This is a genomic window from Paraburkholderia phenoliruptrix (assembly GCF_902859825.1).
Lineage (GTDB): Bacteria > Pseudomonadota > Gammaproteobacteria > Burkholderiales > Burkholderiaceae > Paraburkholderia > Paraburkholderia phenoliruptrix.
In genome coordinates, this window is the sequence record NZ_CADIKB010000020.1 from 56,668 (window position 1) to 114,338 (window position 57,671).

At 64.5% G+C, this 57,671-nt stretch carries 49 protein-coding genes; 34 read left to right on the forward strand and 15 right to left on the reverse strand.

The genetic code is table 11. From position 1 onward, the window contains the following. Positions 1 to 11 precede the first annotated feature (11 nt). On the forward strand, positions 12 to 1,598 hold the full coding sequence (locus HV711_RS19625) for an ABC transporter substrate-binding protein (protein ID WP_035478891.1): 1,587 nt from the start codon (positions 12 to 14) through the stop codon (positions 1,596 to 1,598). A gap of 96 nt (positions 1,599 to 1,694) precedes the next feature. Here the strand turns inward: HV711_RS19625 and HV711_RS19630 are convergent, their stop codons facing one another. Then, entirely contained in the window at positions 1,695 to 2,765 is a 1,071-nt protein-coding gene (locus tag HV711_RS19630) for an MBL fold metallo-hydrolase (RefSeq protein ID WP_035478888.1), read from the reverse strand. 122 nt (positions 2,766 to 2,887) lie between these two features. Between HV711_RS19630 and HV711_RS19635 the strand changes: the two genes are divergently transcribed. From HV711_RS19635 to bioB, 13 genes are all read left to right on the forward strand, one after another. Beyond that, entirely contained in the window at positions 2,888 to 3,316 is a 429-nt protein-coding gene (locus HV711_RS19635; RefSeq protein ID WP_028361561.1) for a MerR family transcriptional regulator, read from the forward strand. 222 nt (positions 3,317 to 3,538) lie between these two features. Next, complete coding sequence (aceK, locus tag HV711_RS19640; protein WP_013586941.1) at positions 3,539 to 5,371, forward strand: bifunctional isocitrate dehydrogenase kinase/phosphatase; 1,833 nt, start codon at positions 3,539 to 3,541, stop codon at positions 5,369 to 5,371. A gap of 113 nt (positions 5,372 to 5,484) precedes the next feature. Continuing rightward, positions 5,485 to 6,261: a carbonate dehydratase gene (gene can, locus HV711_RS19645; protein ID WP_013586940.1), complete on the forward strand. Its 777-nt coding sequence runs from the start codon at positions 5,485 to 5,487 to the stop codon at positions 6,259 to 6,261. Then, the gene (locus HV711_RS19650) at positions 6,254 to 7,471 is read left to right on the forward strand and encodes an acetyl-CoA C-acetyltransferase (RefSeq protein ID WP_244142708.1); all 1,218 of its coding nucleotides are present in this window, start codon (positions 6,254 to 6,256) and stop codon (positions 7,469 to 7,471) included. The genes can and HV711_RS19650 overlap by 8 nt, the downstream gene beginning before the upstream one ends. A gap of 46 nt (positions 7,472 to 7,517) precedes the next feature. Continuing rightward, a complete protein-coding gene (locus HV711_RS19655) occupies positions 7,518 to 8,195 on the forward strand; it encodes an SDR family oxidoreductase (RefSeq protein ID WP_013586938.1) in 678 nt (225 codons plus the stop codon). Between the two features lie 12 nt (positions 8,196 to 8,207). Further along, on the forward strand, positions 8,208 to 9,338 hold the full coding sequence (locus HV711_RS19660) for an acyl-CoA dehydrogenase family protein (protein ID WP_013586937.1): 1,131 nt from the start codon (positions 8,208 to 8,210) through the stop codon (positions 9,336 to 9,338). Positions 9,339 to 9,369: 31 nt separating this feature from the next. Next, positions 9,370 to 9,819 (forward strand): YchJ family protein, encoded by a 450-nt coding sequence (locus HV711_RS19665; RefSeq protein WP_013586936.1) that lies wholly within the window; start codon positions 9,370 to 9,372, stop codon positions 9,817 to 9,819. 846 nt (positions 9,820 to 10,665) lie between these two features. Then, the gene (locus HV711_RS19670; RefSeq protein WP_013586935.1) at positions 10,666 to 11,973 is read left to right on the forward strand and encodes a dienelactone hydrolase family protein; all 1,308 of its coding nucleotides are present in this window, start codon (positions 10,666 to 10,668) and stop codon (positions 11,971 to 11,973) included. Between the two features lie 158 nt (positions 11,974 to 12,131). Further along, on the forward strand, positions 12,132 to 12,662 hold the full coding sequence (locus tag HV711_RS19675; protein WP_244142707.1) for a plasmid fertility inhibition factor family protein: 531 nt from the start codon (positions 12,132 to 12,134) through the stop codon (positions 12,660 to 12,662). A gap of 589 nt (positions 12,663 to 13,251) precedes the next feature. Beyond that, positions 13,252 to 14,613: an adenosylmethionine--8-amino-7-oxononanoate transaminase gene (gene bioA, locus HV711_RS19680; protein ID WP_035481944.1), complete on the forward strand. Its 1,362-nt coding sequence runs from the start codon at positions 13,252 to 13,254 to the stop codon at positions 14,611 to 14,613. Further along, positions 14,613 to 15,797, forward strand: coding sequence for an 8-amino-7-oxononanoate synthase (bioF, locus tag HV711_RS19685; RefSeq protein WP_035481938.1), 1,185 nt, complete (start codon positions 14,613 to 14,615; stop codon positions 15,795 to 15,797). Before bioA ends, bioF begins: the two co-directional genes overlap by 1 nt. Then, positions 15,794 to 16,531: a dethiobiotin synthase gene (gene bioD, locus HV711_RS19690; RefSeq protein ID WP_035481936.1), complete on the forward strand. Its 738-nt coding sequence runs from the start codon at positions 15,794 to 15,796 to the stop codon at positions 16,529 to 16,531. The genes bioF and bioD overlap by 4 nt, the downstream gene beginning before the upstream one ends. Positions 16,532 to 16,566: 35 nt before the next feature. After that, positions 16,567 to 17,625 (forward strand): biotin synthase BioB, encoded by a 1,059-nt coding sequence (gene bioB / locus HV711_RS19695; RefSeq protein ID WP_028362490.1) that lies wholly within the window; start codon positions 16,567 to 16,569, stop codon positions 17,623 to 17,625. A 6-nt stretch (positions 17,626 to 17,631) separates the two neighbouring features. Here bioB and HV711_RS19700 read toward each other — a convergent pair whose 3' ends face one another. After that, positions 17,632 to 18,663 carry a sulfate ABC transporter substrate-binding protein gene (locus tag HV711_RS19700; protein WP_013586915.1) on the reverse strand — a complete coding sequence of 344 codons (1,032 nt, stop codon included), beginning with the start codon at positions 18,661 to 18,663 and terminating at the stop codon, positions 17,632 to 17,634. A gap of 119 nt (positions 18,664 to 18,782) precedes the next feature. Next, complete coding sequence (locus tag HV711_RS19705) at positions 18,783 to 19,385, reverse strand: RBBP9/YdeN family alpha/beta hydrolase (RefSeq protein ID WP_013586914.1); 603 nt, start codon at positions 19,383 to 19,385, stop codon at positions 18,783 to 18,785. A gap of 310 nt (positions 19,386 to 19,695) precedes the next feature. Here HV711_RS19705 and HV711_RS19710 point away from each other — a divergent pair, with 310 nt between their 5' ends. The 6 genes from HV711_RS19710 (at position 19,696) to HV711_RS19735 (ending at position 23,882) form a co-directional block, all read left to right on the forward strand. Beyond that, the gene (locus HV711_RS19710; RefSeq protein ID WP_035481934.1) at positions 19,696 to 20,637 is read left to right on the forward strand and encodes a 2-hydroxyacid dehydrogenase; all 942 of its coding nucleotides are present in this window, start codon (positions 19,696 to 19,698) and stop codon (positions 20,635 to 20,637) included. A 53-nt stretch (positions 20,638 to 20,690) separates the two neighbouring features. Beyond that, complete coding sequence (locus HV711_RS19715; protein WP_013586912.1) at positions 20,691 to 21,620, forward strand: hydroxymethylglutaryl-CoA lyase; 930 nt, start codon at positions 20,691 to 20,693, stop codon at positions 21,618 to 21,620. Positions 21,621 to 21,717: 97 nt separating this feature from the next. Next, positions 21,718 to 22,239, forward strand: coding sequence for a YbaK/EbsC family protein (locus tag HV711_RS19720; RefSeq protein ID WP_035481932.1), 522 nt, complete (start codon positions 21,718 to 21,720; stop codon positions 22,237 to 22,239). Between the two features lie 4 nt (positions 22,240 to 22,243). Beyond that, on the forward strand, positions 22,244 to 22,471 hold the full coding sequence (locus HV711_RS19725) for a DUF1289 domain-containing protein (RefSeq protein ID WP_035481930.1): 228 nt from the start codon (positions 22,244 to 22,246) through the stop codon (positions 22,469 to 22,471). Further along, complete coding sequence (locus HV711_RS19730) at positions 22,468 to 22,947, forward strand: MaoC family dehydratase (RefSeq protein ID WP_035481928.1); 480 nt, start codon at positions 22,468 to 22,470, stop codon at positions 22,945 to 22,947. The genes HV711_RS19725 and HV711_RS19730 overlap by 4 nt, the downstream gene beginning before the upstream one ends. Then, a complete protein-coding gene (locus HV711_RS19735) occupies positions 22,944 to 23,882 on the forward strand; it encodes an MBL fold metallo-hydrolase (RefSeq protein ID WP_035481926.1) in 939 nt (312 codons plus the stop codon). The genes HV711_RS19730 and HV711_RS19735 overlap by 4 nt, the downstream gene beginning before the upstream one ends. A 289-nt stretch (positions 23,883 to 24,171) precedes the next feature. Here HV711_RS19735 and HV711_RS19740 read toward each other — a convergent pair whose 3' ends face one another. Continuing rightward, on the reverse strand, positions 24,172 to 25,071 hold the full coding sequence (locus tag HV711_RS19740) for a DMT family transporter (protein WP_035481924.1): 900 nt from the start codon (positions 25,069 to 25,071) through the stop codon (positions 24,172 to 24,174). A 114-nt stretch (positions 25,072 to 25,185) separates the two neighbouring features. Here HV711_RS19740 and HV711_RS19745 point away from each other — a divergent pair, with 114 nt between their 5' ends. Continuing rightward, the gene (locus tag HV711_RS19745) at positions 25,186 to 25,656 is read left to right on the forward strand and encodes an Lrp/AsnC family transcriptional regulator (protein ID WP_035481922.1); all 471 of its coding nucleotides are present in this window, start codon (positions 25,186 to 25,188) and stop codon (positions 25,654 to 25,656) included. A 36-nt stretch (positions 25,657 to 25,692) separates the two neighbouring features. Here the strand turns inward: HV711_RS19745 and HV711_RS19750 are convergent, their stop codons facing one another. Beyond that, positions 25,693 to 26,583 (reverse strand): alpha/beta fold hydrolase, encoded by an 891-nt coding sequence (locus tag HV711_RS19750; RefSeq protein ID WP_035481919.1) that lies wholly within the window; start codon positions 26,581 to 26,583, stop codon positions 25,693 to 25,695. Between the two features lie 64 nt (positions 26,584 to 26,647). Then, positions 26,648 to 26,869: a hypothetical protein gene (locus tag HV711_RS19755; protein ID WP_028362481.1), complete on the reverse strand. Its 222-nt coding sequence runs from the start codon at positions 26,867 to 26,869 to the stop codon at positions 26,648 to 26,650. A gap of 48 nt (positions 26,870 to 26,917) precedes the next feature. Here HV711_RS19755 and HV711_RS19760 point away from each other — a divergent pair, with 48 nt between their 5' ends. After that, on the forward strand, positions 26,918 to 27,877 hold the full coding sequence (locus HV711_RS19760; protein ID WP_013586904.1) for an NAD(P)H-dependent flavin oxidoreductase: 960 nt from the start codon (positions 26,918 to 26,920) through the stop codon (positions 27,875 to 27,877). Positions 27,878 to 27,939: 62 nt separating this feature from the next. Here the strand turns inward: HV711_RS19760 and icmF are convergent, their stop codons facing one another. From icmF to HV711_RS19775, 3 genes are all read right to left on the reverse strand, one after another. Further along, positions 27,940 to 31,326, reverse strand: coding sequence for a fused isobutyryl-CoA mutase/GTPase IcmF (icmF, locus tag HV711_RS19765; protein ID WP_035481916.1), 3,387 nt, complete (start codon positions 31,324 to 31,326; stop codon positions 27,940 to 27,942). Positions 31,327 to 31,407: 81 nt separating this feature from the next. Beyond that, positions 31,408 to 32,355 carry a LysR family transcriptional regulator gene (locus tag HV711_RS19770; RefSeq protein WP_013586902.1) on the reverse strand — a complete coding sequence of 316 codons (948 nt, stop codon included), beginning with the start codon at positions 32,353 to 32,355 and terminating at the stop codon, positions 31,408 to 31,410. Positions 32,356 to 32,556: 201 nt separating this feature from the next. Beyond that, positions 32,557 to 33,642 carry a porin gene (locus tag HV711_RS19775; RefSeq protein ID WP_013586901.1) on the reverse strand — a complete coding sequence of 362 codons (1,086 nt, stop codon included), beginning with the start codon at positions 33,640 to 33,642 and terminating at the stop codon, positions 32,557 to 32,559. Positions 33,643 to 33,675: 33 nt separating this feature from the next. On the opposite strand from HV711_RS19775, the gene HV711_RS19780 reads away from it, so the two are divergent. Continuing rightward, complete coding sequence (locus HV711_RS19780; protein WP_175145211.1) at positions 33,676 to 33,975, forward strand: hypothetical protein; 300 nt, start codon at positions 33,676 to 33,678, stop codon at positions 33,973 to 33,975. A gap of 239 nt (positions 33,976 to 34,214) precedes the next feature. Here HV711_RS19780 and HV711_RS19785 read toward each other — a convergent pair whose 3' ends face one another. Further along, entirely contained in the window at positions 34,215 to 34,658 is a 444-nt protein-coding gene (locus HV711_RS19785; protein ID WP_035481913.1) for a hypothetical protein, read from the reverse strand. A 565-nt stretch (positions 34,659 to 35,223) separates the two neighbouring features. Between HV711_RS19785 and HV711_RS19790 the strand changes: the two genes are divergently transcribed. The 9 genes from HV711_RS19790 to HV711_RS19830 all read left to right on the forward strand — a co-directional run bounded on the left by HV711_RS19790 (position 35,224) and on the right by HV711_RS19830 (position 47,364). After that, complete coding sequence (locus HV711_RS19790; protein ID WP_013586899.1) at positions 35,224 to 36,249, forward strand: bile acid:sodium symporter family protein; 1,026 nt, start codon at positions 35,224 to 35,226, stop codon at positions 36,247 to 36,249. Between the two features lie 268 nt (positions 36,250 to 36,517). Further along, positions 36,518 to 38,371, forward strand: a complete 1,854-nt coding sequence (locus tag HV711_RS19795) for an EAL domain-containing protein (protein ID WP_028362478.1) — start codon at positions 36,518 to 36,520, stop codon at positions 38,369 to 38,371. A gap of 202 nt (positions 38,372 to 38,573) precedes the next feature. After that, positions 38,574 to 39,560, forward strand: a complete 987-nt coding sequence (locus HV711_RS19800; protein WP_015001443.1) for a LacI family DNA-binding transcriptional regulator — start codon at positions 38,574 to 38,576, stop codon at positions 39,558 to 39,560. Continuing rightward, the gene (locus HV711_RS19805; RefSeq protein WP_035481908.1) at positions 39,557 to 40,843 is read left to right on the forward strand and encodes an AGE family epimerase/isomerase; all 1,287 of its coding nucleotides are present in this window, start codon (positions 39,557 to 39,559) and stop codon (positions 40,841 to 40,843) included. The genes HV711_RS19800 and HV711_RS19805 overlap by 4 nt, the downstream gene beginning before the upstream one ends. Beyond that, positions 40,840 to 41,769 carry a carbohydrate kinase family protein gene (locus tag HV711_RS19810; RefSeq protein WP_051224370.1) on the forward strand — a complete coding sequence of 310 codons (930 nt, stop codon included), beginning with the start codon at positions 40,840 to 40,842 and terminating at the stop codon, positions 41,767 to 41,769. Before HV711_RS19805 ends, HV711_RS19810 begins: the two co-directional genes overlap by 4 nt. A 140-nt stretch (positions 41,770 to 41,909) precedes the next feature. Next, positions 41,910 to 42,140, forward strand: a complete 231-nt coding sequence (locus HV711_RS19815; RefSeq protein WP_013586894.1) for a hypothetical protein — start codon at positions 41,910 to 41,912, stop codon at positions 42,138 to 42,140. Between the two features lie 65 nt (positions 42,141 to 42,205). Then, complete coding sequence (locus HV711_RS19820; RefSeq protein WP_013586893.1) at positions 42,206 to 42,451, forward strand: hypothetical protein; 246 nt, start codon at positions 42,206 to 42,208, stop codon at positions 42,449 to 42,451. A gap of 96 nt (positions 42,452 to 42,547) precedes the next feature. Beyond that, positions 42,548 to 43,507: an ion channel gene (locus HV711_RS19825; RefSeq protein ID WP_035481906.1), complete on the forward strand. Its 960-nt coding sequence runs from the start codon at positions 42,548 to 42,550 to the stop codon at positions 43,505 to 43,507. Between the two features lie 269 nt (positions 43,508 to 43,776). Next, positions 43,777 to 47,364 (forward strand): indolepyruvate ferredoxin oxidoreductase family protein, encoded by a 3,588-nt coding sequence (locus tag HV711_RS19830; RefSeq protein WP_035481905.1) that lies wholly within the window; start codon positions 43,777 to 43,779, stop codon positions 47,362 to 47,364. Between the two features lie 87 nt (positions 47,365 to 47,451). Here the strand turns inward: HV711_RS19830 and HV711_RS19835 are convergent, their stop codons facing one another. Both HV711_RS19835 and HV711_RS19840 read right to left on the reverse strand, forming a co-directional pair. Continuing rightward, positions 47,452 to 48,147, reverse strand: coding sequence for a copper homeostasis protein CutC (locus HV711_RS19835; protein WP_035481942.1), 696 nt, complete (start codon positions 48,145 to 48,147; stop codon positions 47,452 to 47,454). 34 nt (positions 48,148 to 48,181) lie between these two features. Then, positions 48,182 to 49,459: a sensor domain-containing phosphodiesterase gene (locus HV711_RS19840; protein WP_013586889.1), complete on the reverse strand. Its 1,278-nt coding sequence runs from the start codon at positions 49,457 to 49,459 to the stop codon at positions 48,182 to 48,184. A gap of 472 nt (positions 49,460 to 49,931) precedes the next feature. Between HV711_RS19840 and HV711_RS19845 the strand changes: the two genes are divergently transcribed. Further along, positions 49,932 to 51,581: a Na+/H+ antiporter gene (locus tag HV711_RS19845; protein ID WP_013586888.1), complete on the forward strand. Its 1,650-nt coding sequence runs from the start codon at positions 49,932 to 49,934 to the stop codon at positions 51,579 to 51,581. Positions 51,582 to 51,647: 66 nt separating this feature from the next. Here HV711_RS19845 and HV711_RS19850 read toward each other — a convergent pair whose 3' ends face one another. The 3 genes from HV711_RS19850 to HV711_RS19860 form a co-directional block, all read right to left on the reverse strand. Continuing rightward, complete coding sequence (locus HV711_RS19850) at positions 51,648 to 52,955, reverse strand: solute carrier family 23 protein (protein ID WP_035485535.1); 1,308 nt, start codon at positions 52,953 to 52,955, stop codon at positions 51,648 to 51,650. Between the two features lie 369 nt (positions 52,956 to 53,324). Next, a complete protein-coding gene (locus HV711_RS19855) occupies positions 53,325 to 53,945 on the reverse strand; it encodes a DUF2239 family protein (protein ID WP_035485539.1) in 621 nt (206 codons plus the stop codon). Between the two features lie 85 nt (positions 53,946 to 54,030). Continuing rightward, complete coding sequence (locus HV711_RS19860) at positions 54,031 to 55,560, reverse strand: sensor domain-containing diguanylate cyclase (RefSeq protein ID WP_082201616.1); 1,530 nt, start codon at positions 55,558 to 55,560, stop codon at positions 54,031 to 54,033. A 636-nt stretch (positions 55,561 to 56,196) separates the two neighbouring features. On the opposite strand from HV711_RS19860, the gene HV711_RS19865 reads away from it, so the two are divergent. Further along, entirely contained in the window at positions 56,197 to 57,585 is a 1,389-nt protein-coding gene (locus HV711_RS19865) for a tyrosine-type recombinase/integrase (RefSeq protein WP_035485545.1), read from the forward strand. The last annotated feature ends 86 nt before the right edge of the window (positions 57,586 to 57,671 follow it).

Below are 57,671 nucleotides of genomic sequence, written 5' to 3' on the forward strand. Positions count from 1 at the left end.
CCGGAGATCTTATGCGCTTCAAACTGCTCGCAGCCGCCGTATTTTTCACGGCGCCCGCGCTCGTGCTCGCCAGACCGCTGACCGTCTGCACCGAATCGAGCCCCGACGGCTTCGACGTCGTGCAGTTCAACTCGCTCGTCACGACCAACGCGTCGGCCGATGTGATCTTCAACTCGCTCGTGTCCTACGACGAGGCCGCAAAGAAAGTGGTGCCGTCGCTCGCGGACAAATGGGAAGTGAGCGCGGACGGTCTCGCCTACACGTTCCATCTGCGCCCGAACGTCCAGTTCCAGACCACCGACTACTTCAAGCCCACCCGCCCGCTGAATGCCGACGACGTCGTCTTCACGTTCGACCGCATGCTCAACGACAGCAACCCGTGGCACAAGGTGGCGGGCGCGAGCGGCTTCCCACACGCGCAGTCCATGGGCTTGCCGAAGCTCATCAAGTCGATCAGCAAGGTCGACGACAACACCGTCAGGTTCGAACTGAACGCGCCGGACGCGACTTTCGTGTCGATCCTGACGATGGGCTTCGCCTCCATCTATTCGGCCGAATACGCCGACCAGTTGCTGAAGGCCGGCAAGCAGGTCGATCTGAACTCCAAGCCGATCGGCACTGGTCCGTTCGAGCTGAAGAGCTACACGAAAGACGCGGTGATCCGCTACGACGTGAACCCGACCTACTGGGGACCGAAGCCGAAGATCGACCGCCTGATCTACGCGATCACGCCCGACGCCACCGTGCGCGCGCAAAAGGTGAAAGCGGGCGAATGCCAGATCGCGCTGTCGCCGAAACCGCAGGATCTCGCGGATGCGAAAAGCGATAAATCGCTCGCCATCGTGCAAACGCCGGCGTTTATGACGGCGTTCGTTGCACTGAACACGCAGAAGAAGCCGCTCGACAATCAGAAAGTTCGCGCCGCGCTGAATATGGCGTTCGACCGCGGCACCTATCTGAAGACGGTGTTCGACAACACGGCAACGCCGGCCGTGAATCCGTATCCGCCGAACACCTGGAGCTACGACAAGGCGGTGAAGGCGTGGCCGTACGATCCGGCGAAGGCAAAGAAGCTGCTCGCCGACGCGGGCTACCCGAACGGCTTTGAAACGACCATCTGGGTGCGTCCGAACGGCAGCGTGCTGAATCCGAATCCGAAGGCGGGCGCCGAACTGCTGCAGGCGGATTTCGCGAAGATCGGCGTGAAGGCCGACGTGAAGGTGATCGAATGGGGCGAGCTGATCAAGCAGGCGAAGCAAGGCCAGCACGACTCGCTCTTCATGGGCTGGGCCGGCGACAACGGCGATCCGGACAACTACCTGTCGCCGCTCTTCAGTTGCAATGCGGTGAAGTCTGGAATCAACTTCGCGCGTTTCTGCGATCAGGACCTCGACAAGCTGATCGCCGAAGGCAAGTCCACGCCGGATCAGGCCAAGCGCGCGAAAGCGTATGAGGCCGCGCAGCAGATCATCCACGACGAGGCGCTGTGGATTCCGCTCGGCTATCCGACGGCGGCGGCCATCACGCGAACCAATGTGAGCGGTTATCACGTGAGTCCGTTCGGACGGCAGAACTTCGGGGCCGTGTCGGTGCAGTAACGCGCTGCCCTTTCAGTCGCGCCACGAAAAGCCCGGTCGCGCGATCAAAGCGCGCCGGGCTTTTTGCCGGCCTATCGCATCAAACGATCCGCGCGCTCACGCCGAGAACCGCATTACGCCGTCGGCGTCGTGCGTGCGCTTCAATGTGCCCGCAAGCCACAGCAGATGCAGGTGCGCGAGCGCCTCGCCCATGGCGAACGTCAACTGGTGAATATCGAGCTCGCGTTTGAACATGAGCGGCACGATATCCGCCGCACTGTGCGGCTTGTGCGCACACGCCTCGCGCACTTCGGCAAGACGCGCGTCGTGATGCACGCGCAACTGGGCGACGCGCGTACGTACGCCGCGAAACGGCTTGCCGTGCGAGGGCAAGACGAGCGTGTCTTCCGGCATCGCCTCGTAGCGCGCGAGCGACTCCAGATAGAGCGCAAGCGGCGAGCCTTCCGGCTCCATGGCGAACACGGACACGTTCGTCGAAATGCGCGGGAGCACCATGTCGCCGGAAATGAGCACGCCGAGCTCTTCGCAATGCAGCGCGCAGTGCTCGGGCGAATGGCCGTAGCCGGTCACCACGCGCCACGTCTTTGCGCCGATCGTCACGCCGTCCGCCTCGCGCAAGCGCCGGTACTGGCCCGGCACGGCCGGCACGAGATTCGCGTAATAGCTCTGCCGGCTGCGCAATTTATCGAGCGATGCCTCGTCGGTCACGCCGTGCAGAGCAAAGTGCCGCGCCGCCGCCTCGCCGCCTGCGTTGGAGCCGTCGCCCGCCGCCATCACGCGAGCCTGCATGTATTCGCCGAGCGTCATCCACAGGCGCGCGTCCCAGCGCTTCTTGTCGCCGCCGCTGCACACCCAGTGCGCGAGGCCGATGTGGTCCGGATGGCAATGCGTGACGATCACGCGCAGCACGGGCAAGCCGCCGAGCACCGAGTCGAACACCTTCTCCCAGTTCTCCCGGATCGCGTCCGACGCGATCCCGCAGTCGACGACCGTCCAGCCCTCTTCGCCGTCGATCCGGTCGCGCAGCAACCACACATTGATGTGGTCGAGCGCAAACGGCAGCGGCATGCGCAGCCAGAACACGCCGGGCGCGACTTCCTGCGCGCGGCCCGGTTCAGGCATCAAGTCCTTGAACGGATAGTCGAGTTGATGTTCGAGTGCATTCATTCCGCTGTCTTCCTCCACGCTTTCCGCGTACTTGCCGCAGGTTGCATTCAACCCAAGTTGACGATAACGTAAACGTCGATTCTATCGTCAATCCGGTTTTGTGCCCGGCTAGTGAATGCCCGATGACCACCCAATACACGATCACCGAACTCGCGCGCGAATTCGACGTCACGCCGCGCGCCATTCGCTTCTACGAAGACCAGGGTTTACTCTCACCGAGCCGCGAAGGTTCGAGCGGCTTGCGGCGCGTCTATTCGGGTCGCGACCGCACGCGGCTGAAGCTCACGCTGCGCGGCAAACGGCTCGGCTTCACGCTCTCCGAGATTCGCGATCTGCTGGACGTGTATGAATCGCCGACGGACACCGTCCCGCAACTGCACGCGTTTCTCGCCACGGTCACGCGTCATCGGGAGGTGCTGGAGCGGCAGCTGGAAGACCTGAACGCGACGCTAGAAGACCTCGCGCAGTATGAAGCGCAGGCGCGCGCGCTGCTGGAAGGCGGCACGCATGCAGCCGGCACGCGAGAAACCCGCGAAGCCAAGCCCGCCTGAGCAGAGACAAGCGTCAAGGCGAAGGAAATTTTTTGCTGAAGATTGGCTGGTTTAACAATGCTGAACCGCGGCATTGAACGCAGTTGCCTGGAAAAGTCGGCCAATGCCCGGCAGCGCCCACGCGGCGCCGAGGCACGCGCCGGTTGACGCAATGCGTCGCGGGCGCACCCGAACGATACAATCACGGGTGTCTTCACGACATGAGACGAATGCACGGTCGACATGAATCACTTCCCCAAACTGTTGTCGTCGCAAATCGGCTTTGACGTCGCGCAAACCATGCTCGAAGGATTCAACCGGCACTACCGGATCTTTCGCGACGCGGCGATCCACGCCAAGACGCTGTTCGAAAACGGCGACTGGCACGGCCTGCAAAAGCTCGCGCGCGAGCGCATTACTTCATACGACGACCGCGTTCAGGAATGCGTCGAACTGCTCGAAGACGAATACGACGCGGAAAACATTGACAGTGAAGTGTGGCAGCAGATCAAGCTGCACTACATTGGTCTGCTGACCACGCACCGTCAGCCCGAATGCGCGGAAACCTTTTTCAATTCGGTGTGCTGCAAAATCCTGCACCGCTCGTATTTCAATAACGACTTCATTTTCGTGCGCCCGGCGATCTCGACGGAATATCTCGAGAATGACGAGCCGGCCGCCAAGCCGACGTATCGCGCGTACTACCCGGGCAAGGACGGTCTCGCCGCGACGCTCGAGCGCATCGTCACGAATTTTCAGCTTGAACCGCCGTTCGAAGATCTGACACGCGATGTGGGCTGCGTGATGCAGGCCATTCACGACGCGTTCGGCACCTTTGACGAAGCGCCGAACTTCCAGATTCACGTGCTCTCGTCGCTGTTCTTTCGCAACAAGGCGGCGTATATCGTCGGGCGAATCATCAACGGCGACATGCTGCTGCCGTTCGCCGTGCCGCTGCGTCACGTGAAGCCGGGCGTGCTCGCGCTCGACACTGTGCTGCTCAAGCGCGAGCAGTTGCTGATCATCTTCAGTTTTTCGCACTCGTATTTTCTGGTCGACATGGAAGTGCCGTCCGCTTACGTCGAATTCCTCGGCATGATCATGCCGGGCAAGCCGAAAGCGGAAATCTACACGTCGGTGGGTTTGCAGAAGCAGGGCAAGAATCTGTTCTATCGCGACCTGCTGCATCACCTGTCGCATTCGAGCGACCAGTTCATCATCGCGCCGGGCATCAAGGGCCTCGTGATGCTGGTGTTCACGCTGCCCTCCTTCCCGTACGTCTTCAAGCTCATCAAGGACAACTTCCCGCCGCCGAAGGAAACCACGCGCGCGAAAATCCAGGAGAAGTATCTGCTCGTCAAGCGGCACGACCGCCTCGGGCGCATGGCCGACACGCTCGAATATTCGAGCGTCGCCCTGCCCATTTCGCGGCTCGACGAGACGCTCCTTCGCGAGCTCGAAAAAGAAGTGCCGTCGTTGCTGGAATACGAAGGCGAGAACGTCGTGATTCGCCATATGTATATCGAACGGCGTATGGTGCCGTTGAATCTGTTCCTGCAAAACGGCAACGACGCGGACGTCGAGCACGGCATCAAGGAATACGGCAACGCGGTGAAGGAGCTGATGCAGGCGAACATTTTCCCCGGCGACATGCTGTACAAGAACTTCGGCGTGACGCGCCACGGCCGCGTGGTGTTCTATGACTACGACGAGATCGAATATCTGACCGACTGCAACGTGCGCGCGGTGCCGGCGCCGCGCAACGAGGAAGACGAAATGTCGGGTGAGCCGTGGTACTCGGTCGGCCCGCATGACATCTTCCCCGAAACGTATGGCACGTTCCTGCTCGGCGATCCACGCGTGCGGCGCTCGTTCATGCAGCATCACGCGGACTTCTTCGATCCCGCGCTGTGGCAAAGGCACAAGGAACAGCTACTGAAAGGCGAATTGCCCGACTTTTTTCCGTATGACAACAGCGTGCGGTTTTGCATCCGCTATCCGGAGCGTTTCGAGGGCGCGGCCAATACGCCCGCCGCCGGTCCGCAAGCCGACGAACGCGACGTGAGAGTGGCTTGATCCACCTGATACCCGCACGTCGGCCAGGCGTGATTCGCACGCCGCATGCATCAACCGAATTCAATCTAACGAAACCGGCCGCTCAAACGGTCGACTAACCGCCAAGACGCATCATGAACACGAACGCTTCCACCTCTGCTCATCCGCTCGCCCATCTGTTCGAGAACAACGACGCGTGGGTCGCCCGCAAGCTCTCGGAAGATCCCGAGTACTTCTCGCGCCTCGCGCATCAGCAGACGCCCGAGTATCTGTGGATCGGCTGCTCCGATTCGCGCGTGCCGGCGAACCAGATCATCGGCCTGCCGCCGGGCGAAGTGTTCGTGCACAGAAACATTGCCAACGTGGTCGTGCACACCGATCTGAACTGCCTTTCGGTGATCCAGTTCGCCGTCGACCTGCTGAAGGTCAAGCACATCATGGTGGTCGGCCACTACGGCTGTTCGGGCGTGGGCGCGGCCTTGCACGGCCGCCGCGTGGGCCTCGCGGACAACTGGCTGCATCACGTGCAGGACGTGCGTGCGAAGCACGCGGCGCTGCTCGAGGAGTGGCCGCTCGGCGAGGCGCGTCACCGGCGTCTCGTGGAACTGAACACGATCGAGCAGGTGGTGAACGTATGCCGCACGACCATCATCAACGATGCATGGGCGCGCGGCCAGGAACTGACCGTGCACGGCTGGGCGTATGGCGTGCACGACGGCAAGGTGCGCGACCTCGGCATGACGGTCAACAACGCGGCCGCGCTCGAAGAGACCTACGAGCGCTGCGTCGCCGGTGTGTCGGCGAGCCGCGCGCATCAAGCGGACAACGACGTGGTGGCGGCCGACGCGGCTCAGTTGGGCGACGTGCCGGCCATCGTCCAGGGTGTGATCAAGGAGCTAAAACATGAGTGAGACAAAGATGAGCGAGACGAGCGGCGTGAGCGCCGACCCGATTGTGATCGTGAGCGCGGCGCGCACGCCGATGGCGGCATTTCAGGGCGACTTTGCGTCGCTGACCGCGCCGCAACTCGGCTCGATCGCGATTGAAGCCGCGGTTCAACGCGCGGGCCTGAAGCCCGAACAGATCGGCGAAGTGGTGATGGGCTGCGTGCTGCCCGCGGGCCTCGGCCAGGCGCCCGCGCGGCAAGCTGCGCTCGGCGCGGGCTTGCCCCTTTCCACGGGCAGCACGACCGTCAACAAGATGTGCGGCTCCGGCATGCGCGCGGCGATGTTCGCGCACGACATGCTCGCCGCCGGGTCGGTCGACGTGATCGTCGCGGGCGGCATGGAGAGCATGACCAACGCGCCCTATCTGCTGCCCAAGGCGCGCGGCGGTATGCGCATGGGTCACGGCCAGGTGATCGATCACATGTTCTACGACGGCCTCGAAGACGCCTACGAGAAAGGCCGCCTGATGGGCACGTTCGCGGAAGAATGCGCGGCGTCGTTCGACTTCACGCGCGAAGCGCAGGACGCGTTCGCCGTCGAGTCGCTGAACCGCGCGAAGCGCGCAAACGAAGACGGTTCGTTCGCCTGGGAAATCGCACCCGTCAAAGTGCAAAGCCGCAAAGGCGACGTCACCGTCGAGCACGACGAACAGCCGTACAAGGCCAACCTCGACAAAATCCCCACGCTCAAGCCCGCGTTCAGCAAAACGGGCACGGTGACGGCCGCGAACTCGTCGTCGATTTCGGACGGCGCCGCGGCGCTCGTGATGATGCGCGAATCGACGGCAAAGCGCCTCGGCGTCGAGCCGCTTGCACGCGTGGTCGGCCATTCCACGTTCGCGCAGGAACCGGCGAAGTTCACCACGGCCCCGGTCGGCGCCATTCGCAAGCTGTTCGAGAAAAACGGCTGGCGCGCGGACGAAGTCGATCTGTATGAAGTCAACGAGGCCTTTGCCGTCGTGACCATGGCCGCGATGAAAGAGCACAAGCTCCCGCACGACAAGGTCAACGTGCATGGCGGCGCCTGTGCGCTCGGCCATCCGATTGGCGCATCCGGCGCGCGCATTCTCGTCACGCTCATCGGCGCGCTGAAAAAGCGCGGCGGCAAGCGCGGCGTCGCGACGCTGTGCATCGGCGGCGGCGAAGCGACCGCGATGGGCATCGAGCTGGTTTGACATGTCGTGCGCGCATTCCAGCGCTTAACAGAGTTGGAGGTCATTCATGAAGACAGTGTTGATCGTCGGTGCGTCGCGCGGCATCGGCCAGGAGTTTGTCCGGCAATACAAGGAGAGCGGCTGGCGCGTGCTGGCCACCGCGCGCGACGGCGCCGCGCTCGACGCCCTCGCCCAGTTGGGCGCGCAACCGTACTCCGTCGACGTCACGGAACCCGCGGATATCGCCGCGCTCGGCTGGAAGCTCGACGGCGAACAGGTGGATGTCGCCATCGTCGTGTCCGGGGTGTATGGTCCGCGCAGCGAAGGCATTGAAACCATTACCGCGGAAGACTTCGATCACGTGATGCACACCAACGTGCGCGGGCCGATGCAACTGATGCCGATCCTGTTGCCGCTCGTCGAAGAAACGGGCGGCGTGCTGGCGGTCATTTCGAGCAGGATGGGCAGCATTGCCGACCCGAGCGGCACGAGCGGCTGGCTGTATCGCGTGAGCAAGGCGGCGCTGAACGACGCGCTCAAGCTCGCGTCGCTCGAAGCGCAGCGCGCCACCTGCGTGTCGCTGCATCCGGGCTGGGTACAGACCGACATGGGCGGCGCTCAGGCGGCGGTGCACCCCACGCGCAGCGTGAGCGGCATGCGCGAAGTGCTGGCGCAGGCCGCGGCCTCGCGCGAGGCGTTCAATGGCCGCTTCTATCAATACGACGGCACGCAGCTCGACTGGTGAGGAGACAGGCTCATGGTGCTTGATCAGGACCACCTGATGGTCCGCGACGCGCTGCGCACCTTCGTGCGCGACGCTATCACGCCGCACGCGGCGGCATGGGACCGCGAGCGCACCTTTCCGAAAGATGTGCACCGTCAGCTCGCGGAACTCGGCGCCTACGGCGTGCTGGTGCCCGAAGCGTACGGCGGCGCCGGCATGGACGCGCTTGCGCTCGCGCTGATTCTCGAAGAAATCGCAGCCGGCGACGGCGGCACGTCCACGGCCATCTCCGTCAACAATTGCCCGGTGTGCAGCATTCTGCTGACGTACGGCAGCGACGCGCAAAAGCGCGACTGGCTCACGCCGCTCGCGCGCGGCGAGATGCTCGGCGCGTTCTGTCTGACCGAACCGCAGGCGGGCTCGGACGCGTCGGCGCTGCGCACCACTGCAACGCGCGACGGCGACGCGTATGTGCTCAACGGCGTGAAGCAGTTCATCACGAGCGGTAAGAACGCTCAGGTCGCAATCGTGATGGCCGTCACCGACAAGGCGGCGGGCAAGCGTGGCATCAGCGCGTTCATCGTGCCGACCGACAGCAGCGGTTACGTCGTCGCGCGGCTCGAGGACAAGCTCGGCCAGCATTCGTCGGACACGGCGCAAATCGTCTTCGAGGACTGCCGCGTGCCCGCCGCGAACCTGATCGGCGCGGAAGGCGAGGGTTATCGCATTGCGCTGTCGGGGCTCGAAGGCGGGCGCATCGGCATCGCCGCGCAAAGCGTCGGCATGGCGCGCGCGGCGTTCGAAGCCGCGTTGAGCTATGCGAAAGAACGCGAGAGCTTCGGCGCGCCGCTTTTCTCGCACCAGGCCGTGCAATTCCGTCTCGCGGACATGGCGACGCAACTCGAAGCCGCGCGTCAGTTGATCTGGCACGCGGCCGCGCTGAAAGACGCGGGCCAGCCCTGTCTGACGGAAGCCGCCATGGCGAAGCTGTTCGCTTCGGAAGCCGCAGAGCGCATCTGTTCGGCGGCATTGCAGATTCACGGCGGCTATGGGTATCTGAGCGACTTTCCGGTCGAACGGATTTATCGCGATGTACGCGTGTGCCAGATCTACGAAGGCACGAGCGACATCCAGAAGATATTGATCGCGCGCGGTCTTGGTTAAGAGTTTCCTTCAGAGTCCGCTTAAGAGTCCCATGAGCCAGCATGAATCGTCCACGCGGCGCCCCGTCGACTGTCCTTGCGGCGGCGCCGCGCCTCACCCGTCGGGGGCTGTGAAGGCGCCGCGATTTGCGGCGTGCTGCGGCCGTTACATCGACGGCGGCGAGCCGGCGCCGCGGGCGCTCGAACTGATGCGCTCGCGTTACAGCGCGTATGTTGTCGGCGCAACCGACTATCTGCGCGCCACCTGGGCGCCGGCAACCTGCCCCGCCGACCTCGACGTGGACCCCGAAGCGCCGGACGCACCGCGTTGGCTCGGACTCCAGATCAAGGCATTCGCCGAAACCGACCCGCAGCACGCGATGGTCGAGTTCGTCGCACGGTACAAGGTGGCGGGCCGCGCGCATCGGCTGCATGAGTTGAGCCGGTTCGTTCGTGATGATCGCGGCCACTGGCTGTATGTCGACGGCGATGTGAGGGAGTAGTTTTTCGGCGGCTTGGGTGGCTTTCGGCGGCTTTTAGCGGCTTATTTGGCGTCTTGGCGTCTTGGCGTCTTGGCGTCTTGGCGTCTTGGCGTCTTGGCGTCTTGGCGTCTTGGCGTCTTGGCGTCTTGGCGTGTGGTGTGGGGCGTGTGGTGTGGGGCGTGTGGTGTGGGGCGTGGGGCGTGGGGCGTGGGGCGTGGGGCGCGGTGGCGGACAGCGTGCTGCGATCGTGTGCCGCCATCGCATTTGGCCCTTTGGGCGCTTAGCCCATTGGCGAGGCTCTTTTATGTTGGCGCGACGCCACAGCTCGGCTCGTCCGCGGTCGGCTGACCTGCAGCAGCGCCCGGCGATCGCTTCCGCTCGACACGTCGACTCAGACCATCTGTGGCTTGGTCCGCGCCGCAATGCGCACGCTCAGCGCACTTCCGCGGTCTCATTCAGCCTCCCCTATGCCTCCGCCGCGACGCGGCAAATTTTTCGTCGCGGGTTCTCCTTGATTGCACAAAACAAAATTGTCGTGCCAGGATGAGGCCGTTGTTTCGTGACGCCACCCTGCGAGAGCTCGCTGGTAAGGGTTCCGCAAGTTGCGCCGGCGCCGGCCGATAACCAGATATGAGGTTGCGGCCGCGGTTCCCCGGCAGCAGACGTGGCGTTCATCATCGGCGCGTGGGGTCGCGCCGGCCGTTGGGTTTATCCCGTGCGATCTCGATCTGGCGTGCGTGCGCTTCGCGCAATGCGTACGTGAGCATGTTTTTGTTTGTCGCAAATGCGGGCGAAAGGCGAATGCCAGCCGCGCGTTTCACCAAACAGACGTGCGATGTCGAGGCGGTTTTTCTGGCAGGTGCGTGAATGGCGTTGAGCAAGGTTCTGGCGAAGTGTGCGGCGATTGGTGCAGCGGCGATGTGCGCTGTCGCGGCCGCGCACGCGAACCCGCTCGCGGACGCCCCCGGACCGCTTGCCCGCGCGCAGGTGCCGCGCATCGCGTTGCCGGACGACATCTATCTGCCAAGCGCCCGTCTGAACGAGCAGATCATTCGCATTCCCGTCGACGCCGACGGACAGATCACGCTTCAAACGACGATTTACAAGCCGGACGGCGCAGGCCCGTTCCCGATGATCGTCTTCAACCACGGCAAGATTCCCGGCGATCCGCGTATGCAGGAACGCAGCGACCCGTTGCCGCTTGCGCGCGAATTCGTACGTCGCGGCTATGTGGTGGTGGCGCCGAACCGCCAGGGCTTCGGCCAGTCGGGCGGCGTTTATCATCAGGACGGATGTGACGTCGAACGCAACGGCATCTCGCAGGCCGGCGACGTCGCGGCCACCATCGACTACATGTCGAAGCAAGCTTACGTCGACGCGTCGCACATTGTGGTGGCCGGCACGTCGCACGGCGGCCTCGCGACGATGGCGTACGGCACCGAAGCCGCGCCGGGCGTGCGAGCGCTCATCAACTTCTCGGGCGGCTTGCGGCAGGACGCGTGCGGCGACTGGCAAGGCAACCTGACACGCGCGTTCGGCGCGTACGGCGACAAGACGAAGGTGCCGTCGCTGTGGATGTACGGCGACAACGATTCGGTGTGGAACGCGCCCCTCGTGGCCGGCATGTACGCGGCGTATATCGCGCACGGCGCCAGCGCGAAAATGGTCGACTACGGCAAATATAAGAACGATGCGCACCGGCTCGTCGGCGACCGCGACGGCGTGCAGGTCTGGTGGCCGGCGGTCGAGGCGTTCCTTGCCCGCGTGGGCATGCCGACCGGCGTGCAATACCGCGTGGCGGATCCGGCCGCGCCGAAGGCGAGCGGCTTTGCTTCCGTCGATGCCGTGGACGCCGTGCCCTACGTCGACGAAGCCGGGCGCGCGGGCTACCGCAACTTCCTGCGCCAGTATCCGAGCCGGGCGTTCGCGGTGTCGGACACGGGTGCATGGTCGTGGGCGGAGGGCGGCGACGATCCGATGTCGGTTGCCATTGCGAATTGCCAGAAGCAGAGCTCGGCGCCTTGCCGCCTGTACGCTGTGGATAACTCCGTTGTCTGGGGAGACCAAGGTTCGCGGACAGCTGACAGCGGCTCCGGCGCGCCTGGTGGTGCTTCCGCTTCTTCTTCCCTCTCTTCCACTGACGACGCGCGACCGGCTATTGCCAGCCGGGAATAGCCGCGCCGGTCCAGACCTGACGCCGCGCCGCCGACGATTGGGACTTCTCCCATTTTTGGGTATGGTCGTGCCCGCTATAAGTATGCGGACCATCACGACAGGAGAAGGACGTGAAGACGCTTTATGGCATCGCGTGGCACGCGAAGCAACGCTGCGCCGTGTTTCAGATTCCGACAGCCAATTTCGGCACGGTGTTCATGCGCGTGTCCGCCTCGCCGGGAGACGCGAGCGTTGCGGTCGTCGAGGTCGACGCCGACCGGCTGCTCGAACAATGGCGGCGTACCGGCGGCAAACCCGAGCGATGCGCAGATGCGTCGCAGGCCTTATGGCCGTCCGACGAAAAATTCGCTGCCGCCGAAATCGGCTTCATGGAAGGGCAATTCGACCCCGTTCCCCTTGCCCTCATGACATGCCGCGCGGAGAACGGCGGCCCGGTGCAATTGAGCATTGCCGACGGCGTGACGCGCACCATCTGGCTCCTGACCGCCGGCGCTACAATTTTCCCGGTGTCGTGCCCCATCGACGATGCGTGCGCATTGCAAGCATGCGCCGGGGCTGCCGGCAGCCGCGTCCGGACAACCGCGGATCTGCTCTCACCCGCGTCAGACGAGCAGTACCTGAAAGAGCTGCGGGCTGCCGAACGGATGCAGGCTCGGCGCATTTTGCGGGATTTTGCGCAATCGAGATAGGAGAGGGGCGGCGCGGGTTCGTATGTCGAAGCATCATTCCGGCGACGCCGCCTGCTTGCCGAGATCTGTGACGGCGACGGCAGCAACCATGCCGTCTTTCGCCGTTTGCATTCGGCCGACAACGAGCCGATATGCGGGCTTGGATGAAGTAGACCAAGCAGGCTGGTTCTCGTTCAAAGTCTCAACAGCCTGACGGCGGTTGCTTTTCAGAACGCCGTGATTGGACCGGTAGAAGGCCAAAAAGGACGGTCGGTCGAGGCGGTCATTGCAGCCCGTACCGGGCGCCGTTCAGACAATCCACCCGAAACCTCCCCCACTACCCCCAATACTTTCTCGTCGCTAACTCCGCCCATCCACACCCTTTCTTCCGCATCCCCAACGAGCTGCGCCGAACCGCCGCAAACCCCCGCCGCACAAGCCCAAACGCCAGGCAACCCGCTAGTGCAAAGCCCCAAAGAAACCGCTAATCTCGACCCCGCACGCTAGCCGACCGGCCCGGCGCAGCGCCAAAATCCCCGCGTTGCGCCCCCAAAAACCTGACAAAAGAAACACCCCAAGGCAGCGGCAACATGCATCCCTGGAGTACCACCTGGAAATGTCAGCAACATCACCTACATCGACGGAAGACTGGATTGCCCGCAGCCTGCGCGCGATCTGGCATCCGTGTACGCAGATGAAGCATCACGAGCGCCTGCCGCTCGTGCCCGTCGCGCGCGGACAAGGCGCATGGCTCTACGACCGCGCCGGTCATCGTTATCTGGATGCGATCAGTTCGTGGTGGGTCAATCTGTTCGGCCACGCCAATCCGCGCATCAATGCGGCACTGAAGGATCAGCTCGATACCCTCGAACACGCCATGCTCGCAGGCTGCACGCACGAGCCCGCCGTCGAACTCGCGGAGCGCCTAAGCGCGCTTACTCATAACACGCTGGGCCATGCGTTCTTCGCATCGGACGGCGCCTCCGCCGTCGAAATCGCGTTGAAAATGAGCTTCCACTCATGGCGCAATCGCGGTTTCGCCGACAAGCAGGAATTCGTCTGCATTGCTAACAGCTATCACGGCGAGACGATCGGCGCGCTCGGCGTGACCGACGTCGCGCTGTTCAAGGACGCCTACGACCCGCTCATCCGCAACGCGCACGTCGTCGCATCGCCGGACGCGCGACTCGCGCAACCGGGCGAGTCGGCAGCGGACGTCGCGCGTCGCGCGCTCGAACACGTGCGTTCGCTCTTCGAAGCGCGCGCCGCGAAAATCGCCGCGTTGATCGTCGAGCCGCTCGTGCAATGCGCCGCCGGCATGGCCATGCACGACGCGTCGTATATCGCCGGCTTGCGCGCGTTGTGCGACCAGTACGGCGTGCATCTGATCGCGGATGAAATCGCCGTCGGCTGCGGACGCACGGGCACCTTCTTCGCCTGCGAACAGGCCGGCATCTGGCCGGACTTCCTGTGTCTGTCCAAAGGCATTAGCGGCGGTTATCTGCCGCTGTCCATCGTGCTGTCGCGCGACGAAATCTTCGACGCCTTCTATCACGACGACACCGCTCGCGGCTTTCTGCACTCGCATTCGTACACCGGCAACCCGCTCGCGTGCCGTGCGGCGCTCGCCACGCTCGAGCTGTTCGCGAGCGACAACGTGCTCGCCGTCAATGCGCACAAGTCAGCGAAACTGAGGTCAGCGCTTGCGCCGCTGCAGGAACATGCACACGTGCGCAACCTGCGTCAGTGCGGGACGATTTTCGCTTTCGACGCAGTTATCGAAAACGCTGAGTACGCCAAAACATTTTCGCGCCGCTTCTTCGAAAACGCCTTGCAGCGTGAGCTGCTGCTGCGCCCGATTGCGACCACGGTGTACCTGATGCCTCCCTACATTCTCGATGACGAAGAACTCGCGCTGCTCGCCTCGCGCACGTGCGAAACGTTCGAGGCCACGCTCGCGGAGGTCCGCTAATGCATCTCCTCGACAAACTTTCGCAGGGGCTCAAGGAAATCGACGAGCGCGGTCTGCGCCGTCGCCGCCGCACCGCCGACACGCCTTGCGCCGCTCACATGACAGTCGACGGCCGCGAGATGGTCGGCTTTGCAAGCAATGACTACCTCGGCCTCGCCGCGCATCCGCAACTGATCGCGGCCATCGCGCAAGGCGCGCAACGCTATGGCGCGGGCAGCGGCGGCTCGCATCTGCTCGGCGGCCACTCGCGCGCGCATGCACAGCTCGAAGACGACCTGGCCGAGTTCGTCGGCGGATTCGTGGACGCGCCGCGGGCCCTCTACTTCAGCACGGGCTACATGGCGAACCTCGCGACGCTCACCGCGCTCGCGGGCCGCGGCACGACGCTCTTTTCCGATGCGCTGAACCATGCTTCGCTGATCGACGGCGCGCGTTTGTCGCGAGCAGATGTGCAGGTCTATCCGCACTGCGATATGGAAGCGTTGAGCGTCATGCTCGACGCCTCTGACGCCGACGTGAAAGTCATCGTTTCCGATACGGTATTCAGCATGGACGGTGACATTGCGCCGCTGCCGCGCCTGCTCGAACTCGCGGAAAAGCACGGCGCATGGCTAATCGTCGACGATGCGCATGGTTTCGGCGTGCTCGGTCCGCAAGGGCGCGGTGCGATCGCCGAGGCCGCGTTGCGCTCGCCCAATCTGATCTCGATTGGCACGCTCGGCAAAGCGGCCGGCGTGTCGGGCGCATTCGTGGCGGCGCATGAGACGGTGATCGAATGGCTCGTGCAGCGCGCGCGTCCGTACATTTTCACGACGGCTTCCGTGCCGGCCGCCGCGCACGCGGTGTCGGCGAGCCTGCGCATCATCGGCGGCGCCGAAGGCGATGAGCGGCGCGCGCATCTGCGGCAATTGATCGAACGCACGCGTGTCATGCTCAAAGCCACGCCGTGGCTGCCGGTCGATTCGCACACGGCCGTGCAGCCGCTCATCATCGGCGCGAACGAGGCCACGCTCGAGATCGCCGCGTCGCTCGATCGAGCAGGCTTGTGGGTCCCCGCGATCCGTCCGCCGACCGTGCCCACCGGGACATCGCGCCTGCGCATTTCGCTGTCCGCCGCGCATTCGCATGCGGATCTGGACCGGCTGGAAGCAGGCTTGCAACGGACAGGAGCGCTGGCCGCATGACCTCTGCACATTCCGCACTCTCCGCCCTGTCCGTGTTTGTCACCGGCACGGACACCGAAATCGGCAAGACCTTCGTCTCGTCTGCGTTGCTGCGAGGCTTCGTTCGCGAAGGCCTGAAGGCAGCTGCGATGAAGCCGATCGCCGCCGGCGCGTTCGTGCTGAACGGCGAACTGCATAACGAAGACGCGGATCAGCTCGACGCGGCGTCGAACGTGCTGCTGCCGCCCGACATGCGCACGCCGTATCTGCTGAAGGAGCCGGCCGCGCCGCATATCGCGGCGGCGTTGGAAAACGTCGCATTCGACATCGAACATATCGTCGCGTGCCATCGGCAAGCATTGACGCGCGCCGATGTCGTCGTCGTGGAAGGTGTCGGCGGCTTTCGCGTGCCGTTGACGGCGACGCGCGACACCGCCGATCTCGCCGTCGCCCTGAAGCTACCGGTCGTGCTGGTCGTCGGCCTGCGCCTTGGCTGCATCAACCACGCGCTGCTCACCGCCGAGGCTATCGCCGCGCGCGGACTCACGCTGGCCGGCTGGGTCGCAAACCGCGTGGATCCGGACATGACCTTTCCCGACGAAAACATCGCGTCGATCCGCGAGCATCTCGCGCGCGAACATCACGCGCCGTTGCTCGGCATCGTGCCGCATCTGAGCCCGGCATCGGCCGAACTCGCGGCCGAACGGCTCGACATTCCACGGCTATTGCAAACGCTGCGTGACGCGCAGCGCTGAATCGAACATCACATCCATTCATGAGGATCGACCACATGACCCAACTGAACATCGCTCCGTCGTCCGCGGGCACAGCCATCAATGCCGATGCCGCGACCCAACAACTCGCGCGCTGGCGCGTCGCCGACATTGTTGCGTTGTACGAACTGCCGTTCAACGACCTGATGTTTCGCGCGCAGCAAACGCATCGCGAACATTTCGACGCGAACACCGTGCAACTGTCGACGCTGCTGTCGATCAAGACCGGCGGCTGCGAGGAAGATTGCGCGTACTGTCCGCAGTCGGTGCATCACGACACCGGTCTGCAAGCCGACAAGCTGATGCCGGTCGACGAAGTGCTCGCCGCCGCGAAAGCCGCGAAGGAAAATGGCGCGACCCGCTTCTGCATGGGCGCCGCGTGGCGCAATCCGAAAGATCGGCATCTCGAGCCGATCAAGGAGATGATCCGCGGCGTGAAGGCGATGGGACTGGAGACCTGCGTGACGCTCGGCATGCTGGAAACGCACCAGGCGCAGGCGCTGCGCGAGGCGGGCCTCGACTACTACAACCACAATCTCGACACGTCGCCGGAGTTCTACGGCCAGATCATTTCGACGCGTACTTACCAGGATCGCCTCGACACGCTCGAACGCGTGCGCGATGCGGGCATCAACGTGTGCTGCGGCGGCATTGTGGGCCTCGGCGAGTCGCGCCGCGAACGGGCCGGACTGATCGCGCAATTGGCGAACATGGACCCGTATCCGGAGTCGGTGCCGATCAACAATCTGGTGCAAGTGGAAGGCACGCCGCTGACCGGCACGGAATCGATCGATCCGTTCGAATTCGTGCGGACCATCGCGATTGCGCGCATTACGATGCCGCGTGCCATGGTGCGCCTGTCCGCGGGCCGCGAGCAGATGGACGAAGCGCTGCAGGCTATGTGCTTCCTCGCGGGCGCGAACTCGATTTTCTACGGCGATCAGTTGCTGACCACGAGCAATCCGCAAGCTGAAGCGGACCGCCAGTTGCTCGCGCGCCTCGGCATTCGCGCCGAAGCCGCGCAGCAGATGCCGCTCGACAAGAGCGGCTGCGAGCACGGCTGCGACCACGCGTAACGCGCGTTACTTCCTGTCGACGATGATCTGATCGAAAGTCCCGCCGTCCGAGAAATGCGTCTGCTGCGCTTTCTGCCAGCTGCCGAACATTTCTTCGACGGTGAAGGTCTTGATCGGCTTGAACTCGGCCGCGTGCTTCGCGAGCACATTCTTGTCGCGCGGACGCAGATGGTGTTGCGCGATGATTTCCTGCGCGGCGGGCGACCACAGATAGTCGAGATACGCCTGCGCTTCCTTGCGCGTGCCACGCTTGTCGACCACCTTGTCGACGATCGAAACCGGCGGCGCCGCGAGCAGGCTCACCGACGGATACACCGCCTCGAAGTTGCCCGCGCCCACGCCGCTGTTCATCAGCGCGACCTCGTTCTCGAAAGTCACCAGCACGTCGCCGATGCCGCGTTGCGTGAACGTCGTCGTCGCGCCGCGGCCGCCCGTGTCGAGCACCGGCACATTCCTGAAGAGCGCTTTTTCGAAGTTGAGCGCGTCGGCGTCCGTGCCGCCATGCTGCTTGCGATAACCCCACGCGGCCAGATACGTGTAACGTCCATTGCCGGATGTCTTCGGATTGGCGATCACCACCTGCACGCCGGGTTTCGTGAGATCGTCCCAGTCCTTGATGTGCTTCGGATTGCCCTTGCGCACGAGAAAGACCATCGTCGTGGTGTATGGCGCGCTGTCGTCGGGCAGGCGCGTGCGCCAGTTAGCCGGGACCAGTTGGCCTTTTTCGGCGAGCAGGTCGATGTCGTTCGGCTGATTCATCGTCACGACGTCGGCCTGCAAGCCCTGCAATACCGACAACGCCTGCGCGCTCGACGCGCCATGCGACTGGCGGATCGACACAGTCTCGCCGCTCTTTTGCCTGTAGGCCGCAATGAAGCCGGCATTGATGTCCTTGTACAACTCGCGCGTCACGTCGTACGACACATTCATGAGCGACGTATCCGCGAGCGCCGCTGAGCTGCCGCCAAGCCCGAAGCCGAGCGTGATCGCCGTAACGCCGGCCGCCAGCCAGCGCGAAGTCCCCGTTCTGCCTGCCATGTTGTCCCCGCTGTCGATGATAAAACCCGTGGCCGCACCGTCGCGGCATGAAGCGGGATTCTAGCGGATCGCCTGTCAGCGCCGCGCCGCGCAAGCGGTGCCCACCACGGCGCGCGTCGTCAGACCAGCGCGTGCTGCGCGACCTCCAGCGTCTCGTCGCGAAATCGCAGCGGCGCCGCGCAGTGCACCAGCGTGTCGATGAAATACTTGGCCCTCGGCCACGGTCCGAATCCCGCTGCGGTATTGATGTGCCCCGCGTCGCCGAGATTGACGAAGGCGCTGCCGAACCGCTGCGCCAGTTCGCGCGAGCCGGCAAGCGGCATCCACGGATCCGTTTCGCTGCCGATCAGAATGGACGGCACGCCGAGGCGCCTCGCCTCGAACGGCCCCGCGAAGGCGAATTTTTGCGGGCTCGCGGGCGCGACGAACAGTACGCCGACCACCTCGTTCGCATACGATGCCTGCTGCAACGCGTGGGCGGTCGCGAGGCAGCCGAAGCTGTGCGCGGCCAGCACGAACGGTCCGCGTTCGCGCGCGAGCAGCTCGCGCAACGACTGGGCCCAGCCCGCGACGTCAGGCGCGTCCCAGTCCGCCTGTTCGACCCGCAGCGAGCGCGCGAACTGGCGCTCGAGCCACGTCTGCCAATGTGCGCCCTCGCTGCCGTGCAGGCCCGGAACGGTCACGAGCCGCGGCGGCCACGGCGATCTGGAGCATGAAAGCATATCTGTCCCTCGCAAAGGGAAACCGGGCAGCCATTGTCCCGCCGCGAGGCGCGCCGACGAACCAAGTTTTTGTGCTTTGTTTATGGGCGGAAGGTTCGCGGATGGCGAACGCGGCTGCGTACGGTCGTGCGCAAGCGCGCGGGAGTGCCGGCGAAAAAGTAGAATGAAGCCTGCTCATAAAAGGAGGAGCCCCCATGTCGCCAGCGTCGCGCGCCGCGCCTCAGCCGTCGCAATCCGCAGAGCCGCCCTGCCGCGTGCGCGCGGCTTGTCGCGCGGGCCGGGGCCATGGCGCATTCCACGGTGAAGCCGCATGAAAATCCTCTTTTATATGCCGGACGCAGAAGCTGCCGCGTGGCTGCACGACTTCGCGCGAGCGCTGCCTCACGCCGACCTGCGTGAATGGCAACCCGGCGACACCGCGCCTGCAGACTTTGCTGTCGTCTGGCGGCCGCCGCGCGAGATGCTGGCCGGCCGCGCCGATCTGCGCGCCATCTTCAATCTGGGCGCGGGCGTCGACGCCATCCTCTCGCTCGAGCGCGAACAACCCGGCAGCTTGCCGCGCCATGCGCAGTTGATCCGCCTCGAAGACACCGGCATGGCACCGCAAATGGCCGAATATGTGACGCACGCGGTGCTGCGTTATCTGCGGCGCTTCGACGAATATGCAACGCTGCAGCGCGAGCGCCGCTGGCATGTGCTCGATCCGCACCCGCGCGAAACGTTCACGGTCGGCGTGCTGGGTCTCGGTGTGCTCGGCGCGCATGTCGCCCGAACGCTCGCGGCATTCGGCCTGCCCGTGCGCGGTTACAGCCGCGGCGCGAAAGAGGTGGAAGGCATCGCCGCGTTCGCCGGCGAAGCGCAGTTCGACGCGTTTCTCGACGGCGTGAAAGTACTCGTCAATCTGCTGCCGCATACGCCGGACACCGCGAACGTGCTGAACGCTCGCACGTTTTCGAAGCTCGCCCGCGGCGCATATCTGATCAACGTTGCGCGCGGCGCGCATCTCGTCGAAGCCGATCTGCTCGACGCGCTCGCGAGCGGCCAACTCGCCGCCGCCACGCTCGACGTGTTCCGGCAGGAGCCGCTGCCGCTGGATCATCCGTTCTGGCAGGAGCCGCGCATCACCATCACGCCACACATGTCCGCGCTGACCTTGCGCGAAGAAAGCGTCGCGCAGATCGCCGGCAAAATGCTCGCGCTCGAACGAGGTGAAGCGGTCAGCGGCGTGGTGAATATCGAGCGCGGCTATTGAGCGCCGAAACACCTTGAGCAAGCGCCGCCACTACAACTTTGCGGAGACACATCATGGCCCTACCCCAGCAAGTGAAAATCGTCGAAGTCGGTCCGCGTGACGGGTTGCAGAACGAGAAGGAGTTCGTCCCGACGGCGACCAAGATCGAATTGATCAATCGTCTTTCCGCGGCCGGCTTTCGCAACGTGGAGGCGGCCTCGTTCGTGTCGCCGAAATGGGTGCCGCAAATGGCCGACGGCGCCGAGGTGATGGCCGGCATCGAGCGTCGTTCCGGCACGATCTATTCGGTGCTGACGCCGAATCTGCGCGGCTTCGAAGGCGCGCTTGCCGCGCACGCCGACGAGATCGTGATCTTCGGCGCCGCCAGCGAAGCGTTCTCGCAGAAAAACATCAATTGCAGCATCGCCGAAAGCATCGAGCGATTCGTGCCGGTCGCGCAAGCAGCGAAGGAACACGGCCTGCGCATACGCGGCAGCGTTTCGTGCGCGCTCGGTTGTCCGTATCAGGGCGAGGTGCCGGTGGCGTCGGTGGTCGACGTGGTGCAACGTTTCGCGGCACTCGGCTGCGACGAGATCGACATCGCGGATACGATCGGCGTCGGCACGCCGAAGCGCACGCGCGAAATCTTCGAGGCCGTGACGCGCGTGTTTCCGCGCGAGCGTCTGTCCGGGCATTTCCACGACACCTACGGCCAGGCGCTTGCGAACATCTATGCGGCGCTGCAGGAAGGCATCGAGATCTATCACGCGTCGGTGGCCGGACTCGGCGGCTGCCCGTATGCGAAGGGCGCCACCGGCAATGTCGCCACGGAAGACGTGCTGTATCTGATGAACGGCCTCGGCATCGAAACCGGTATCGACCTCGCGCAGGTGGTGGCCATCGGCGATTTCATTTCGACGGCGATCGGCCGGCCGAACGTGTCGCGCGCGGGCAAGGCGTTGCTCGCCAAGGCGCGTAGCGAAGCGGCGGCCAACTGCGTGTAAGTGTGCGCGGTTCGGAAACACTTCCACGCAGTTGGAAACAGACGTACTCCCGCAACATCATGACCCCAGATCCGCACCTAAAGTCAGGACCCAAACGATGACGGACCACGCTTTTCTCGACTCCGACGACCTCACCGCCCTGCCCGACTCCGCACGCCGCGTCGCCCTGCTGCTGCGCGAACGCGGTCACGCGGGGCGAATCGTCATGCTGCCGGAAACCGGCAAGACATCCGCCGAGGCCGCAGCAGGCCTCGGCTGCTCGATCGCGCAGATCGCGAAGTCGATCCTGTTTCGCCGCCGCGAAGACGGCGCGCCAGTGCTGGTCGTCGCGAGCGGCGCCAATCGTGTCGACGAAAAGAAGGTGGCGGCGCACGTTGGCGAAGTTGGCCGCGCGGATGCGAAGTTCGTCCGCGAAAATACCGGCTATGCGATAGGCGGCGTGTGCCCCGTCGGCCATGCCGTGGAACCCGTCACGCTGATCGACGAAGATCTGCTCGCGCTCGACAGCCTCTGGGCCGCCGCCGGCCATCCGCACGCGGTGTTCAATCTGACCGCTGAAGAACTGATCGCGCTGACGGGCGCGCCGGTGGTGGACGTGGCGCTGCGCGAAACGGCCTGATCCGATGACAGCAGCAGACGATCAGGCGACGAAAGGCGGTGGCGTGCCGTCGCCATGCATCAACGTGTGCCGCATGGATGCGTCGACGGGCTGGTGCGAAGGGTGCCTGCGTACCATCGACGAAATTGCCGGCTGGTCGCTCTACGACGACGACGCGAAACGCGCAGTGTGGAACGCGCTGGCGTCGCGCCATGCCGAATTCATCGCCAGCCAGACGAAGGTGCAGCGATGAACGCGCCGCCGCGCATTGTCACCGTCGGCGAGACGTTCAGCGCGACGCTCACGCTGTCGGCGGATTCGGTGAAGTCGTTCGCGACGCTCGTCAACGACCTGAACCCGCTGCACCACGACGACGCTTATGCCGCGCAAAGCCGCTTCGGCGGCCTCATCGCGTCCGGCACGCAGCCCACCGCGCATTTCATGGCGCTGCTGGCCACGCACTTTTCGACCTACGCGCAGCCGCTCGGCCTCGAATTCGACATCAAGCTGAAGAAGGCCGCGCACGCGGGCGACACGCTCGTCATGACCTGGCGTGTGCGCGATGCTCACTGGAAGCCAAGCCTGAACGGCGATCTCGCGCATCTGGACGGTACGGTGAAAAACCAGCGCGGCGAAGTTGCCGTGGTCGGCGCGTCGACCATTCTCGTGATGCCGAAACCCGACGCGCCGGCCCACGCCGAAGCTGGCAACGGCAGCAGCGCGCCATGAACGAGTTGCCCGCAGCGGTGCGCGTGTTCGAGCGCGGCTGGCTTTCGTCGAACAACGTGCTGATCGTCGACGACGCGTGCGCGGCGCTCATCGACACCGGCTATGCGACCCATGCACAGCAAACGCGTGCGCTCGTGCGGCAGGCGCTCGGCGACCGCCCGCTCGATCTGATCGTCAACACGCATCTGCATTCGGATCATTGCGGCGGCAATGCGCTCCTGCAAGCGACGTGGCCGTGCAGCACCCTCATTCCCGCTTGCGAAGCCGAGGCCGTGCGCCACTGGGACGAAACGCGCCTGACTTTTCGCGCGACGGCGCAGCGCTGCGAGCGCTTCGGCTTCACAGGCACGATCGCGCCGGGCGCGACGCTGCAGCTCGGCGCACTCGACTGGCAGATGCTCGGCGCGCCCGGCCACGATCCGCATTCGCTGATGCTCTATTGCGCCCAAGAGCGCCTGCTGATCAGCGCCGACGCGCTGTGGGAAAACGGCTTCGGCGTGATCTTTCCGGAACTGGAAGGCGAGAGCGGCTTTGCGGAGCAGCAGGCGGTGCTTGACGCCATCGCCGCGCTCGACGTGCGCCTCGTGATTCCCGGCCATGGCGCGCCGTTCGCCCAGGTTGACGCGGCGCTGAAGCGCGCCTTCTCGCGGCTCGCGTGGCTGCGTGCCGATCCGGCGCGCAATGCGAAGAACGCGCTGAAGGTGCTGATCGTCTTCAAACTGCTCGATGTGCGCACAACGAGTTTCGCGTCGCTGCTGCGCATGCTCGACGACGCAGCGGCGATGCGCGCAGCGGCCTCGATGCTCAAGCCGCGCGGCGAATGGCCCGCGCTTCTGAAGGGTCTTGTCGAGGAACTGGCAGGCGCGAAGGGGCCGCTCACGGTGGACGGCGAGTCGATCGTCGTCCGTGTTGCCGGGCGTGCGCCCGCGCGATAGCGCACGCAAAAGCACACGCGAAAGCGCCGCCACAAAAAGAAAGCCGCTCAACCTGTTACGGCGAGCGGCGGAAATTCTGTCGGACGTGATCAGCGTCTCACTGAATCATACGCGCGCGCGATTTTGAGCCGCATCAGTGATTTCCCTACAGATGCATGACGACGGCTGTTAACCCGCATACACGCGGCCAAACGGGCCGCGCCTCGCGCCCATCTTACGAATCATTAGTCGGCTGATATGAACAAACACGTTCGTTTGCAATCCGTAGCATTCGCGGAAAACACCGTGTTCAAACCGACGGCACACGCCTTTGCGGCACGATCCGCCAGCCGAGATTGACGCCCGCGGCGGCCAGCAGAATCAGCACCGCGCCCAGCACCTGAATCCACGCGAGCGTCTGCCCGAACGCGATCCTGTCCACGATGATCGCGACCACCGGATAGATAAACGACAGCGCGCCGGTCATGGTGGTGGGCAGCTTCTGGATCGCGCCGTACAGCAGCACATACATAAGGCCGGTGTTCACGACGCCCAGCACGATCAGCTCGAGCCATTGCACGCCGGTAGCGGGCAGCGCGTCGAAATGCACGAGCGGAGCGAGCATCACCACGCCGAGCAACACCTGGATCAGCGCGATCAGATGCGGCGGCGTGCCTTTCAAACGCTTCGTGATAATGGACGACACCGCATACATCGCGGCCGCGCCGACTGCATATGCGATGCCGGTGAGATAGTGCCCCGGCACGGCCAACACGGCAGGCTCGACTTTGACGACGAACACGAGCCCGACGAACGCGAGCACCAGCCACACCACCGTCGACGCGCTAATGCGCTCGCGGAACACCACGGCGCCGAGCGCGACGAGCATGAAGGGCTGTGTGTTGTAGACGGCGGTCGCCATCGAAATCGACGCGCGCGAATACGCGGCGAACAGCAGCACCCAGTTGGCGACAATCGCAGCGCCGCCCAGGAGCGCAAGCCCGAGCATCTTCCACGAGAACAGGCGGCGCCTGAAGAGTCCGAGCATCGCGCACACGAGCGCGAGCGTCGCGCCGCCGAAAATGCAGCGGAAGAACACCACATTGAAGGCGCTTTGCTGCGACGACACCACCAGCCAGCCGATGGTGCCCGACATCAGCATGGCAATAGTCATCTCGGCTGCGCCGCGGCGGATTTCGTTTGAAGCCATGGTTCGATCCTCGAATGGATTCCTGCATGGCAAGCAGTGTAAATAATCCGATTCGCCGAATACATGGCTAAACTTAAGCATCAGCGCAACTAAACCTCACATTCGAAGGCCGTCATGGCGAAACGCCTTGCTTCCGCGGCGCCTGTGCCGCTCGACGAAATCGACCGCGCGCTCATCGCCGCGCTCGCCGAAGATGCGCGCCGCCCCGTCAGCGAACTGGCGCGGCTCGTCGGACTCTCCGCGCCCAGCACGGCCGAGCGCATCCGCAGGCTGGAGTCGCAAGACGTGATCGAGCGCTTCACCGTGCAGCTCGACGCGCGCGCGCTCGGCTTCACGCTGCAGGCGATTGTCCGCGTGAAGCCGCTGCCGGGGCAGTTGCATCTGGTGGAAGACGTGCTCCGGCGAATTCCGGAGTTTGTCGAATGCGACAAGGTGACGGGCGACGATTGCTTCATCTGCCGCCTTTATCTGCATTCCATCGAGCAGCTCGACGAGATTCTCTCGAAGGTCACCGAGCGCGCGGAGACCAGCACGGCCATCGTCAAATCGACGCCGGTCGCGCGGCGGCTGCCGCCCCTCGGCTAAGCGGCGGCGGCAAAACCTCGCGCGCTCACCGCGCGTTTACCGCTCAACCGCTTCGAAAAAAGCCAGCATTTCGGCGACGAGTTGCTCGGGCGCCTCTTCCGGAATGTAGTGGCCGCACGGCAGCGCGCGGCCGCTCACGTCGCGCGCCACGTGGCGCCATTCAGCGAGCGCGTCGAAACACTTTTCGATCACGCCCTTCTCGCCCCACAACACGCGTAAGGGGCACGCAATCTTGTGCCCGCGCTCGATGTCGGCACGATCATGTTCCAGGTCGATGCTCGCGGACGCGCGATAGTCCTCGCACATCGCGTGCACCGCGCCCGACTGCGCGAGCGCCGCACGGTAGGCATCGAGCGACGCGGGTTCGAAAGGCGCAAGGCCCGCGTGACGGCCGCCCATCACCGCATCGACATAAGCGGCCGGATTCGCGCCGATCAGCGTTTCCGGCAGTGGCTCGGGCTGGATCAGAAAGAACCAGTGGAAGTAATGCGTGGCGAACGCGCGGTCGGTGGCTTCGTACATGGCGAGCGTCGGCGCGATGTCGAGCAGCATCAATCGCTCGACGGCGTCCGCGTGGTCGAGCGCCATACGATGCGCGACGCGCGCGCCGCGGTCGTGCGCGCAAACAAGGAAGCGCTCAAAGCCGAAGTGGCGCATCACGGCGACCTGGTCGGCGGCCATCGCGCGTTTCGAATACGGCGTGTGCGCGGCGTCGCTCGCCGGCTTGCCCGAGGCGCCGTAGCCGCGCAGATCGGTGGCGATCACCGTGAAGTGCCGGGCCAGTTCCGCGGCACAACGCGCCCAGATCAGATGCGACTGCGGATGACCGTGCAGCAGCAGAAGCGGCGGTCCTGCCCCGCCCTTGACTCCGAAGATATCCGTATCGCCCGCGACGACGCGAAAGGGCGTGAAATGGTCGAAGGGCATGAGCGGTCTCGTGTCGTTTGAAGTCCGTGCATTGTAAAAGCCCAGCGTGTCCGCCCGAGGTGGGTTAGCCCACGCAGGCGTAGAACCTGAACACTCCTTCCAACCGTTCTAAACGATCTGGCGAACGCGGCAGCGGCGCTTCGCCTATAATCGAACGATCGTTCTTAAACGTTTGAGCGGCCATGCGCAACGTTGCGGTCTGCGGTTTTGACGTCTGCGCTTGTGCCGTCTGCGGGTTGGCCGGCCTCAACGTGCCGCTCGCCGCATTGCCGCTAAACTCACTCATAGCCGGGCGCCTTGCGCGCACCGGTTCGTCAATCAGGAGACCCGCACCATGGCTTTGCCCGCCGTTCTGCAAAATCTGGCGCTGCCCGTCGTCGCCTCGCCGATGTTCATCGTCAGCTATCCCGAGCTCGTGCTGGCGCAGTGCAAGGCCGGCATCGTCGGCTCGTTTCCGGCGCTGAATGCGCGCCCCGCCGAACTGCTCGACGAATGGCTCACGCAAATCCAGGCACAGCTCGCCGAGCACAAGGCGGCGCATCCTGACGCGGTGGTCGGACCGATTGCCGTCAACCAGATCGTTCATCAATCGAATACGCGGCTGGAACACGACGTGCGCGTGTGCGTCGAGCACCAGGTGCCGATTTTTATCACGAGCCTGCGCGCGCCGGCGCGCGAGATCGTCGATGCGGTGCATAGCTATGGCGGCATCGTGCTGCACGACGTGATCAATCTGCGGCACGCGCAAAAAGCGCTCGAAGCGGGCGTCGACGGCCTCATCCTGGTGGCGTCGGGCGCGGGCGGCCACGCGGGCACCACTTCGCCGTTTGCGCTCGTCGGCGAAGTGCGGCGGATTTTCGACGGCCCGATCGTGCTCTCCGGCGCGATTGCCAACGGCGGCTCGATTCTCGCCGCGCAGGCCATGGGCGCCGACCTGGCGTACATGGGCACGCGCTTCATCGCGACCAAAGAGGCGCACGCGGTGGAGAGCTACAAGCAGGCCATCGTCAACTCGACGGCGTCGGACATCATCTATACGAACCTGTTCACGGGCGTGCACGGCAATTACATCCGCGAGAGCATTGTCAACGCGGGGCTCGATCCGGACGCGCTGCCGGAATCCGACAAGACCAAGATGAACTTCGCCAGCGAAAAAGCCAAGGCGTGGAAAGACATCTGGGGCGCGGGCCAGGGTGTCGGCCTGATGGACGACGTGCCGAGCGTGAGCGAACTGGTCGCGCGTCTCGCGAAGGAATACGACGACGCGAAGGCGCGCCTCGGCATCGCGCGCTGAGTTGCGCGAGGGCGGGCTTTGGCGGCTCTGCCCCGCCCCCCAGCGGCATCGCCCGCCAAAACCTACATATTCCGCCGATACTGCCCGCCCACTTCGAAGAGCGCGTGCGTGATCTGCCCGAGCGAGCACACGCGCACCACGTCCATCAGCACGGCGAAGACATTTTCGTTGTCCATCACCGCGCGTTTGAGGCGCTCGAGCGCGTCGGGCGCGGCCTCGCGATGACGCGCCTGAAAATCGCGCAGGCGTTTGAGCTGGCTTTGCTTTTCTTCCTCAGTGGAACGGGCGAGCGCGATGGGCTGCGGTGCTTCGTGCGGATGCGGGCTGAGAAACGTGTTCACGCCCACAATCGGATTTGAGCCGTCATGCTTGCGATGCTCGTACAGCATCGACTCGTCCTGAATACGGCCGCGCTGATAACCGGTCTCCATGGCGCCCAGCACGCCGCCGCGCTCGGTCAGCCGGTCGAACTCGGCGAGCACGGCTTCTTCGACAAGATCCGTCAATTCGTCGATCACGAAGCTGCCCTGGTTCGGGTTCTGATTCTTCGCGAGCCCCCATTCGCGATTGATGATCAACTGAATCGCCACGGCGCGCCGCACCGACTCTTCGGTGGGCGTGGTGATTGCCTCGTCGAACGCATTGGTGTGCAGCGAGTTGCAGTTGTCGTAGATGGCGATCAGCGCCTGCAGCGTGGTGCGGATATCGTTGAAGTCGATTTCCTGCGCATGCAGGCTGCGGCCCGACGTCTGCACGTGATACTTGAGCTTCTGGCTGCGCTCGTTCGCGCCGTAACGCTCGCGCATCGCGACGGCCCAGATGCGCCGCGCGACGCGGCCGAGCACCGTGTACTCCGGGTCCATGCCGTTAGAAAAGAAGAACGACAGGTTCGGCGCAAAGTCGTCGATCGACATGCCGCGCGCCAGATACGCCTCGACATAGGTGAAGCCGTTCGCGAGCGTGTAGGCGAGTTGCGAGATCGGGTTCGCGCCGGCCTCGGCAATGTGATAGCCGGAAATCGACACCGAATAGAAATTGCGCACGCCGTGTTCGACGAAATACGCCTGAATGTCGCCCATCACTTTCAGGCTGAACTCGGTCGAAAAAATGCACGTGTTCTGGCCTTGGTCTTCCTTCAGGATGTCGGCCTGCACGGTGCCGCGCACATTCGCGAGCGCGAGGCGGCGCGTGTCGGCGAGTTCGTCGCCGGTCAGCGCACGGCCGAGCTGCTTCATTCTGCGCGCAATCTGCTGATCGATGGCGACGTTGAAAAACATCGCGAGGATGGTCGGCGCCGGGCCGTTGATCGTCATGGAAACCGACGTTTCCGGCGCGCACAGGTCGAAGCCGTCGTAGAGTGCGTGCATGTCGTCGAGCGTCGCGACGGACACGCCCGAATTGCCGACCTTGCCGTAGATGTCGGGGCGCTCGTGCGGCTCCTCGCCATACAGCGTGACCGAGTCGAACGCGGTCGACAGACGCTTGGCGGGCATCCCTTTCGACAGCAGTTTGAAACGCCGGTTGGTGCGCGACGGATCGCCCTCGCCCGCGAACATGCGCGTCGGGTCTTCGTTCTCGCGGCGGAAGGGGAACACGCCAGCGGTGAAGGGAAAATAGCCCGGCAAGTTTTCGAGCATCAGCCAACGCAGGATTTCGCCGTGATCGACGAACCGGGGCAGCGCGACCTTGCGTATCTGCGTGCCCGATAAAGTCGTGACCGTGAGCGCCGTGCGAATTTCGCGGTCGCGGATGCGGACCACGTGTTCGTCGCCGGAATAGGCGGCGACGGTTTGCGGCCACGCATCGAGGAGCTGACGCTCGCGCTCGCCCAACGCTGCCGTGCGCTGTGCGATCAGCGCGTCGAGCCGGGTTGCGGACGACGGCTCCGCGCTGGCCTCGCTGTCGTCGGCGCGGGCTTCGCCCAGCATTCGCCGTGCTTCGACGAGTTGCCAGCGCTCCCGCGCGATACGCGCCTGCGCCTCGGCGCGCTCGCGATACGCGTGAACCGTCTGCGCGATTTCAGCGAGATAGCGCACGCGCGCGGGCGGCACGATCGCGTGGCGGCCGCTCGAAAATCGCACGTCGGCGCGCGCGCAGAGGCGCCCGCCGCCCGCGCGCAAGCCATGCCGGTGCAGCGCGTTCGCGATGTGCCGGTAGAGCGCGGTCACGCCGTCGTCGTTGAAACGCGAAGCGATCGTGCCGAACACCGGCATCGCGTCGGGTGATTTCGCAAAGTCGCCGCGATTGCGCTGCACCTGCTTCGCGACGTCGCGCAGCGCGTCGACCGCGCCTTTGCGATCGAATTTGTTGATGGCGACGAAGTCGGCGAAATCGAGCATGTCGATCTTTTCAAGCTGACTTGCCGCGCCGAACTCGGGCGTCATCACATACAGCGACTCGTCGACGAACGGCACGATCGCCGCGTCGCCCTGACCGATGCCTGAGGTCTCGACGACAATCAGATCGAAACCCGCCGCCTTGCACAGCATGAGCGCGTCGGGCAGCGCGTTCGAGATTTCGCTCGACGCCTCGCGCGTTGCCATGGAGCGCATGTAGACGCGCGCGCCGCCGCCCCAGTCGCCGATCGCGTTCATGCGGATGCGGTCGCCGAGCAGCGCGCCGCCCGACTTGCGGCGCGACGGGTCGATGGCGAGCACGGCGATCGTCAGCGCGTCGCCGTAATCGAGCCGGAAGCGGCGGATCAGTTCATCGGTCAGCGACGACTTGCCCGCGCCGCCCGTGCCGGTGATGCCCAGCACGGGAATCTGCGCCGCCCGCGCGAGTATCGAGACCTTGTCGCGCCCGGCGGCACCCACACCGCCCGATTCGAACGCGCTGATGAGTCGCGCGAGGCGGCGAAATGCGAGGCCGGTTGCGTCGTCGGCCTGCGCTTCCTCGCGCGCTTCCCGCCGCGAGACCGGCTGCGCTGTCAGCGCGTCGATCCATTCACCGACGGCGCCTGTATGCTCCGCCGACGTTTCGCGCGCGAGCGCCGCGCAGCGCCCGATCATGTCGTCGATCATGCCTTGCAGGCCGAGCCGCTGGCCGTCGTGCGGCGAATAGATTTTCTCGACGCCGTATTGCTCCAGCGCGGCGATCTCCTCGGGCACGATCACGCCGCCGCCGCCGCCGAACACCTTGATGCGCTCGCCGCCGCGTGCTCGCAGCAGATCCACGAGATAGCGAAAATATTCGTTATGGCCGCCCTGGTAGCTCGACACCGCGACGCCGTCGGCGTCTTCCTGGAGCGCGGCGGTCGCGACCTCATCGACGGAACGGTTGTGGCCCAGGTGGATGACTTCCACGCCGCTCGCCTGGAGGATGCGCCGCATGATGTTGATCGACGCGTCGTGCCCGTCGAACAAGGCTGCGGCAGTGACGAAACGCAAGCGCCGGCCGGCCGGCAGCTCGTGGCTGGCGGCGCGCTGCGGCGAGGACAGATCGGTCATGTCTCCCCCAGATCATTACGCGGTTGGCGTGTGCGGGTGCTGGCAACCAGTATAGCGAAACGGGTCGCGAAGGCTCGCGGGTCAGCCCGCGCGCGGCGGCACGGCAAGCGCCTTGATCTGTTCGAGCGACGGCCACAGCGATTCGTTCGCGAAGCGCTCGGCGAAAAAATCTACGAACGAGCGCACCTTCGCCGACAAATGGCGGCGGCTTGCATAGACGACGTGAATGGGCAACTCGCGCGGCGGCACTTCGTCGACGAGCAGCGGCACGAGACGCCCCGCGGCCAGATCGGCGCCGATCACCTCCGTGCCGAGCAACGCGATGCCCGCGCCTTGCAGCACCATCACGCGTTGCGCCTCGAGGTGGTTGACGATCAGATTGCCGGACAGCCGCACGCGCGCGACTTCGCCGGTGGTTTGCAGCACATCGAGCCCGGACACGCCGGCGTACTGGATGAAGTTGTGGCGCGCGAGGTCGGCGGCCGTCTTCGGCGTGCCGCGCCGGCGCAGATAGTCGGGCGACGCGCACAGCACCAGATGCGCCATCGCGATCGGCCGCGCAATCAGCGACGACGACTTCAGGCCACTCGGCGACGCGCGGATCGCAACATCGAAGCCTTCGTCGATCAGCTCGACCACGCGGTCGGACAGGGTGATGTCGACGGTCACTTGCGGATACTGAGCGGCGTAGTCGGCGACGGCGGCCATCACGTGGCTCAGCCCGAAGGCCGACAGCGACGACACGCGCAAGCGCCCTTGCGGCACGACGCTCGCCGCGCCGACCACCTGCTCGGCTTCCTCGAGTTCGGTGAGCACCTGGCTCAGCCGCTCGTAGTATTCGCGGCCCGCCTCGGTCGGCGCGACGCGGCGCGTGGTGCGATTCAAGAGACGCGCGCCCAGCTGCTGCTCGAGATGCATCACATGCTTGCTCGCCATGGCGGCCGACATCTCCATCCGCTCGGCGGCGCCGACGAAGCTGCCCACCTCCACCACCTGCCGGAACACTTTCATGCTGACGAGGGTGTCCATCCGAATCGCTCGCTTAAGGAATGAATCGGCGTCATTTTGCCCGCTTTATCAAGGACGAGTGAGGAAAGGGTGGCGTGAGCTGCTGAAAAGAAAAAGCCCGCGTTCGCGAGGAAGCGGGCTTCTTGGGATTGAAGGGATGCGGCGCGGCATCTGGCGCGGCGGGCGGCTCGCGGCCGGTCAGTCGCGCTTGAGCTGCGACGCCTAGAACTTCGCGCGCAGGCCGACGCCGTACGTGTTGCCGCTCGACTGGTTGCTGATGTGGTCGTAGAGATAAGCGGCGTAGACATCCGTACGCTTCGAGAGCGGATAGTCGTAGCCGACCGCGGCGGTCTGGCGCGTCTGGTCGAAGCCGCCGCCGTCGCGCGAGTACGCGTACGAGGCCATCACCGTGCCCGGGCCCACCGGCACCGACACGCCGCCCTGCGCCGTGTTCACGTGCCAGCTCGTGAGCGTCTGGTCGTTGTGAGTGTACATGTACTGGCCGAACAGCTTCACGTACTTCAGGTCGTACGAGACGCCGAGCTGCGCGACGCTTTGCGCCTTCAGGCCCGGCACGCCCGACGAATCGAAGCTGCCCAGATCGCCCGGCGTATTGTTGAAGTTCACGTACTGGTAGACCGCCGTCGCCGCGAACGGGCCGTGGAAATACAGCACCTGGCCGCTCCACTTCTTCGCGCCGTTCTGCGTCGTGTTGCCCAGCGCGTACATCGCGCTCGCCGACAGGCCGTTGAAGTTCGGCGACTGGTACTGCACCGCATTGTTCCAGCCGGAGTCGCCGGTCACGCCCTGATCGGTCGAGTAGGTCGGGAACGTGCCGAGGCCGAGGTACACGTGGTAGACCATCGGCGAAAAGACGTACGAGTCGATGAACGGATTGAACAGAATCGTCGAGACGAACAGTTCCGTCGTCAGGCGGCCCGCCGTGACCGTGCCGTACGGCGATTCGATACCGACATAGGCATTGCGCGAGAACGTCGTGTCGCCGGTAAAGCGTCCGTACTGGCCGTTCTGCGCGCGGAAGAAGCCTTCCAGCGTAAAGATCGCCTTGTAGCCGTTGCCGAGATCCTCAGCCCCCTTCAAGCCCCAGTACGACGTCGACATACCACCGCCGGACACCTGCACCGCGGTCTTGCCGCCCGGGAATTTCTGCGCGCCGACCCATTCGTCGACCTGACCGTAAAGCTGCACGCTCGATTGAGCGAAAGCGGACGATGCGCTCGCCAGCAAAGCCGCACACGCGGTTGCCTTCAAGGTGGTCTTCAGCGCACGGCTGATGCTTGTTTTCATGGATTCTCCAGTCTTTGTCAAAAAGGTGTGGCTGTGCGAAAGGGCAAGCTCGCGCGAACCATTGTTGTTGTCCGTCTGATCGTCGAGCCAATCTGGGCGGGACCATCTTTGCGGACCATTTTTATAAACAAAAATATGGCTGGTTATTGCGGGTATATCAGTCCGATTAGTTTTGTCGCTTATCGGCCTGCTAAAGGCCTTGCCATGCACGGGGTCGCGGTACTGCGGCAGGCGCTCCTGCTCGCGCAAAGCAGCGCCGCCATGAGTCAGCCGGTCAATAACGCATCAGATGACATGCCGATGACGCGTCGCCGCATAAACGCCACGATTTGACGACGCCAGGCCGTTTGTTGCCGAGTATTTTTCAAAAAAGTGTGGCGTCGATACGTCAATTGGAGAACGCAGTTTCGGCGGCGCGTGGCAGTGAATCGAGATGTAATGCGCGCAAGAAGCCAATTGAAAGGATGGGTGGCGGCGGAAGGTGGGAAGTAATAGGCGTTCAGAAGCGCCCGGCGCAGGCGCAAACGCGCCGCCTCCCAGTGAGGCGCGCGACCCAAGCCGGGAACCGGCTTCTAGTTGCGGTAAGGGGAACCTTCGGGCGGGCGGCCGTCGTCGGCCTGGCGCTGCATGGTGCGCAGCGAACTGCGTTCTTCGTTGTAGCGCGCGACGTCGGCCCGAATCGAGCCCGAGCGCACCGGCGCATTGGACTGCGGCCGTTGTCCGGGGCGCGACTCGGCGCTGACCTGCGTGATGACGCCGCGGTAAGGGATGCCACCGCGGCCTTCGCCCGGATAAGCGCCCGGCCCGGCCACCCGGCGAATGTTCGAGTCCGGCTTGGCAGGGCGTTGAAAGCCGCGGCCGACGTCGCGATTGACGTAGCTGCCATGGCCGTACGTATCGACGAAAAAACGCGCGCCGCCGGGCAGCGCGCCGGGGCCTTTCGCATAGGCGAACGAGCACAGCGCGACGATCAGCGCGCCCCACAACCAGTGCTTCGTTCTCGACAACCCGTCCACCCGTGACTCACTTGCCCGAAGACCTGCCTGAAACCCGCCGTTCGAGCTGCGGCGGACTTGTTGAGGGACGCGCGGGCGCCGCGGACATGCTGCGGCGCGGGGCATTCCCGACGGCCATTGAACGGTAATTTATGGTCGTGGTGAGAGGGTGTCGAGCCAAAAAGTGTTAGGCCTCCCCCGCTGTTGTAACACCTTGTTACTGCGACGTTTTTCTACGACAGAACCCTTGCGGAAACCGCCTGATAGCGGTTGCCGGCAAGGCCTCCACCCTTCGCGGAACGCGTAGCAAAAAAGGCGGCGATGCACGGTGCATCGCGCGTCTATAGTCTCAGCAAGCGGCGCAAATGCGCTGCGTCGGCGAACCCCGAAAACGCGCTCCAAGCCACCTGCCGCGCGCGCATAAAACCGTGCTCGAATGCGTTGAATGCATCAATCGATTCGGGAAATGAATTTGCGTTTTCAATCGCTTTAGCGGGACAATACTGGTTTTCCCTGACGTCCATACGCCGCGCTTTGCGCACGCGCCTTGCGTAGAGTCCCGCACCACCGATTTCGAGAACCCGACATGGCCCGCCCGAAACTGCTTCCCGACAACTTCACCTTGTGCCTCGTCGGCACCGTGATACTGGCCAGCTTGCTGCCGGTTCACGGGCAGGCCGCCGTGGCGTTCGACTGGGTGACGAACGTGGCAGTCGGCCTGCTGTTCTTCCTACACGGCGCGAAGCTTTCGCGGGAAGCGATTATTGCGGGCGCGACGCACTGGCGTCTGCATATAGTCGTATTGCTCAGCACGTTCGCGCTGTTTCCGCTGCTCGGCCTCGCGCTTAAACCGCTCCTTTCGCCACTTGTCACGCCGGCGCTCTACGGCGGGATCCTCTTCCTCTGCACGTTGCCGTCGACGGTTCAGTCCTCTATCGCGTTCACGTCCATTGCCAAAGGCAACGTGCCGGCCGCCGTATGCAGCGCGTCGGCCTCCAGCCTGCTCGGCATCTTCGTCACGCCCGCGCTCGTCAGCGTGCTCGTCACGAATCAGGCGGCGGGCGGTAACTCGCCCTGGCACACCATTGGCAATATCGTGCTGCAACTGCTGGTGCCGTTCGTGGCGGGCCAGCTGCTGCGCCCGCTGATCGGCAAATGGATCGAGCGGCACCGCGGCGTGCTCAAGTTCGTTGACCAGGGGTCGATTCTGCTCGTGGTGTACGGCGCCTTCAGCGAGTCCGTCACCGAAGGTTTGTGGCACCAGATTCCGCTCTCCGCGCTCGGCGGCGTGGTGCTCATCAGCGTGGTGCTGCTCGCGCTGGCACTGGCCGTCACGATTGTCGTGAGCAGGCGGCTCGGCTTTTCCCGCGCGGACCAGATCACGATCATCTTCTGCGGCTCCAAGAAAAGCCTTGCCGCCGGCGTGCCGATGGCCAAGGTCATCTTCGCCTCGCAGGCCGTGGGCGCCGTCGTGCTCCCGCTGATGCTGTTCCACCAGATCCAGTTGATGGTGTGCGCCGCGCTCGCGCAGCGCTGGGGCGCCCGCGACACCAGCGGGGAGACCCGCGCCGCCTCGCGCGAGCGGACTGCCGCCGCCGTCGCCCGCCGTTGAGTACGCGCGCAATGCAAATAGGACATTCATAAGCGCCCTCCCTGAGCGTCGTTTTTCCAAAAGCCGCCTTGCGCGGCTTTTGTTATTTCACGCGCAAACGCCGCGCTTGTCGCCTCAGCCGGATGGCATAGGACGCGTCTCCGAAATTTCTCGACGGCTCCGGAAAGCCTCCCGCGCACCATTCCAGTGCAACGCTTCACCAAAACTTCACTTAATTCTTTGCAGCACAAGTCGTTAAGCCGATGGTCCACCGCTACGCCTTTCTGCCATGCAACTTCGCTCGCCCTCCCGGTCCGCCGCGCCGCGCATCGAGGAGTTGATCGCCCGGCGTGAGCTGTCCGCCGTCTTTCAGCCCATCGTCGACTTCGACGGCGGCGCGATTCTCGGCTACGAAGGTCTGATCCGCGGGCCGGCCGGCACGTCGCTCGAGGCGCCGTTCGCGCTCTTTTCGCAGGCTCTCGCCGAGGGCTGCGCGATCGAGCTGGAACAGGCCGCCGCGCGCGCGTGCATCGAAGCGTTTGCGCGGCTCGGCTACGACGGCAAGCTCTTTCTCAACTTCAGCGCGGGCGCGCTGCGGCGCCTTGCCGAGACGCCGGACGACACACTCGCGCTGCTGCGCTACCGCGGCGTGGATCCGCAGCGCATCGTGATCGAGCTGACCGAGCAAAGCACGATTCCCGACGTCGGCGCCTTTCTCTCTGTGATCGCCGCCCTGCGCACGGCGGGCGCGCAGTTCGCGCTCGACGATTACGGCACGGCGAACGCCAGCATGAATCTGTGGGTGCGGCTGCAACCGGACGTCGTGAAAATCGACCGCTTTTTTATTCACGACATTGCCTGCGACCCGCTGAAGTTCGAAGCCGTGCGCGCGATGCAGCACTTTGCGAGCGCGAGCGGCGCGCGGCTCGTGGCCGAAGGCATCGAGAAGGAAGCGGATTTGATCGTCGTGCGCGATATGGGAATCGGCTGCGGACAGGGGTTTTTCTTCGGCCGCCCGAACGCGCAACCGGCGCGCACGGTAACCGACGACGCGCGCGACGCGCTGCGCGCCGGTCACATCGCGGTATTTCCCGAAGCGACGCGCACACTCGGCGGCGCGTCGCCCTCGGGCGGCATGGCGTCGGAAAAGATGCTCGTGCACGCGCCTGCACTGCCGCGCCACGCGACCAATAACGACGTGCTCGAACTCTTCAACCGCCTGCCCGACCTGCACGCGGTTGCCGTGGTCGAGCGTGACGAGCCTGTTGCGCTCATCAACCGCCGCAGTTTCATGGACCGCTACGCACTGCCTTACCACCGCGAGCTGTTCGGCAAGCGGCCCTGCCTGCTGTTTGCGAACGCGTCGCCGGTCGTGATCGAAAAATCCATGACCGTCGAGCAGATGGCCAAGCTGCTCGCCAGTGACGACCAGCGCTATCTCGCGGATGGCTTCGTCATCACCGAAAACGGCAAATATGCGGGGCTCGGCACCGGCGAAAACCTCGTGCGGGCGGTCACCGAGGTGCGAATCGAAGCGGCGCGCTACGCGAACCCGCTGACATTTCTGCCCGGCAACATTCCGATCAGCTCGCACATTGCGCGACTCGTCGGCAATCACGCCGGTTTTTACGCGTGCTATGTGGACCTGAACCACTTCAAGCCCTTCAACGATCAGTACGGCTACTGGCAAGGCGACGAAGTGCTGAAATTTGCTGCCGCCGTTCTCGCGGACGTATGCGACCCGATGCGCGACTTTCTCGGCCACGTGGGCGGCGACGACTTCCTGATCCTGTTCCAGAGCGACGACTGGCGCGAGCGCGTGCTGCGGGCGATTCACGTGTTCAACGAAGGCGCGCAGCGCTTCTACGCGCCGGACGACCGCCTCGCCGGCGGCATCCACGGCGAGGACCGGCGCGGCAATCCGACCTTCTTCGGCTTCGTGACGATGGCGATTGGCTGCGTGCGCGTCGAGCCCGATTCCACCGACGGCGCGTCGCTCTACAACAGCGAAGAAATCGCCTCGCTCGCCGCGCTCGCGAAACGCCGCGCGAAGCTGGAGGCGAGCGGCTTTGTGCTGATCGGCGCGCAAGAAAGTGTCGCTTTGCTGCGCGGGCAACCCGAAGGCGCCGTGACCACGAACTGAAAATAAAGCGGCGCCGCCGAACGCCCGCAACAGCGCGTGTTTAGTTGTTTTTACTAAACACCTAAATCTCAGGAATATCCTGTAACTACGGGTATTTACGGGTCCGTTTGGCAGGGATTTATAGCTGTTTTCGCGCTGTTTTACTATACAATCGCCCGGACCCAAACACCGCGCGGCCGCCCTTGCACGGCCGCCTGCTTCGATGGCGATCACTATTCGCGACGTTGCGCGCGCGGCCAGCGTGTCGATCGGCACCGTCTCGCGCGCGCTTAAAAACCAGCCCGGCCTGTCCGAGGCGACCCGCGTGCGCGTGGTCGAGGCGGCGCGCGAGCTCGGCTATGACGCCGCCCAATTGCGTCCGCGCATTCGCCGTCTCACGTTCCTGCTGCACCGGCAGCACAACAATTTCGCCGTCAGCCCGTTTTTCTCGCATGTACTGCACGGCGTGGAAGACGCCTGCCGCGAGCGCGGCATCGTGCCGTCCGTGCTGACCGCCGGCCCGACGGAAGACGTGATCCAGCAGATGCGCCTGCATGCGCCCGACGCCGTCGCGATTGCCGGCTTTGTCGAACCCGAGACGCTGGCCACGCTTGTCGCCATGCAGCGCCCGCTTGTGCTGATCGACCTGTGGGCGCCCGGCCTGCGCTCGGTGAATCTCGACAATGCGGCGGGCGCCGCGCTCGCCATGCGGCATCTGTTCGAGCAGGGGCGCAAGCGCGTCGCGTTCATCGGCGGATCGCTCGCGCACTTCAGCATCGCGCAGCGCGCGCTCGGCTACCGGCGAGCGTTTTTCGAAGCGGGGCTGCTGTTCGACCCGTCGCTGGAAGTGACGATCGACGCCGGCCTCGATCCTGACACCGGCGCGGCGCGCGCGATGCAGCAGTTGCTCGATGCGCCCGGCCCGCGCCCGGACGCCGTGTTCGCCTATAACGACGCCGCCGCGCTCGCGGCGCTGCGCGCCTGCTTCGCGCGCGGTGTACGCGTGCCGGAGGACATCGCCATCATCGGTTTCGACGACATCCCCGCCGCGGCTCACGCCACGCCGCCGCTGTCCACCCTTTCTGTCGACAAGGAAGCGCTCGGCCGGCGCGGCGTCGAGCTGCTGCTCGAAGAAACGCCCGCCGAAACGGAAGTGCGCTTGCCCGTCCATCTCATTGCCCGTGCCAGTACTTTGGTGAAAACGCCATGACGCAAACCGCCACGCCCCACTCCGCCAACGGCGCGCCTGCCGTGCCGCCCGTCGCCAGTTTCCGCAGCCGCGAGTTTCTGCTCTCGCACATCGAGGACACGCTGCGCTTTTACGCGCCCAATGTGCTCGACCCGAGCGGCGGCTTTTTCCATTTTTTCCGCGACGACGGCTCGGTCTACGACAAAACCACGCGGCACCTCGTGAGCAGCTGCCGCTATGTCTTCAACTACGCGATGGCGTATCGGCAGTTCGGCGATCCGAAGCATCTGGAATACGCGCGCCACGGTCTGCGTTTTCTGCGCGACGCGCATTGGGATGCGCAGCACGAAGGCTACGACTGGGAGATCGAATGGCGCGACGGCAAAAAGCGCACGCTCGACGGCACGCGCCACTGCTACGGCCTCGCCTTCGTTCTGCTCGCTTACGCCCATGCGGCGATGGCCGGCATCGAGGAAGCAAAGCCGATGATCGGCGCGACCTTCGAGCTGATGGAGCACCGCTTCTGGGACGCCGCCGCGGGCCTTTACGCCGACGAAGCGTCGCCGGAATGGCGCGTGAGTTCCTATCGCGGGCAGAACGCGAACATGCACACCACCGAGGCCCTGCTGGCCGCGCACGAAGCGACCGGCCACCTCGTCTATCTGGATCGCGCCGAACGGGTCGCGTCGAACATCACGCTGCGGCAGGCGAAGCTTTCGCAAGGGCTCGTGTGGGAGCACTTTCACGCGGACTGGTCGGTCGACTGGCACTACAACGAGGAAGACAGCTCGAACATTTTCCGTCCGTGGGGCTTCCAGCCGGGGCATCAGACGGAATGGGCAAAGCTGCTGCTGATTCTCGAGCGTTATCGCCCGTTGCCATGGCTTTTGCCGCGCGCAATCGAACTGTTCGACGCCGCAATGACCCACGCGTGGGACGAGGACCACGGCGGCCTTTACTACGGCTTCGGCCCGGACGGCACCGTGTGCGATCACGACAAGTACTTCTGGGTCCAGGCCGAGACCTTCGCGACGGCCGCGCTGCTCGGCAAGCGCACCGGCAACGAGCGCTTCTGGGACTGGTACGACGAGATCTGGCGCTATAGCTGGGCGCATTTCGTCGATCACCGATACGGCGCGTGGTATCGCATTCTCACGTGCGACAACCGCAAGTACAGCGACGAAAAGAGCCCGGCCGGCAAGACCGACTATCACACCATGGGCGCGTGCTACGAGGTGCTCGCGCACGCGCTGCCGGAGGACGCGGCCGCCGCCGCGGCCGTCTCAGCGGAGCAGGCAAAATGAGCTACACCAACACTCAGCCCGACATGAACCCTGAACTGCCCGTCTTCGTTTCGGCGGGCGACATCCTCACCGATCTGGTTCGCACGGGCGCCTCGCAATGGCTGTCGCGTCCTGGCGGCGCCGGCTGGAACGTCGCGCGCTGCGTGGCGCGGCTCGGCCTGCCGACGGCCTGCGCGGGCTCGCTCGGCGTCGACAATTTCTCCGACGAGCTGTGGGACGCGAGCGTCGCGGCCGGACTCGACATGCGCTTCATGCAGCGTGTCGAGCGACCGCCTTTGCTGGCGATCGTGCATCGCACGCATCCGCCCGCCTACTTTTTCATGGGCGAGAACAGTGCCGATCTCGCCTTCGATCCGGCGCGTCTGCCGGCCGGCTGGATAGAGCACGTGAAGTGGGCGCACTTCGGCTGCATCAGCCTCGTGCGGCGGCCGCTCGGCGACACGCTCGCCACACTGGCCGCCGAGCTGCGTTCGCGCGGCGTGAAGATCAGCTTCGACCCGAACTACCGCAATCTGATGGAGTACGGCTACGAACCCACGCTGCGCAAAATGGCGGCGCTGGCCGATCTCATCAAGGTCTCCGACGAAGACCTGCGCCTCATCTTCAAGACCGACGACGAAGCTCACGCGCTCGCCCAATTGCGTTCGATGAACCCGCGCGCCACCGTCCTCGTCACCCGCGGGCCGGATACCGCGCTGCTGATCGACGGCGCGATGACGGTGGAGGCACGGCCGCCGCGCGTCGAGGTGGTGGACACGGTCGGCGCGGGCGACGCTTCCATCGGCGGCTTGCTGTTCAGCCTGATGACCGCTTCGCAGCGCGCGTGGCCGGAGCATCTGGCGTTCGCGCTGGCGGCCGGCGCAGCGGCCTGCCGCCATGCGGGCGCGCACGCGCCGTCGCTCGACGAGGTCGTCGCGCTGTTGTAACGCGAGCGCTTTATGCTGGCGTTGCGGCGCGCACGCGGGTCGTGCGTGCCGCCAGCGGCCCGTGCGCCGGCCCGCCAGCCGACGCGCGATGGCCGTGCTAGCATGAAAACACCGCAACCTTTGGAACGAGGAGCGACGCCATGGAGGACATCACCTACACCAAAGGCATCTACACGGCCACCGCGTCGGTAAGAGAGCTCGATCGGGACACCTGGCAAGGCGTGGTGACACTCGCGCGCGACGAAGGCGAAGCGAGGCAGGACCAGGAGACCACGGTCTACGAAGTGGAGGCCACCTCGTCCACACCGGGCGAGGCGCTGGAAGAAGCCAAGGCGCTCGCTCATCGGATACTCGGGGAACTCGAACTCTAGGCTGTGCGTCGCGGCACTCGTGTCTCGCGCGCCGCGCCGCCTGAACGCAATGGTCGGAGGCGATCATGGTTGAACAGCTCTTCCTCTACGGCGTGTACTCGATTCACGTCCGCCCCATCGAACTCAGCGGCGCGCGCTGGGACGCGGAGTACGAGATCCGGCATCGCGAGAAAGCAGTCAAGCCGTGGACCACGGTCGGCGGCGACGAAGGTTACGGCGACGAAGCCGAGGCGATTGCCGCGGCCCATCAGCAGGCCGTCGACGACATCGAGCACGGCGCCGGCATCCCGAAGCCGCGCGCATTTCCCTGAAACACTGCTCGCAGGTCGCAAGGCAGGAGCCACGGCCGCGTTCGGCGAGCAACGCGCCGTGCTACGCTTGCGCCGTTTTTATTCCATGAGCACGCGATGGCAACTGAACCGACCGACCGTTTTCCCGGCATCGGCGACGCTGAAAGCAGCGCGCAGAAACGCCGCATGCGCGGCAGCCGCGAACTGCGTCTCGACGATCGGGTAGTCATTGCGCACGGCATGCCGACGCCGTTCTGGCAGGACCTCTACCACCGTGCGCTGGACGTCCGCTGGCCGACTTTCTTTGTCTCGCTCGCGGTGCTGTTCATTCTGCTCAATACCACCTTCGCCACGCTTTATATGCTCGGCGACGCACCCATTGCCAATCAGTATCCGCCTGGCTTCGGCGGCGCGTTTTTCTTCAGCGTCGAAACGCTCGCCACCGTCGGTTACGGCGATATGCATCCGCAAACGGTCTACGCGCATTCAATCGCGACGCTGGAAATATTCGTCGGGATGTCGGGCATTGCGTTGGCAACGGGGCTGATTTTCGCGCGCTTCTCGCGTCCGCACGCCAAGATCATGTTCGCGCGCTACGCGATCATCCGGCCGCTCGACGGCCGCATGACGCTGATGGTGCGTTCCGCCAACGGACGTCAGAACGTGATCGCCGAAGCGCGTGCGCGGCTGCGCATCCTGCGGCGCGAAACCACGGCGGAAGGCTACACGCTGCGCCGGCTTCACGACCTGACGCTCGTGCGCGACCAGCATCCGGTCTTCAAACTCGGCTGGACGGTCATGCATGTGATCGACGAAACGAGTCCGCTCTTCGGCGAAACGGCTGAAACGCTCAAGGCGCGCGACACATCGTTGCTGCTCACGCTTGAAGGCGTCGACGAATCGACGTCGCAAACCATGCAGGCGCGCCACATGTGGTCGTGCGACCAGATCTACTGGCACCACCGTTTCGTCGACATCATGAGCGAGCAGGACGACGTGAGCCATATCGACTATGCGCATTTTCACGAGATCGTGCCGCTCGACGAAGCGCCTGTCGGCGCGAGTGTTCGTCCATAAAGGCACCAAGGCGGCGAAGGCGGGCGGCCCCAGCGTCGCTTGCCGCTGTGCTGCAGGACACCCAGGGCATACCCGAATTCGCCCTTCACGTGGCATATCTATCTCAAAAGCACGGGAAAACGCGCCGCTCTTCGCGCCCATTCGCGCTGCCGTCGGCAAAGTAGAAAAAATCCACTCTGATCGGCGCTAAAAAATAGAGTCTCTTTCGCTGCGCGACTTTCGCGGTCCCCACCCTCGCGCGCCGAATGCCCAATTACGGAGACTCACCCATGACCGCTCGCCTGCCCATCGACGGCACGCCCGCTCTCGCCGACTACAAGCTGTCCGACAATCTCACCGCCACGCGCGGGCGCATCTTCCTGACCGGCACGCAGGCGCTGGTGCGGCTCGCGCTCATGCAGCGCGCGCTCGACAAGGCGCGCGGCATGAACACCGCGGGCTTTATCAGCGGCTATCGCGGTTCGCCGCTCGGCATGGTCGATCAGCAATTGTGGAAGGCGAAGAAGCTGCTCGACGCGAGCGACGTGCGGTTTCTGCCCGCCATCAACGAAGAACTCGGCGGCACCGCCGTGCTCGGCACGCAGCGCGTGGAAGCAGACCCGGAGCGCACCGTCGAAGGCGTGTTCGCGATGTGGTACGGCAAGGGCCCGGGCGTGGACCGCGCGGGCGACGCGCTCAAGCACGGCAATGCGTACGGCTCGTCGCCGCACGGCGGCGTGCTGGTCGTAGCCGGCGACGACCACGGCTGCGTGTCGTCGTCGATGCCGCATCAAAGCGACTTCGCGATGATGGCCTGGCACATGCCGGTGGTAAATCCATCGAATATCGCGGACATGCTCGAATTCGGACTATACGGCTGGGCGCTGTCGCGCTTCTCGGGCGCATGGGTCGGCTACAAGGCGATTTCCGAAACCGTCGAATCCGGCTCGACCGTCGACCTCGACGCGCTGCGCACCGACTGGACCGCGCCCGAAGATTTCGTCGCGCCGGCGGGCGGCCTGCATAACCGCTGGCCCGATCTGCCGAGCCTCACCATCGAAGCGCGGATGCACGCCAAGCTCGACGCGGTGCGCCACTTTGCAAGAACCAACAGCATCGACAAATGGATCGCGCCGAGTCCGCAGGCGAATGTCGGCATCGTCACGTGCGGCAAGGCGCATCTGGATCTGATGGAAACGCTGCGCCGCCTCGATCTGACCGTCGCGGACCTCGACGCGGCCGGCGTGCGCATCTACAAGGTCGGCCTGTCGTTCCCACTTGAAATGACGCGCATCGACACGTTCGTCGCCGGCCTCTCCGAAGTGCTGGTGATCGAGGAGAAAGGTCCCGTCATCGAGCAGCAGATCAAGGACTATCTGTACAACCGCGCAGAAGGCGCGCGCCCCGTCGTGATCGGCAAGCATGCAGAAGACGGCAGCATGCTGCTCTCGTCGCTCGGCGAATTGCGGCCCTCGCGCATTCTGCCCGTGTTCGCCAACTGGCTCGCGAAGCACAAGCCCGCGCTCGATCGCCGCGAACGCGTGGTCGATCTCGTCGCGCCGCAAATTCTCTCCAATGCCGCCGACAGCGTGAAGCGCACGCCGTATTTCTGCTCGGGCTGTCCGCACAACACATCGACCAAAGTGCCTGAAGGATCAATCGCGCAGGCGGGCATAGGCTGCCACTTCATGGCTTCATGGATGGAGCGCGACACCACCGGCCTCATTCAGATGGGTGGCGAAGGCGTGGACTGGGCCTCGCATTCGATGTTCACGAAAACGCGCCACGTGTTCCAGAATCTCGGCGACGGCACCTACTTTCATTCGGGCATTCTCGCGATCCGCCAGGCGGTCGCCGCGAAGGCCACGATCACCTACAAGATCCTCTATAACGATGCGGTTGCGATGACGGGCGGCCAGCCCGTCGACGGCAGCATTTCGGTGCCGCAAATTGCGCGTCAGGTGGAAGCCGAAGGCGTGTCGCGCTTCGTCGTGGTCAGCGACGAGCCCGAGAAATACGACGGCCATCACGATCTGTTTCCGAAGGGCACCACCTTCCATCACCGCAGCGAACTCGACACCGTGCAGCGCGAGTTGCGCGACACGGACGGCGTGACCGTGCTCATCTACGACCAGACGTGCGCGGCGGAAAAGCGCCGTCGCCGGAAAAAGGGCGAATTTCCCGATCCGGACAAGCGCCTCTTTATCAACGAGGAAGTCTGCGAAGGTTGCGGCGATTGCGGCGTGCAGTCCAATTGTTTGTCGGTGGAGCCGGTCGAAACGGCGCTCGGGCGCAAGCGTCGCATCGATCAGTCGTCGTGCAACAAGGACTATTCGTGCGTGAACGGCTTCTGCCCGAGCTTCGTGACGGTGGAAGGCGGCAAGCTGAAGAAAGCCGCGGGCGTCGCATTCGACCCGCAAGCCCTGGCCAAACGCGTCAACGCATTGCGGCTGCCCGCAACGCATCTGGACGCCGCGCCGTACGACATTCTGGTGACGGGTGTCGGAGGCACCGGCGTCGTGACGGTCGGCGCATTGATCAGCATGGCCGCGCATCTGGAAGGCAAGAGCGCGTCGGTGCTCGATTTCATGGGCTTCGCGCAAAAAGGCGGCTCGGTGCTGTCGTTCGTGCGCTTCGCCGCGCGCGACGAATGGCTCAATCAGGTGCGTATCGACACGCAACAAGCGGACGTGCTGCTCGCCTGCGACATGGTGGTCGGCGCGAGCGCCGATGCTTTGCAGACGGTACGTCATGGCCGCACGCGCATCGTCGTCAACACACATGCGATTCCGAATGCGACCTTTGTGACGAACCCGGACGCGACGCTGCACGCCGACGCGTTGATCGACAAGATGCGCCACGCCGCCGGCGCGGAGCGTCTGTCGAGGTGCGACGCCCAGGCGCTCGCCACGCGTTTTCTCGGCGACACGATCGGCGCAAACATTCTGATGCTGGGCTTCGCGTGGCAATTGGGTCTCGTGCCCGTGTCGTTCGGCGCGCTGATGCGGGCCATCGAGCTGAACAATGTCGCAGTGCAGATGAATCAACTGGCGTTCTCCATCGGCCGGCTCGCTGCCGAAGATCCCGCCGCGCTGGAATCGCTGTGGCAGGCGCGGCACGCAGTAAAGCCAGGTGTGCGTGTCGATACGCTCGACGAACTGATCGCCCATCGCGAGGGCCGTCTGCAAACTTACGGCGGCGCGAGCTATGTGAAGCGTTATCGCGCGCTCGTCGATGCCGCGCGCCGCGCCGAGCATGCCGTCGACGCACACAGCGAGCGTCTGACGCGCGCGGTGGCGACCACGTTCTATCGTCTGCTCGCAGTGAAGGACGAGTACGAAGTGGCGCGCCTGCATACGGACGCCGCGTTCCGCGAAGCACTCGAGGCGCAGTTCGAAGGTGTCGCGGGCAAGGACTTCGGCATCACATTCAATCTCGCGCCGCCGACACTTGCCCGCGCACACGAGGGCGCGCATCCGACGAAGAAAACCTTCGGCCAATGGCTGTGGCCGGTGCTCGGCGTACTCGCCAGAGCGCGCGGGCTGCGCGGCACGATGCTCGATCCGTTCGGCCGCACGCTCGAACGCAAGATGGAGCGCCAACTCGCCGACGACTACGAAACCACGCTGCAGCGCGCGCTCGCGAAGCTCGACGCGGGCAATCTCGAAGATGTCGCGAAGCTCGCCGACCTGCATGCACGCGTGCGCGGGTATGGGCATATGAAGCTCGCGAATCTGGCGGGCGTGAAGCGCAGCGAGCGCGATCTTGCCGCGCGCTTGCAGATCGAAGCGGCGACGAGTGAGTCGGTGAAGAAGTCGCTGGAGGAAGTGAAAGGCGCCGGGCAGTTGCGCGGCATTCCGGTGGTGGTCGCGAAATAAGCGCCAGTGCGCTTCTAACGCCTGCTGCATGAAGGGCAAAGCCGCTTCGTGTGCAAACATGAAGCGGCTTTTTATTTGCCTTGGCGTTTATTGCGCGTTCAGCTGCGCCCTGACTCGCGCCACCTTGTCGATGTCGATCAGTGCAAGCCCGTTGCCGCCCACGCGTACGCCCGAACCGAAATGCACCGCTTGAACTTGCGTCCGGTTCACAAAACCGGCCACTGCGTCGACGGTCAGACCCGCGCCTGCCAGCAATGTGCAGTGCGAACCCGACGCCTCGCGCACCAGGTCGCGAATCGTCGCTTCGGCATCCAGCACCGACGGCTTTCCGCCTGAGGTCAGCACATTCGTCACGGCATCGAAACGGAGCAGCACGTCCAACGCTCTGCGCTGATCGCGCACTTCGTCGAATGCACGATGGAAGGTGATGGCGAGGCCCTCCGCAGCGTCGATCGCGCGCGCGAGCTGTTCGCGGTTAATCTCGCCCTGCGCGTTCAGCATGCCGATCACCACGCCGTTCGCTCCTGCGGCTTTGACGGCCCGGACGTCGCGCAACATCACCGCATGATCGTCGGCGTCGTAGACGAACGAACGGCTGTGAGGACGCACGATCACATTGACAGGAATACTGACCGTCTCGACGACGGCTTCGATCAGGCCGAGGCTCGGCGTGAGCCCGCCCTCGCCCATCGCGGTGATGAGTTCGAGACGGTCGGCGCCCGCCTGCGCGGCGAGCCGCGCGTCGGCAACGGTGGTGGCAATGACTTCAAGCAGAACGGACATGAGCGCAACGGGTGTCGTAAAAAACGACATGATGTCAGATGCGCGGTTCCTCCACCCAGTCGATATCGCCGCAGAGCACGCAAGTCTTGTCGCCGACGCGCGTCGCCACCGACAAGGTCACGCATGGCAGCGCTTCGTTGATCGACAGATACGGACGTGTCACGTGCACACGTTCCGGTGCATTGATCGCATCGCGAAAGTACGGACGACGCAGCCAGTTTGCGCCTTGCGCGTCGGCGAGCGGCAGAAAGCGCGTCTCGTGCGCCGCGCGGTCGGCGCGCAGCACGACGTTGCGGCCCGCCTGCCGCCCTTTGGCGTCGAGCAGAAAGCAGCGCGCGGCGTGGTCGAGCCCGAGAAAATTCCAGCACACTTCGTCGAGCGGCTCGCCGGCCGCAAGCCGCTCCGCCGCGCGTTCGAAGGCGCGCAAATAGGGCGCGAGGCGGCTCGCGTTGCGGCGCTCGCGCGCTTCGGTCTGATCGCGGTAGCGCTCGGTGAGCTCGCCGATGCACGTGGCGGCATGCGTCGCATCGGCCGCGCCCGGGCTCGGACGTCCAAAGAAAAAGCCCTGCACGAAGTCGGCGTTGCAGGCGAGCGCCATCTGCGCTTCATGCTCGGTTTCCACGCCTTCGATCAGCACAAGCTTGCCGGCTTCGTGCAGCAACGCGACGAGGCCCGGCAGGATCGTCGCCATGTCCGCGCGATGCGCCGCGTGCGACAGCATGATGCGGTCGAGCTTCACGATATCCGGGTTCAGTTGCCAGATCCGCTCGACGTTGGAGTGCCCAGCGCCGAAGTCGTCGAGCGCGATCAGAAAGCCGCGCTCGCGGAATTGACGCACGGCATCTGCGAGACGTTCGAGGTCCTCCGCGCGGTGCTCCAGCACCTCGAGCACGATGCGCCGCGGCGGCAAGCCGACGCGCCTGAGCGTCGCCAGCAGCGCGGCGGACAGATACGGATCGGTGAGCGCGCCCGGATGTACGTTGAGGAACAGCCACTCGCGCTCGGCGCCGAGCACCTTGAAGTTTTCCAGATGCAGCGTTTGCGCGAGCCGGTCCAGTTGCAATACGTCGCCGATACGCGCGGCCTCGCCGAACACGTCGAGCGGCGACACCGGCCGGTCGAGCATGTCATGGGCGCGCAGCAGGCCTTCATAGCCGACAGCCCGCATATGCGACAGGCTGAAGATAGGTTGAAACACGCTCGTCAGCGTCAGCTCGCCATGCTGCACCGAAAAGCGTTCGAGGCCCGACGTCACTTCGACGTCGAAGCCGTGGGGCGCGGTGGCCGTCCTTTCCTGTTGCGCAATCGTCATGCAGTCCTCTCACGCGAGAGCCGGGCCGGTCCGAACGCGGATGCGTACAACCCACGGCGCCATTGCTCCAAAATGTGCGTCATCGATATGGCTTAAGCAAGCTCCATGCGCACGCTTGCGCACATAGCGATGTAACTCGCGTGAAAGAGTGCACCGGCGATATGGCGTGTGCGCCACGCGTGGGCGCACGCGCACCGTTGGAGTGCAGGAGGCGCGGCGGCGCTGGATGCGGGGTGGGTTGGTGGCTTGGCAGGCGCGCGGCGCGACTGGCGGCTTCACTGCGTGAGCCGGCATCACGCGCTAAACTCGCGGTCTACGCCCCGCGCTCGAGCTTCGTCGCCCGGCCTCCTGGTTCGTGTTATCCACGGCGGTGCGCGTCATGCCGCGCGCGGCTCAGCCGGCACGGCCGGCGAATCGCTCGTGCGCCCCCCGCCCAACCTTTGCATCGTCGCCCTCCGCCAACCTCGCTCCGATGGAAATCGTCTTCACCGTATTGATTCTTCTGCTTGCCGTCGCGGCCTCAGGGGTCGTGACGCGCTTGCTGCCCTTGCCGTTGCCGCTCGTGCAGATCGCGATCGGCGCGATGCTCGCGTGGCCGAAGTTCGGACTGCACGTCACGTTCGATCCCGACATCTTCATGATGCTGTTCATTCCACCGCTGCTGTTCGCCGACGGCTGGCGCATTCCGAAGCGCGAATTCTTCATGGCGCGCCGCTCGATCCTGATGCTCGCGCTCGGCCTCGTGTTCATGACGGTGCTCGCGGTCGGCTACTTCGTGCATGCGCTCGTGCCGTCGATGCCGCTGCCCGTCGCGTTCGCGCTCGCCGCCGTGTTGTCCCCGACGGACGCGGTTGCGCTGTCCGGCATCGCCGGCAAAGGCAAGGTGCCGGGCCGGCTCATGCATATCCTCGAAGGCGAAGCGTTGATGAACGACGCGTCCGGCCTCGTCGCGTTGAAGTTCGCGATCGCGGCCGCATTGACCGGCGTCTTTTCGCTGCGCGACGCGTCGATCAGCTTTGTGATCATTGCCGCCGGCGGCCTCGCCATCGGCGCAGCGGTGAGTTGGCTCTTCAGCTTCGTGTCCGTGCATTTTCTGAATCTCGCCGAAGAAGGCGACCCCGCGCCCGGCGTCGTCATGACGCTGCTGATTCCGTTCGCCGCCTATCTGATCGCCGAACGCTTCGAACTCTCGGGGATTCTCGCGGCGGTCGCCGCCGGCATGATGATGAACTACACGACGCTCGCCACCTCCGGCCCCGTCGCGTCGCGCCTGCGTGCAAGCAATACGTGGATGATGATCGAGTTCGTCTTCAACGGCATGGTGTTCATTCTGCTGGGGCTGCAGTTCCCGCACATTCTCGGCCGGGCGCTGCTCGACGCGCATCAGACGAGCGACGCGCAAGTGGGACGGCTGATCGGCTATATCGCCGCCGTCGCCGCGGCGCTGTACGCGATGCGCTTCGTGTGGGTGTGGCTGCTGCGCTGGTTCGCGAGCCGCGGTGCGGCGCGGCACGGCGTCGCGAACGCGGTGCCGGGGCTGCGCACCGTCGCCGTCACGACGGTTGCGGGCGTGCGCGGCGCGGTAACGCTCGCCGGCGTGTTGTCATTGCCCGAAACGCTGCCGGGCGGCGCGGCGTTGCCGGGACGCGACCTTGCGATCTTCATCGCGTCCGGGGTCATTCTGGTGTCGCTCGTGGTCGGCGTGATCGCGCTGCCTTTGCTGTTGCGCGGATGGCGCCGCGGCAAGGATCCGCACGCCGCCGAAGAAGCGCTTGCGCGCACGATGGCGGCACAAGCGGCGATCCGCGCGGTGGACGACCTGCATGACAAGGAGTGCACGAATCTCGACGAATCGGCTTCCGCCTATGCCGCCGACGTGACCGCCCGCGTCATGGACATTTATCGTCGCAGGCTGACCGCGCTCGGCGAAGAGAAGGAGCCGCGCGAGATGGCGCGGCGCGCGGACGCACTGGAATTTCGCATGAAGCTTTCGGCGATGCGCGCCGAGCGCCAGGTGTTGCTCAGTCTGCGCAGCGGCCAGATCATCAACGACGAGACGTTCAACAAGCTCATGCACGAAGTCGATCTGTCGGAGAGCGCGCTGACCGCGCGTCGCAGATAACGCCCGCTTCACACGCGGTTGCGGCGGCTTCCGTTCAAGTCCTGCGCGCCGCTGCCGCCTCGGCCATCATGCCACCGGCCCTTGTGCCGGCTTCCTTCTGAGCAGCGCATAAAGAATGATGGCGCCGAACGTCGCCGTGCCGATGCCGCCCAGACCGAAGCCGCCGAGCTTGAGCGAGAAATCGCCCGCGCCGAGCACAAGCGTGACGGCGGCGACGATCAGGTTGCGGTTATCCGAGAAATCCACTCTGTTGACGACCCAGATGCGCGCGCCCGTTACCGCGATCAGCCCGAACACGACGATGGAAACGCCGCCGAGCACCGGACCCGGGATCGTCTGGATCACCGCGCCGAACTTCGGCGAAAAGCCGAGCACGAGCGCGATCACGGCGGCGATGACGAACACCAGCGTCGAATAGATTTTGGTGACCGCCATCACGCCGATATTCTCGGCGTAGGTCGTCACGCCCGTACCGCCCGCGAAACCGGAGACGACCGTGGCGAGCCCGTCGCCGAGAAACGCGCGGCCGATATAGCGGTCGAGATTCTGTCCGGTCATGGCGCTCACTGCCTTGATATGCCCGAGGTTTTCAGCGACGAGAATCACCGCAATCGGTGCGAGCAGCGTCATGGCCTGCATGTTGAAGACGGGCGCGGTGAAATGCGGCATGCCGAACCACGCTGCGTTGGCCACGATCGAAAAATCGATCGGCTTGCCCATGCCGAGGCCATTCGTCACAATTGCGTACATCACGTAGGCCATCAGCAGGCCGACGAGAATCAGCAGGCGTTGCAGCATGCCGCGCGCGAACACCGCCACTGCGCCGACGCACAATACGGTGACGAGCGCCATCCACGAATCGAAGTTGCTGCCGCTCACGCCGCGCACGGCAATCGGCGCGAGATTCAAACCGATCACGCAGACAATCGCGCCGGTGACCACGGGCGGCATCAGCGTTTCGATCCAGCGCGTGCCGACCGCCGACACGATCAGCCCGATGACCGCGTACACCACGCCGCACGCGATGATGCCCCCGAGCGCCACCGGAATGTTCAGGTTCGGCCCGTGGCCGCCATAGCCCGTGACCGCGATCACGAGACCGATGAACGCGAAGCTGGAGCCGAGATAGCTCGGCACGCGGCCGCCCACGAGCACGAAGAACAACAGTGTGCCGATGCCCGACATGAAGATGCACAGGTTGGGATCGAAGCCCATGAGCAACGGCGCGAGCACTGTCGAACCGAACATGGCGACGACGTGCTGAATGCCCATGGCGAACATCTGCGGCCAGGCAAGGCGTTCGTCGGTACCGACGATGCGCCCCTCGACGGCATCTGGCTGCTGGCGCCAGCGGGGAAAATAGGAATCGGCCATCGCGGGGGTTCTCCTCTATTCGGCGTTTTTCGTGGACGACGGCGCGTGAAAGCGGCGCCGTGCGGGAAACACGCGCGAGTGTACGGAGTGGGCTTGGAGGTGGCAAGCGCGAACCAGCGCAAGCGGTCGCGCGCTTTGAGATTCGTCCGATAGGAGAGCGGCGCCGCGACTCTTAGACTTCTCCCGCTGCGTTGACCTCAGGCAGCGCATGCAATGTTGTTGTAACTCTCCGACTTTCCGCTCACGCTCACCGAGTGTGAGCGGCTTTTTTTTGCCTGCGCGCGGGCGGCTTCGCGCCGCGCGCTCAACAGTTGCGTTGGCGGGCGTCGGCTCGCGTTGCGCCGCGCGTGCCATCGCCTTCGCTGCGATTCACGCGTGAGCTTCGAACGCGTTTCCCGCAAGCCGCACCGTGTATGCGCGAACATCTTCGGGCCATTGCGCGATTTTTTCTTCGAAGCGCGGCCGGTCGTCGGCATACAGCGCGCGGGTCGCCTCCTCGTAATCCGGCAGGTTGCCGGCCAGCGCGGTCATGAAGCGGTAGACCGCTTCCTGCGCGGCGCGTCTGCGGTCGAGATGCTCGCCGGCGGCGCGCGCCGTGTCCACCAGTTTGCGCAGCGCGACCGACGCGCCGCCCGGCTGCGCGTTCAACCAGTCCCAATGACGCGGCAACAAGGTCACTTCGCGTGCGACGACGCCGAGCTTCGGCCGTCCGCGACCGCGCGGCGCGTCTGCCGCGGCTGCGTCGGGGCTTGCGTCGTTCGCCGGATCAGCGGCGTGCTGCGCCTCAACCAGGCGCGCGACGATCTCTTCCTCAGTGCCCCGCAGGTCGAATTCGACTGGCGTGGCGGTGGCGTCGTCGAAAACAAGCACAGGCGCCTGCTCGCCGCGCGCGAGTACCTCCCTCACGGCGAGGGCGACAGGCGGCAACGTGCCGGAAGCAATCAGACGGTGGCCTTCAAAGGCCGTGCAGGTGCGCGAATGCGTGGTCACGACAAACTCCAGTTCAGGAAGTTGTCGAATTATACCCGGATTAAATTATCGCGCAATATAATACCCGGGTAATATTATTGACGGGTCAGCGCCCCGCCACGACCACGACGCTGCCGCCGCCCGCCGGCGTCCCCGTCCGGTAGGAGAACACGCGGTTGCGGCCGGCGTCTTTCGCGGCATACAACGCCTGATCGGCGGCCTCGACGAGTCTGCGGCTCATGGAGAATGCCTCGCCCTGCATGGTCGCGACGCCGATGCTCACGGTCAGCACATGGTGCGAACTCGCGACGTGGCGGATCGCGAGCGCCTCCACGGCCGCGCGGATTTTCTCGGCGATGGAGGTGGCGCCGGCTTCGTCGGTGTCCGGCAGGAGAACGGCGAACTCCTCGCCACCATAGCGTGCCGCCGTGTCGCCCGGGCGCTGCACGTTCCCGGCGATCGAGTGAGCCACCGTGATCAGCGCGTCGTCGCCGGCCGAGTGGCCATAGAGGTCGTTGAAACCTTTGAAACTGTCGACGTCGATGAGCAGCATGGAAAGCGGTCCGCCGTGGCGTTGCGCGCGGCGCCACTCGTTCTCTACGGCCTGCTCGAAGGCACGGCGGTTGTCGACGCCCGTGAGGCCGTCGGTGCGCGCGAGCATGCGCAACTCGTCCTCGGCGACGAGGCGCCGTCGCATCTGCTGCGCGAACAGCACGGCCAGCGCAATCAGCGTGAGGTCGAGCGCGGCGATCAGCGAGCCGATGATCCAGGCCCGCCGCCGCCAGCCGACATAGATGTCGCGCGTGGACAGCGCGACGTCGAGGATCAGCGGATACATGTCGATATGGCGGAACGCGTACCAGCGCTCGACGCCGTCGATCGCCGCCGTGCCGAAGAAATCGCCGCTCGGCTGCTGGACGAAGCGCGAGTAGTTCGCCGTCCCCGTGAGATTGATGCCGATGATCTTCGGATCGTAGGGGCGCCGCATCAGCATCGTGCCGTCGTTCAGCATGAGCGCCATCGAGCCGCCCGCGCCGAGGTTCATTCCGTCGAACAGCCTGCGGAAATATTTCAGGCGCATGGTTCCCACCACCACGCCGCCGAAACTGCCGTCGGCTTTCGTAATGCGCCGGCTGAGACCGATGCTCGCGTCAGCGCCCGTGGTGCGCGGCATGAACGGGTGGCTGACGTACAGACCGACGTTGGGCGAATCGCGGTGAACCTTGAAATAGTCGCGGTCGCCGAGATAGACGTGCCGCGGCGGCACGAACTGCGAGTCGAACTTGATATAGCCGGTTTCGTCGATCACGAGGATCGAGCCCATGTCTTTCGCGGACGCCGAGCCGTCGAACAGCACCATCTGACGCAGCGTAGGTTCGAGCTGCAGCACGCCCGGCTGCTTCAGGCCGTCTATCACGGTTCGTATCGACAGATCGTAGATCTCGAGATTGCGCGAGACGTCGCGCTCGACCAGCAGCGATACATTGAAGACCGAGTCCTGCGCGCGCCGCAACGCGTCGTCGCGCATTTGCGCCAGCACCCACACCGCAATGGCGAGGATTGCGCTGGCCAGCACGACACTGATCGCAATGATGAGGTTCGGACGACGCGTGACCATTCTGTTCGATTCGGGCATGCGCGACCTTGACGCGCGGGAGGGAAAGAGATGCGCCCACCGGAGCACATAGGGCGAACCGGTAGGGTACCAGAGGTGGTAGCGGCCCAAATCGCGGAAAAGACGGGCCTTTGCCACCTTGCGCGCGGCTTACGAGCCGCGGTGAAGCGGGATGATAGCTCAGCACCCTATCGATTGGCCATGTTTGGCGGCGGGCGGCTCTCCCCTGTCAATGCAAGAGCCGGGGTAGCAGTTCAATGAGAGGGGATACGTTTTTTCCGATCGTGAACGAGGTGAGGATGAGCTGGCTGCGGTGGGCGCACTTCGCCGGAGGGCCGCGTGGCGCGCTGGAGGCTTTAAGAAAAAACCCCGGCAGCTTTGGGCTGCCGGGGTTTTTAGTGAAGCGGATCGTGATGCTTGGAGTCTGTTTGGTGGGAGGAGGAGGATCGAACTCCCGACCTTCGCATTGCGAATACGAACAAGACGGCGTTTCCCCTAGCGGGCTCGACGTTGATCAAAATAGATAAGTGACTGTATTTTATACATAAATTCCTGTTCCCCTCTGTGCATCTATATTGATCTTTCTAGCTCGATTGCTCCATAATTCAGTTACACAGGAGTTACACGGGGTTGCCAGCTCAAGAACAGGGAGGTCGGGTGGCGAAGGTAAATTTCACAGCAGCCCGGGTAGAGGCGCATCGCTGCGCACCCGGTCAATTCACAAAAAACGGGAAGCCCGTAAATCAATCGTTTCTTTGGGACAGCAAGACCCCGGGGCTCGGCTTACGGGCCACCGTTGGCGGGGCGAAGGCTTACATTTTCCAAGGGAACGTGCATGGCTCGACGGTAAGAGTCAAGATCGGCGATCCGCGGAGTTGGACAATCGATCAGGCTCAGGAGCGAGCACGAAGCCTCCAGACACTCATCGACAGCGGTATCGATCCGCGAGAGCATGAGGCCAAGCAGAAGGCAGCGCACGAAGCACGGCAGGCTGCCAAGCAGCGCCAGGATGTGACGGTCGGCAAAGCGTGGGAACAGTACCTCGAGCACCTTCGCACGAAAATTTCCCCGAAAACAAAGAAACCTCGGTCTGAGCGATACATCCTCGACCACATCAATCTATCTTCGCCGGGTGGCGGCATCGCCAAGCGCGGAGGCAAAGAAAAAGTACGCGGACCATTGGCACCGCTGATGGCACTGCGCCTGTCAGAAATTACGGCGGACTGCATGGCGGACTGGCTCCAGGTCGAAATATCCCGAGGACCGACCAATGCAGCTCATGCATTCGGGCTGTTCAAAGCCTTCGTTCGATGGTGCGAGACCCACGAGACCTTCGCTGGAGTTGTCTCCCCCGATGCCTACGCGTCCCCCAAGGTAAAGGGAATACTACCGCGGAGCGTCGCAAAGGACGATTGTCTTCAGCGCGAGCAGCTGTCCGTTTGGTTCTCCGCAGTACGTGGTATCGCGAATCCAGTCATCAGCGCGTACCTTCAAGGCCTCCTGATCACCGGCGCTCGCCGGGAGGAGCTGGCTGCGCTGCGTTGGGAGGACGTGGACTTCCGCTGGCGCAGCTTGACCATGAACGACAAAGTGGAAGGTACCGGTGGCCGGACCATTCCCCTCACCCCTTATTTAGCGAGCCTATTGCAGAACCTTCGGCGACTGAACGACACCCCTCCCAACAAACGCCAGACCACACGTCTTGCACAAAGGGGCGACCAGTGGGAGCCGTCCGAGTGGGTATTCGCAAGCAAGACCGCCTCGGACGGGAAGATTGCCGAACCGCGTCATGCGCATAACCGCGCGTTGTCTCCCACAGGTCTGCCACATATCTCGCTCCACGGCCTGCGTCGATCGTTCGGCACGCTGTCGGAGTGGGTCGAGGTTCCCGTCGGCGTTGTCGCTCAAATCCAAGGACATAAGCCATCGGCGATCGCGGAAAAGCACTATCGACGCAGACCACTCGACCTGCTGCGGATGTGGCATGACAAAATCGAAACATGGATGCTCGAGCAAGCACAGGTCAAGTTTGAGCCGCAGAAGTGATCGCCACGCGGATAGTTCGGCCCTTAGTTCGCAGCGTACCTTGCCAGGAACGATAACGCGAAGGCGGATGGGATCGAGGTCGTCTG

Coding starts and splice junctions, on each gene's coding strand:
- HV711_RS19740 (WP_035481924.1), bottom strand. CDS start 25,071: ATGGCTTCAAACGAAATCCGCCGCGGCGCAGCCGAGATGACTATTGCC.
- HV711_RS19625 (WP_035478891.1), top strand. CDS start 12: ATGCGCTTCAAACTGCTCGCAGCCGCCGTATTTTTCACGGCGCCCGCG.
- HV711_RS19660 (WP_013586937.1), top strand. CDS start 8,208: ATGGTGCTTGATCAGGACCACCTGATGGTCCGCGACGCGCTGCGCACC.
- can (WP_013586940.1), top strand. CDS start 5,485: ATGAACACGAACGCTTCCACCTCTGCTCATCCGCTCGCCCATCTGTTC.
- HV711_RS19835 (WP_035481942.1), bottom strand. CDS start 48,147: ATGTCCGTTCTGCTTGAAGTCATTGCCACCACCGTTGCCGACGCGCGG.
- HV711_RS19850 (WP_035485535.1), bottom strand. CDS start 52,955: ATGGCCGATTCCTATTTTCCCCGCTGGCGCCAGCAGCCAGATGCCGTC.
- HV711_RS19820 (WP_013586893.1), top strand. CDS start 42,206: ATGGTTGAACAGCTCTTCCTCTACGGCGTGTACTCGATTCACGTCCGC.
- HV711_RS19760 (WP_013586904.1), top strand. CDS start 26,918: ATGGCTTTGCCCGCCGTTCTGCAAAATCTGGCGCTGCCCGTCGTCGCC.
- HV711_RS19790 (WP_013586899.1), top strand. CDS start 35,224: ATGGCCCGCCCGAAACTGCTTCCCGACAACTTCACCTTGTGCCTCGTC.
- HV711_RS19665 (WP_013586936.1), top strand. CDS start 9,370: ATGAGCCAGCATGAATCGTCCACGCGGCGCCCCGTCGACTGTCCTTGC.
- HV711_RS19720 (WP_035481932.1), top strand. CDS start 21,718: ATGACGGACCACGCTTTTCTCGACTCCGACGACCTCACCGCCCTGCCC.
- HV711_RS19650 (WP_244142708.1), top strand. CDS start 6,254: ATGAGTGAGACAAAGATGAGCGAGACGAGCGGCGTGAGCGCCGACCCG.
- HV711_RS19845 (WP_013586888.1), top strand. CDS start 49,932: ATGGAAATCGTCTTCACCGTATTGATTCTTCTGCTTGCCGTCGCGGCC.
- HV711_RS19700 (WP_013586915.1), bottom strand. CDS start 18,663: ATGGCAGGCAGAACGGGGACTTCGCGCTGGCTGGCGGCCGGCGTTACG.
- HV711_RS19825 (WP_035481906.1), top strand. CDS start 42,548: ATGGCAACTGAACCGACCGACCGTTTTCCCGGCATCGGCGACGCTGAA.
- bioB (WP_028362490.1), top strand. CDS start 16,567: ATGACCCAACTGAACATCGCTCCGTCGTCCGCGGGCACAGCCATCAAT.
- HV711_RS19715 (WP_013586912.1), top strand. CDS start 20,691: ATGGCCCTACCCCAGCAAGTGAAAATCGTCGAAGTCGGTCCGCGTGAC.
- HV711_RS19725 (WP_035481930.1), top strand. CDS start 22,244: ATGACAGCAGCAGACGATCAGGCGACGAAAGGCGGTGGCGTGCCGTCG.
- HV711_RS19705 (WP_013586914.1), bottom strand. CDS start 19,385: ATGCTTTCATGCTCCAGATCGCCGTGGCCGCCGCGGCTCGTGACCGTT.
- HV711_RS19805 (WP_035481908.1), top strand. CDS start 39,557: ATGACGCAAACCGCCACGCCCCACTCCGCCAACGGCGCGCCTGCCGTG.
- HV711_RS19815 (WP_013586894.1), top strand. CDS start 41,910: ATGGAGGACATCACCTACACCAAAGGCATCTACACGGCCACCGCGTCG.
- icmF (WP_035481916.1), bottom strand. CDS start 31,326: ATGACCGATCTGTCCTCGCCGCAGCGCGCCGCCAGCCACGAGCTGCCG.
- HV711_RS19770 (WP_013586902.1), bottom strand. CDS start 32,355: ATGGACACCCTCGTCAGCATGAAAGTGTTCCGGCAGGTGGTGGAGGTG.
- aceK (WP_013586941.1), top strand. CDS start 3,539: ATGAATCACTTCCCCAAACTGTTGTCGTCGCAAATCGGCTTTGACGTC.
- HV711_RS19795 (WP_028362478.1), top strand. CDS start 36,518: ATGCAACTTCGCTCGCCCTCCCGGTCCGCCGCGCCGCGCATCGAGGAG.
- bioF (WP_035481938.1), top strand. CDS start 14,613: ATGCATCTCCTCGACAAACTTTCGCAGGGGCTCAAGGAAATCGACGAG.
- HV711_RS19670 (WP_013586935.1), top strand. CDS start 10,666: ATGGCGTTGAGCAAGGTTCTGGCGAAGTGTGCGGCGATTGGTGCAGCG.
- HV711_RS19750 (WP_035481919.1), bottom strand. CDS start 26,583: ATGCCCTTCGACCATTTCACGCCCTTTCGCGTCGTCGCGGGCGATACG.
- bioD (WP_035481936.1), top strand. CDS start 15,794: ATGACCTCTGCACATTCCGCACTCTCCGCCCTGTCCGTGTTTGTCACC.
- HV711_RS19860 (WP_082201616.1), bottom strand. CDS start 55,560: ATGCCCGAATCGAACAGAATGGTCACGCGTCGTCCGAACCTCATCATT.
- HV711_RS19655 (WP_013586938.1), top strand. CDS start 7,518: ATGAAGACAGTGTTGATCGTCGGTGCGTCGCGCGGCATCGGCCAGGAG.
- HV711_RS19635 (WP_028361561.1), top strand. CDS start 2,888: ATGACCACCCAATACACGATCACCGAACTCGCGCGCGAATTCGACGTC.
- HV711_RS19730 (WP_035481928.1), top strand. CDS start 22,468: ATGAACGCGCCGCCGCGCATTGTCACCGTCGGCGAGACGTTCAGCGCG.
- HV711_RS19735 (WP_035481926.1), top strand. CDS start 22,944: ATGAACGAGTTGCCCGCAGCGGTGCGCGTGTTCGAGCGCGGCTGGCTT.
- HV711_RS19755 (WP_028362481.1), bottom strand. CDS start 26,869: ATGAGTGAGTTTAGCGGCAATGCGGCGAGCGGCACGTTGAGGCCGGCC.
- HV711_RS19710 (WP_035481934.1), top strand. CDS start 19,696: ATGAAAATCCTCTTTTATATGCCGGACGCAGAAGCTGCCGCGTGGCTG.
- HV711_RS19630 (WP_035478888.1), bottom strand. CDS start 2,765: ATGAATGCACTCGAACATCAACTCGACTATCCGTTCAAGGACTTGATG.
- HV711_RS19775 (WP_013586901.1), bottom strand. CDS start 33,642: ATGAAAACAAGCATCAGCCGTGCGCTGAAGACCACCTTGAAGGCAACC.
- HV711_RS19800 (WP_015001443.1), top strand. CDS start 38,574: ATGGCGATCACTATTCGCGACGTTGCGCGCGCGGCCAGCGTGTCGATC.
- HV711_RS19810 (WP_051224370.1), top strand. CDS start 40,840: ATGAGCTACACCAACACTCAGCCCGACATGAACCCTGAACTGCCCGTC.
- HV711_RS19840 (WP_013586889.1), bottom strand. CDS start 49,459: ATGACGATTGCGCAACAGGAAAGGACGGCCACCGCGCCCCACGGCTTC.
- HV711_RS19830 (WP_035481905.1), top strand. CDS start 43,777: ATGACCGCTCGCCTGCCCATCGACGGCACGCCCGCTCTCGCCGACTAC.
- HV711_RS19745 (WP_035481922.1), top strand. CDS start 25,186: ATGGCGAAACGCCTTGCTTCCGCGGCGCCTGTGCCGCTCGACGAAATC.